Annotated in this window: 57 protein-coding genes and 1 pseudogene (2 of these 58 only partly in view); 32 read left to right on the top strand and 26 right to left on the bottom strand. The window is 62.1% G+C overall.

Going from position 1 to position 56,029, the window contains the following annotated elements; all coding sequences use genetic code 11:
* The 11 genes from CJD35_RS16200 to CJD35_RS22840 form a co-directional block, all read right to left on the bottom strand.
* Window positions 1-1,980: the 5' portion of a DEAD/DEAH box helicase gene (locus CJD35_RS16200; RefSeq protein WP_095687259.1), read on the bottom strand. 639 nt of this gene lie to the left of the window's left edge; 1,980 of the gene's 2,619 nt are visible here — the first part of the coding sequence; the start codon lies at window positions 1,978-1,980; its stop codon lies beyond the left edge, outside the window.
* On the bottom strand, window positions 1,964-2,740 hold the full coding sequence (locus CJD35_RS16195) for a Hachiman antiphage defense system protein HamA (RefSeq protein WP_095687314.1): 777 nt from the start codon (window positions 2,738-2,740) through the stop codon (window positions 1,964-1,966). Before CJD35_RS16195 ends, CJD35_RS16200 begins: the two co-directional genes overlap by 17 nt.
* Before the next feature lie 309 nt (window positions 2,741-3,049).
* Complete coding sequence (locus CJD35_RS16190) at window positions 3,050-3,970, bottom strand: nucleotidyltransferase and HEPN domain-containing protein (RefSeq protein ID WP_095687258.1); 921 nt, start codon at window positions 3,968-3,970, stop codon at window positions 3,050-3,052.
* The gene (locus CJD35_RS16185; RefSeq protein ID WP_095687257.1) at window positions 3,970-4,407 is read right to left on the bottom strand and encodes a TA system VapC family ribonuclease toxin; all 438 of its coding nucleotides are present in this window, start codon (window positions 4,405-4,407) and stop codon (window positions 3,970-3,972) included. Before CJD35_RS16185 ends, CJD35_RS16190 begins: the two co-directional genes overlap by 1 nt.
* Window positions 4,404-4,628 (bottom strand): CopG family transcriptional regulator, encoded by a 225-nt coding sequence (locus CJD35_RS16180; RefSeq protein WP_095687313.1) that lies wholly within the window; start codon window positions 4,626-4,628, stop codon window positions 4,404-4,406. Before CJD35_RS16180 ends, CJD35_RS16185 begins: the two co-directional genes overlap by 4 nt.
* A gap of 68 nt (window positions 4,629-4,696) precedes the next feature.
* Window positions 4,697-5,095, bottom strand: a complete 399-nt coding sequence (locus CJD35_RS16175) for a helix-turn-helix domain-containing protein (protein WP_145169972.1) — start codon at window positions 5,093-5,095, stop codon at window positions 4,697-4,699.
* 16 nt (window positions 5,096-5,111) lie between these two features.
* On the bottom strand, window positions 5,112-6,017 hold the full coding sequence (locus CJD35_RS16170) for a phytanoyl-CoA dioxygenase family protein (protein ID WP_095687255.1): 906 nt from the start codon (window positions 6,015-6,017) through the stop codon (window positions 5,112-5,114).
* 12 nt (window positions 6,018-6,029) lie between these two features.
* A complete protein-coding gene (locus CJD35_RS16165; protein ID WP_095687254.1) occupies window positions 6,030-6,644 on the bottom strand; it encodes an acyl-homoserine-lactone synthase in 615 nt (204 codons plus the stop codon).
* 282 nt (window positions 6,645-6,926) lie between these two features.
* A complete protein-coding gene (locus tag CJD35_RS16160; protein ID WP_095687253.1) occupies window positions 6,927-7,685 on the bottom strand; it encodes a LuxR family transcriptional regulator in 759 nt (252 codons plus the stop codon).
* A gap of 655 nt (window positions 7,686-8,340) precedes the next feature.
* Window positions 8,341-8,616: an HU family DNA-binding protein gene (locus CJD35_RS16155; RefSeq protein ID WP_095687252.1), complete on the bottom strand. Its 276-nt coding sequence runs from the start codon at window positions 8,614-8,616 to the stop codon at window positions 8,341-8,343.
* Between the two features lie 104 nt (window positions 8,617-8,720).
* On the bottom strand, window positions 8,721-9,086 hold the full coding sequence (locus tag CJD35_RS22840) for a hypothetical protein (protein ID WP_174703664.1): 366 nt from the start codon (window positions 9,084-9,086) through the stop codon (window positions 8,721-8,723).
* Between the two features lie 252 nt (window positions 9,087-9,338).
* Between CJD35_RS22840 and CJD35_RS16145 the strand changes: the two genes are divergently transcribed.
* On the top strand, window positions 9,339-9,539 hold the full coding sequence (locus CJD35_RS16145; RefSeq protein ID WP_095687251.1) for a hypothetical protein: 201 nt from the start codon (window positions 9,339-9,341) through the stop codon (window positions 9,537-9,539).
* 130 nt (window positions 9,540-9,669) lie between these two features.
* Window positions 9,670-10,464: a fructosamine kinase family protein gene (locus CJD35_RS16140; protein ID WP_095687250.1), complete on the top strand. Its 795-nt coding sequence runs from the start codon at window positions 9,670-9,672 to the stop codon at window positions 10,462-10,464.
* A 155-nt stretch (window positions 10,465-10,619) separates the two neighbouring features.
* Here the strand turns inward: CJD35_RS16140 and CJD35_RS16135 are convergent, their stop codons facing one another.
* Window positions 10,620-10,838 carry a hypothetical protein gene (locus CJD35_RS16135; RefSeq protein WP_095687249.1) on the bottom strand — a complete coding sequence of 73 codons (219 nt, stop codon included), beginning with the start codon at window positions 10,836-10,838 and terminating at the stop codon, window positions 10,620-10,622.
* A gap of 77 nt (window positions 10,839-10,915) precedes the next feature.
* Between CJD35_RS16135 and CJD35_RS16130 the strand changes: the two genes are divergently transcribed.
* The 4 genes and pseudogenes from CJD35_RS16130 to CJD35_RS16110 form a co-directional block, all read left to right on the top strand.
* Entirely contained in the window at window positions 10,916-11,407 is a 492-nt protein-coding gene (locus CJD35_RS16130) for a hypothetical protein (RefSeq protein WP_095687248.1), read from the top strand.
* 263 nt (window positions 11,408-11,670) lie between these two features.
* Entirely contained in the window at window positions 11,671-12,558 is an 888-nt protein-coding gene (locus CJD35_RS16120; RefSeq protein ID WP_095687246.1) for a DUF7146 domain-containing protein, read from the top strand.
* Window positions 12,559-12,591: 33 nt separating this feature from the next.
* Entirely contained in the window at window positions 12,592-14,607 is a 2,016-nt protein-coding gene (locus tag CJD35_RS16115; RefSeq protein WP_095687312.1) for a ParB/RepB/Spo0J family partition protein, read from the top strand.
* 140 nt (window positions 14,608-14,747) lie between these two features.
* Window positions 14,748-16,874, top strand: a pseudogene (locus CJD35_RS16110) (strawberry notch-like NTP hydrolase domain-containing protein); the annotation flags it as partial.
* Between the two features lie 191 nt (window positions 16,875-17,065).
* Here the strand turns inward: CJD35_RS16110 and CJD35_RS16105 are convergent.
* The 3 genes from CJD35_RS16105 to CJD35_RS16095 are packed head-to-tail and all read right to left on the bottom strand — an operon-like array spanning window position 17,066 to window position 20,651.
* Window positions 17,066-18,070 (bottom strand): site-specific integrase, encoded by a 1,005-nt coding sequence (locus CJD35_RS16105; RefSeq protein ID WP_095687245.1) that lies wholly within the window; start codon window positions 18,068-18,070, stop codon window positions 17,066-17,068.
* Window positions 18,067-19,422 (bottom strand): tyrosine-type recombinase/integrase, encoded by a 1,356-nt coding sequence (locus CJD35_RS16100; protein WP_008832422.1) that lies wholly within the window; start codon window positions 19,420-19,422, stop codon window positions 18,067-18,069. Before CJD35_RS16100 ends, CJD35_RS16105 begins: the two co-directional genes overlap by 4 nt.
* Window positions 19,419-20,651 (bottom strand): site-specific integrase, encoded by a 1,233-nt coding sequence (locus tag CJD35_RS16095; RefSeq protein WP_008832423.1) that lies wholly within the window; start codon window positions 20,649-20,651, stop codon window positions 19,419-19,421. Before CJD35_RS16095 ends, CJD35_RS16100 begins: the two co-directional genes overlap by 4 nt.
* A 132-nt stretch (window positions 20,652-20,783) precedes the next feature.
* Here CJD35_RS16095 and CJD35_RS16090 point away from each other — a divergent pair, with 132 nt between their 5' ends.
* The 6 genes from CJD35_RS16090 to CJD35_RS23130 all read left to right on the top strand — a co-directional run bounded on the left by CJD35_RS16090 (window position 20,784) and on the right by CJD35_RS23130 (window position 27,395).
* Window positions 20,784-22,916, top strand: a complete 2,133-nt coding sequence (locus tag CJD35_RS16090) for a strawberry notch C-terminal domain-containing protein (protein WP_244917303.1) — start codon at window positions 20,784-20,786, stop codon at window positions 22,914-22,916.
* 69 nt (window positions 22,917-22,985) lie between these two features.
* Window positions 22,986-24,665: an ATP-binding protein gene (locus CJD35_RS16085; protein WP_095687244.1), complete on the top strand. Its 1,680-nt coding sequence runs from the start codon at window positions 22,986-22,988 to the stop codon at window positions 24,663-24,665.
* 106 nt (window positions 24,666-24,771) lie between these two features.
* Window positions 24,772-25,962 (top strand): DUF932 domain-containing protein, encoded by a 1,191-nt coding sequence (locus CJD35_RS16080; RefSeq protein WP_095687243.1) that lies wholly within the window; start codon window positions 24,772-24,774, stop codon window positions 25,960-25,962.
* A 55-nt stretch (window positions 25,963-26,017) separates the two neighbouring features.
* Window positions 26,018-26,602, top strand: coding sequence for a hypothetical protein (locus tag CJD35_RS16075; protein ID WP_095687242.1), 585 nt, complete (start codon window positions 26,018-26,020; stop codon window positions 26,600-26,602).
* 61 nt (window positions 26,603-26,663) lie between these two features.
* A complete protein-coding gene (locus CJD35_RS16070) occupies window positions 26,664-26,966 on the top strand; it encodes a hypothetical protein (protein WP_244917302.1) in 303 nt (100 codons plus the stop codon).
* 21 nt (window positions 26,967-26,987) lie between these two features.
* Window positions 26,988-27,395 carry a hypothetical protein gene (locus CJD35_RS23130; protein ID WP_244917301.1) on the top strand — a complete coding sequence of 136 codons (408 nt, stop codon included), beginning with the start codon at window positions 26,988-26,990 and terminating at the stop codon, window positions 27,393-27,395.
* On the opposite strand, the gene CJD35_RS23125 is transcribed toward CJD35_RS23130, so the two are convergent.
* The gene (locus tag CJD35_RS23125) at window positions 27,376-27,777 is read right to left on the bottom strand and encodes a hypothetical protein (protein ID WP_244917300.1); all 402 of its coding nucleotides are present in this window, start codon (window positions 27,775-27,777) and stop codon (window positions 27,376-27,378) included. The genes CJD35_RS23130 and CJD35_RS23125 overlap by 20 nt on opposite strands.
* Window positions 27,778-27,890: 113 nt before the next feature.
* On the opposite strand from CJD35_RS23125, the gene CJD35_RS16060 reads away from it, so the two are divergent.
* Window positions 27,891-28,154 (top strand): antitoxin, encoded by a 264-nt coding sequence (locus CJD35_RS16060; RefSeq protein WP_095687241.1) that lies wholly within the window; start codon window positions 27,891-27,893, stop codon window positions 28,152-28,154.
* 52 nt (window positions 28,155-28,206) lie between these two features.
* Here CJD35_RS16060 and CJD35_RS16055 read toward each other — a convergent pair whose 3' ends face one another.
* From CJD35_RS16055 to CJD35_RS16045, 4 genes are all read right to left on the bottom strand, one after another.
* Window positions 28,207-28,413 (bottom strand): DUF4186 family protein, encoded by a 207-nt coding sequence (locus CJD35_RS16055; protein WP_276327791.1) that lies wholly within the window; start codon window positions 28,411-28,413, stop codon window positions 28,207-28,209.
* Window positions 28,388-28,561, bottom strand: a complete 174-nt coding sequence (locus CJD35_RS23450) for a DUF4186 family protein (protein WP_276327790.1) — start codon at window positions 28,559-28,561, stop codon at window positions 28,388-28,390. The genes CJD35_RS16055 and CJD35_RS23450 overlap by 26 nt, the downstream gene beginning before the upstream one ends.
* A gap of 120 nt (window positions 28,562-28,681) precedes the next feature.
* The gene (locus CJD35_RS16050) at window positions 28,682-28,957 is read right to left on the bottom strand and encodes an HU family DNA-binding protein (protein WP_095687240.1); all 276 of its coding nucleotides are present in this window, start codon (window positions 28,955-28,957) and stop codon (window positions 28,682-28,684) included.
* 90 nt (window positions 28,958-29,047) lie between these two features.
* The gene (locus CJD35_RS16045; RefSeq protein ID WP_095687239.1) at window positions 29,048-29,455 is read right to left on the bottom strand and encodes an HIRAN domain-containing protein; all 408 of its coding nucleotides are present in this window, start codon (window positions 29,453-29,455) and stop codon (window positions 29,048-29,050) included.
* Between the two features lie 100 nt (window positions 29,456-29,555).
* Between CJD35_RS16045 and CJD35_RS16040 the strand changes: the two genes are divergently transcribed.
* The 11 genes from CJD35_RS16040 to CJD35_RS15990 all read left to right on the top strand — a co-directional run bounded on the left by CJD35_RS16040 (window position 29,556) and on the right by CJD35_RS15990 (window position 41,291).
* Window positions 29,556-30,719 carry a winged helix-turn-helix domain-containing protein gene (locus tag CJD35_RS16040; RefSeq protein ID WP_095687238.1) on the top strand — a complete coding sequence of 388 codons (1,164 nt, stop codon included), beginning with the start codon at window positions 29,556-29,558 and terminating at the stop codon, window positions 30,717-30,719.
* A 120-nt stretch (window positions 30,720-30,839) separates the two neighbouring features.
* The gene (locus CJD35_RS16035; protein ID WP_095687309.1) at window positions 30,840-31,052 is read left to right on the top strand and encodes a hypothetical protein; all 213 of its coding nucleotides are present in this window, start codon (window positions 30,840-30,842) and stop codon (window positions 31,050-31,052) included.
* A 320-nt stretch (window positions 31,053-31,372) separates the two neighbouring features.
* On the top strand, window positions 31,373-31,831 hold the full coding sequence (locus CJD35_RS16030) for a DUF736 domain-containing protein (protein WP_095687308.1): 459 nt from the start codon (window positions 31,373-31,375) through the stop codon (window positions 31,829-31,831).
* Between the two features lie 95 nt (window positions 31,832-31,926).
* Window positions 31,927-32,979, top strand: coding sequence for a DUF2493 domain-containing protein (locus CJD35_RS16025; RefSeq protein ID WP_095687237.1), 1,053 nt, complete (start codon window positions 31,927-31,929; stop codon window positions 32,977-32,979).
* Window positions 32,951-33,166: a DUF6117 family protein gene (locus CJD35_RS16020; RefSeq protein ID WP_095687236.1), complete on the top strand. Its 216-nt coding sequence runs from the start codon at window positions 32,951-32,953 to the stop codon at window positions 33,164-33,166. The genes CJD35_RS16025 and CJD35_RS16020 overlap by 29 nt, the downstream gene beginning before the upstream one ends.
* 419 nt (window positions 33,167-33,585) lie before the next feature.
* Window positions 33,586-34,524, top strand: a complete 939-nt coding sequence (locus CJD35_RS16015; RefSeq protein WP_095687235.1) for a DUF2493 domain-containing protein — start codon at window positions 33,586-33,588, stop codon at window positions 34,522-34,524.
* 96 nt (window positions 34,525-34,620) lie between these two features.
* Window positions 34,621-35,148: a hypothetical protein gene (locus CJD35_RS22505; RefSeq protein WP_157742333.1), complete on the top strand. Its 528-nt coding sequence runs from the start codon at window positions 34,621-34,623 to the stop codon at window positions 35,146-35,148.
* A gap of 375 nt (window positions 35,149-35,523) precedes the next feature.
* Window positions 35,524-35,823: a hypothetical protein gene (locus CJD35_RS16005; RefSeq protein WP_095687234.1), complete on the top strand. Its 300-nt coding sequence runs from the start codon at window positions 35,524-35,526 to the stop codon at window positions 35,821-35,823.
* On the top strand, window positions 35,823-37,829 hold the full coding sequence (locus tag CJD35_RS16000; RefSeq protein ID WP_095687233.1) for a type IV secretion system DNA-binding domain-containing protein: 2,007 nt from the start codon (window positions 35,823-35,825) through the stop codon (window positions 37,827-37,829). Before CJD35_RS16005 ends, CJD35_RS16000 begins: the two co-directional genes overlap by 1 nt.
* Window positions 37,826-40,771 carry a MobF family relaxase gene (gene mobF, locus CJD35_RS15995; protein ID WP_095687232.1) on the top strand — a complete coding sequence of 982 codons (2,946 nt, stop codon included), beginning with the start codon at window positions 37,826-37,828 and terminating at the stop codon, window positions 40,769-40,771. The genes CJD35_RS16000 and mobF overlap by 4 nt, the downstream gene beginning before the upstream one ends.
* Window positions 40,755-41,291 carry a lytic transglycosylase domain-containing protein gene (locus CJD35_RS15990; protein WP_037514751.1) on the top strand — a complete coding sequence of 179 codons (537 nt, stop codon included), beginning with the start codon at window positions 40,755-40,757 and terminating at the stop codon, window positions 41,289-41,291. The genes mobF and CJD35_RS15990 overlap by 17 nt, the downstream gene beginning before the upstream one ends.
* Before the next feature lie 130 nt (window positions 41,292-41,421).
* Here the strand turns inward: CJD35_RS15990 and CJD35_RS22755 are convergent, their stop codons facing one another.
* The gene (locus CJD35_RS22755; protein WP_017183519.1) at window positions 41,422-41,583 is read right to left on the bottom strand and encodes a hypothetical protein; all 162 of its coding nucleotides are present in this window, start codon (window positions 41,581-41,583) and stop codon (window positions 41,422-41,424) included.
* A 715-nt stretch (window positions 41,584-42,298) separates the two neighbouring features.
* Between CJD35_RS22755 and CJD35_RS23115 the strand changes: the two genes are divergently transcribed.
* Window positions 42,299-42,739, top strand: coding sequence for a hypothetical protein (locus tag CJD35_RS23115; protein WP_244917299.1), 441 nt, complete (start codon window positions 42,299-42,301; stop codon window positions 42,737-42,739).
* Window positions 42,740-42,761: 22 nt separating this feature from the next.
* On the opposite strand, the gene CJD35_RS15985 is transcribed toward CJD35_RS23115, so the two are convergent.
* Entirely contained in the window at window positions 42,762-43,583 is an 822-nt protein-coding gene (locus CJD35_RS15985; protein WP_043153120.1) for an IS5 family transposase, read from the bottom strand.
* 122 nt (window positions 43,584-43,705) lie between these two features.
* Between CJD35_RS15985 and CJD35_RS15980 the strand changes: the two genes are divergently transcribed.
* From CJD35_RS15980 to CJD35_RS15965, 4 genes are all read left to right on the top strand, one after another.
* Window positions 43,706-44,149, top strand: a complete 444-nt coding sequence (locus tag CJD35_RS15980; protein ID WP_244917298.1) for a helix-turn-helix domain-containing protein — start codon at window positions 43,706-43,708, stop codon at window positions 44,147-44,149.
* A gap of 130 nt (window positions 44,150-44,279) precedes the next feature.
* The gene (locus CJD35_RS15975) at window positions 44,280-45,431 is read left to right on the top strand and encodes a sulfotransferase family protein (RefSeq protein WP_026002463.1); all 1,152 of its coding nucleotides are present in this window, start codon (window positions 44,280-44,282) and stop codon (window positions 45,429-45,431) included.
* Window positions 45,418-46,593, top strand: coding sequence for a hypothetical protein (locus tag CJD35_RS15970; protein ID WP_017183522.1), 1,176 nt, complete (start codon window positions 45,418-45,420; stop codon window positions 46,591-46,593). Before CJD35_RS15975 ends, CJD35_RS15970 begins: the two co-directional genes overlap by 14 nt.
* Window positions 46,594-46,705: 112 nt before the next feature.
* Entirely contained in the window at window positions 46,706-47,455 is a 750-nt protein-coding gene (locus CJD35_RS15965) for an SDR family NAD(P)-dependent oxidoreductase (RefSeq protein ID WP_017183523.1), read from the top strand.
* 9 nt (window positions 47,456-47,464) lie between these two features.
* Here CJD35_RS15965 and CJD35_RS15960 read toward each other — a convergent pair whose 3' ends face one another.
* The 3 genes from CJD35_RS15960 to CJD35_RS15950 all read right to left on the bottom strand — a co-directional run bounded on the left by CJD35_RS15960 (window position 47,465) and on the right by CJD35_RS15950 (window position 51,656).
* Window positions 47,465-48,955, bottom strand: coding sequence for an aldehyde dehydrogenase family protein (locus tag CJD35_RS15960; RefSeq protein ID WP_017183524.1), 1,491 nt, complete (start codon window positions 48,953-48,955; stop codon window positions 47,465-47,467).
* On the bottom strand, window positions 48,952-50,574 hold the full coding sequence (locus CJD35_RS15955) for a GMC family oxidoreductase (RefSeq protein ID WP_086486353.1): 1,623 nt from the start codon (window positions 50,572-50,574) through the stop codon (window positions 48,952-48,954). The genes CJD35_RS15960 and CJD35_RS15955 overlap by 4 nt, the downstream gene beginning before the upstream one ends.
* Before the next feature lie 92 nt (window positions 50,575-50,666).
* On the bottom strand, window positions 50,667-51,656 hold the full coding sequence (locus CJD35_RS15950) for an SMP-30/gluconolactonase/LRE family protein (RefSeq protein WP_017183526.1): 990 nt from the start codon (window positions 51,654-51,656) through the stop codon (window positions 50,667-50,669).
* Window positions 51,657-51,846: 190 nt separating this feature from the next.
* Here CJD35_RS15950 and CJD35_RS15945 point away from each other — a divergent pair, with 190 nt between their 5' ends.
* Window positions 51,847-53,610, top strand: a complete 1,764-nt coding sequence (locus CJD35_RS15945) for a TonB-dependent receptor (RefSeq protein WP_244917297.1) — start codon at window positions 51,847-51,849, stop codon at window positions 53,608-53,610.
* Here CJD35_RS15945 and CJD35_RS15940 read toward each other — a convergent pair.
* Window positions 53,595-54,535 (bottom strand): IS630 family transposase gene (locus CJD35_RS15940; protein WP_244917217.1). Its coding sequence is split into 2 segments (ribosomal slippage): window positions 53,595-54,190 and window positions 54,190-54,535, totalling 942 coding nucleotides; the frame shifts between segments, so codons are not numbered across the junction. The two genes, CJD35_RS15945 and CJD35_RS15940, sit on opposite strands and share 16 nt — an antisense overlap.
* Window positions 54,536-54,631: 96 nt before the next feature.
* Here CJD35_RS15940 and CJD35_RS15935 point away from each other — a divergent pair.
* Together CJD35_RS15935 and CJD35_RS15930 are read left to right on the top strand one after the other, a co-directional pair.
* A complete protein-coding gene (locus CJD35_RS15935) occupies window positions 54,632-55,270 on the top strand; it encodes a TonB-dependent receptor domain-containing protein (protein WP_244917296.1) in 639 nt (212 codons plus the stop codon).
* Between the two features lie 118 nt (window positions 55,271-55,388).
* Window positions 55,389-56,029: the 5' portion of a phosphotransferase gene (locus CJD35_RS15930; protein WP_244917295.1), read on the top strand. Its footprint extends 292 nt past the window's final position; only the first 641 of its 933 coding nucleotides appear in the window; it begins with the start codon at window positions 55,389-55,391; the stop codon falls past the right edge of the window.

The raw sequence follows: 56,029 nt of genomic DNA, 5'->3' as shown, positions 1-56,029 counted from the left end.
AGTCGGCGAAGAGATCGTGACCTTGAGTACGCCTTCGCGAAGCAGTCGCTCGACCTCCTTGCGATAGGCAGTCGGAAGAGCGCCGTGATGGATGGCGACGCCAAGCCTCAGGCATTCGAGTATCGGATGGTCAGCACCGAGCCACTCCGCTCCCAGCACGAGCGCTGTCTCGAGCACTGCCGGCTCTACGGTCAGCAGGCTTCTCAACGCGCCTCTGCGATGCAGGTCGATGATGCGGGCGGCGAAGGGTTCGACGTGCTTGCGAACCGGGCAGAACACCAAGACTGACTGCCCATCGTCGACCAGCCGCCACGCGGTTGCCAGGCAAAGCTCGCCAAGATCCTTGGGAAACGGGGTTATCCGCCGACCGACCGGCGGAACAAAGCTCGTCAGATAGCGCGGTACAAACGGGCGCTCGTCACCCACTCGCAGGTTTAGACGAGCAGAATTGCCGTTCCAAAGAACCTCGCCATATCGCAGCCGCGTTGGACGCCAATCATTCTTGATCAGCCCGCCTGGCTGATCACGCCTGAGCCAGCACGCGAAGTCGTCGAGTTGGTCGCCGTCCGGCAAAATCGCTGACAGGCAGACAATGCGCCGATCGGCGGCGTCAGCCCGCTTCAGGAGCCGCTGAATCTGAACCTCGTAGCGAACTTCACGCTCGCTCAATCCGATCATATGGCCTTCGTCAAAGATCAGCAGCCCGACATCATCGAGCAGTGTCGGATCGTTGCGCAGCGCAAAATCGAGCTTTTCAGGGGTCGCAACGACGATATTCCGCGTGCGGATCGCATCCTCATCGACGTCGCTAACACCCGTACTCCCGTACAGCGCAGAGATTGTCATACCCAGCGGGCCGAAGGTTCTTTGGAGAACGATTTCGGTTTGCGCGGACAGGGCTCGAAGCGGGGTGACAAACACGATCCGCTTATCCGCAGCCAGGCATCGCAGGATGCACAGTTCCGCGATGCGCGTCTTTCCTGCGCTCGTCGGCAAGGACACGACGAGATCGTCGGTTTGGTTCACGCTTCGGGCGGCCGCATCGATCTGCGAAGGCCATAGCTCGAGTTCTGCCTTTCGCCGGCTGTACAGCACCGCAAGAAACAATGTCCTGAGCCCCGGCCATGTCGGGGCATCCCCGCCGGCCGGCACGATCGGCAATCGATCGTGAAAACTGCAGTCCCAAAGGTCCGAAAGCAGGTGGATTGCGATCCGGTTGATCCACCATTGGGGAACAAGGTTCAATTCTTCGCTGGCCGCTACATTTTCGGTGAGCTCTGCGATTGCCCCATCGACAAAGGCACGTTCCCCCCGTTCGAGTGCCACAAGGAACATCGCGATCGCGCCGAAGAAGCGGTCGGTGAGCACGGTATCGACCGCGTCGAAGACAAAGCCCGGATCGTCTCCCTCGGGTCGCCCCAGCAATTCCTCCACAAGCAACTGATTCTCAAGCGAGGCGGTGATCGCGCGGTCTGATCCGGCGCCGCTCAACCGGAATGCCAGAACCATGGTTTCCAGCTCGCCCAGGTCCCGAAGCATCAGGAGCGCAAGCGCCCGCTCGGATCGCGAGAAATTCGCGTCGGCAATCACATGGCTGAGAAGCGAATACGCACGTGCCGATAGCCGCGCCAAATGATAGCTCGCCGCACCCATCACGAAATGGAAACTACGGTCGCTTCCCCCGCGTGGCCCGCGAGCGATCACAGCCTCGATCGCGGTCGCGGCTTGCTCGAACGCCATACGCGCCCGGCCACGATCACCGCCTTTGTGGCGCAGCCGGATGCCCATCTCTAGAAGGGCATACCCATAGCCGAGCAGATTATTGCTAAGCTGCGGCGTAAACGCAGGCGACTCGGGCGGGAGGATGCCGTCCCGCCATACCATGGCCCGCGCCTGACCCCGTGCAATCAGACGGTTTCTGAATCCTGGAACGGTCGCCGCATCGATATCGGCCTCGATCGCCTCAACTGTGGTTGGCATCGGTAATCACCCGGTCATACACGTCGGCGATGAAGTTGCCGTGGGCGTCGATCCGCACTCCAACATAGTTCTGCGGGTATCCGCCAGCATACCCTTGAAGGTTCGCACGCAGGATATTGCCAGGATCGTTTCCGGAGAATGTGAAAAGGAGGTGTGTGACGGCCTGAGGGGCGATACCATGCTTCAACAACGCGTCATCGATCGCATCGGCGAGCGCGTCCTCGCCAGCCTCCATCAATCGCGCGGAGATGAATGCGAGTGCATGTGTGGTGGGCAAGCCACCCTCTTTGTCCAGTCCCTCCCGTGCTTCTGTAACGACCCCGCCCGCCAAAGCCGCACGGCTCTTCGCCTCGGTCTTGAGAAAGTGAAGTCGCCCAGTCGCTTGATCGCGCATCAAGCCGATCACGTCGTCACCGCGCATCGCCATGTTGCGATGGTCCTTCCACCGCAGGCGTTTGATCGGCACATCATAGGGTGTTTCGCTAGCGATATATTCGGTCGCGAGGATCTCCCCCAGATCGCCGGACCGGATCGATTTTGTTGTCGGCAGCTTGTTTTCGATGAACGCCGCTGCCTCCGGCCGGCCAAGCCTGCGCAGGATGCGAGCGACCTGCTCTTCGGCGGCATAATGCTCGGGGACGATCGCGGCGACCGCGACGCATCCGTTCGCCGTGTCTGCTGCGCGTGCGGATATCACTTGCAGCGCATGCGGCCCCACATCCTCAAGCGCACTGTCACACCAGTTTGGAAATCCGACCATGCTTCCCCCTGCGCCGACCATAAAACATATAGCCGAGATTCGCACGGAATAGCTGGGCCGATATGGTCGCGAGGATCGTAGGCCTGGGTATCAATGCTCGATACATCCAATGACGGTAGTTGGGATGCTAAGCGGACATAGCCCCTCGCCCTCTGAACGTTCGTTATCTAGCGGATGTTACTCCAAAGCCGACCGAGCAAAAAGTCCCAGTCCTTGCCGTTGTAGGGCCTCTGGGTTTGACGTTGGAAAAGGTGCCGGAGCCACTGCCAACGCACAATTTACGATGCAGTAGCCCTATATTCCATCGCCTCAATGGGCAGCATTCCTTCGCAGATTCGCAATATGGGCGGTGCAGATTTCATGCGTCATCTGCCCCAGAATTTTGATCCGCTCGGCGAGCCAGTTCAATTCTTCAGGTGCGATCCGGTAGTGCTTTGAATAGCGCGCCTTCACATAGGCGTCCTTGAGCTTCTGGAACATCGCCCGTTCCTTCCGGGTACCGCGCGGCCAAACGTCGAACAGCGATTGGTTGCGGCCTTCTGCCTGAAGCCTCAGGAACGCGACATTGTGATCGTAAGGCGTATAGAACGTCAACGTAAGCAGGATGGCCTGATACAGTGCCTCTGTAGTTCGATGGAATAGGAACGCCGCCTGTTTGTGGAAATTTCGCTCAACCGCAACCTTTGCGAGTTCGAAATTGCTCATCGCGTCCGGGAAATATTCGTCAAAATATTCCTGCGCAGCCTCCAGCGCCTGGTTTGGCGTCTTGGGCTTGGGCTTGGCGAGTTCGCGACTGTCTCCGTCATAGAGGGCGATGCCTTGCTCCGCGATCTCCATGAAGAAGACCCGGCCATGGGCAAGGCCCTGATTAACCTGCTGGAGCGAATGGACGATGAAATGCACCGGCGTGTTGATCCGCTTCTCGATGATATAGGCGTCGATCAGCCTTTGCTCCGCCGCCGACCAGTATGCGGCAACATCGGCCATCTCCTTCTGGTTGACGATCACCAGTATATCCATGTCTGACTTGTACTGGTTGGCGTCGAACGGCGCATCGACCCAGTCGCCCCGTGCATAGGAGCCGAACAGAATGATCTTGAGGATGCGCGCCGATTTCCGCCGGCCCGTCGCATTTTCGGTTGCCTCGCGAAATTCCGCGAACAGAATGCGAACGACCTCCTCAAGCTCGCGCTGCTTGGCCGCCGGAAGATGGTCGAGGTCCGTGCGCATCACTGATGTCCGATGAGATGGAGGGCTGCCTTGCCGCCGCTGACTGCCCTGAGCGAGAGCCGTCGGTCGAAGGTGGCAAGCTTGCCATCATGTGCCACGGCAAGCGCGAGGAGATAGGTGTCGGTAACCTGCGCAGAGGTGAGAAGCTGGCTCTCATCGACCCGCTCGTCGGACAGAAGGCTGATATCGTCAGCCCAGAAGCTGTGCCCTGGCAACTGCCGCATCTGCCCGATGATGCGCGCCACCTCGGCTGGCGAACCGGGGGTCGAGGGATATTTGATGTTCCCCACGATGCGGATGACACCATTCTCGGTGATAGGGCAGGTAGCCCAGGCCCTGGCACCGATGGATTCGAACCAGTGATGCGCGGCATCATGGCCGACATGATTGGGATCGATCAGAGCAACGAGCACATTGACGTCGAGAAGATAGGTCACGGCGCCTCGTCTCGCAGCGCGTTGACGATCTCTGGCGTCACCACGACGCCGGGTTTCGGAGCGAGGAGGGCGATGCCGTTGCGGCTGCGTGCGGCTTCGGGGGCGCGAAGCGAGCGACGGGCCAGATCGGAAACGACCTGGCCGATCGAACGGTTCTGATGCTCCGCGATGGCGCGCGCGGCTTCCATCACATCATCATCTATGACCAGCGTCGTACGCATCAGCTCATCCTTGTCGCATCTGTCATCACGCATCATATTAGATGCGCGGCGGCGACGCAACTCCCGGCTCACGGGGCCCATCGTGCAAGCCGGTCCATGATACGGTCCAGAGCGTGCCGGGTGTCGTCCGTCATGGTGACGATAATCCGCCGCTTGTCCATATCGTCGTGGCGTCGCGCGAACACCCCCCGGGCGGCAAGCTTTGCTGCCCAACGGTGCGCACTGGAATCCGGTATGCCGGCCGAGAGGCAAAGCGCCGACTGATAAACGTCCCGTCCTTCGCTCTCCGCTTCATAGAGTTCAAGCAGCATATCCCAGTTGAAATTGGCGCATAGTTTCTGCCCGAAGGCCGCCTGCACCAGTCGCCGTTCCTCTATGAGGACCCGGCAGATCCGGGCACGGTCCTGGCGGCGGGCCTTCTCCGATTCCTGCGGACCGATGGGCTCGCCTTTCCTTGTCATGTCCATGTGTGTCCGCCTTTTTTCAGGACGGGGCGACGGAGGGCAACAGTCCTTCGCGGCGATAGGCCTCGATCAGCGCATGCTGCTCATCGCCCAGTGCGTCGACGGCGCCGATATTGGCATCGGTACTGCGCAGCATCTTCGAAGGACAGTGGCCCTCATAATTGCCGAGGTTCGGACGATGGATACGATAACCGATGAGATCCGAAAGGTCCGGGTCGAATTGCCTCGCCACGTCCGGCGGGTAGGCAAGCCATTGCAGCTCATAGGGCTTGAGCCAGCCCAGCGCATAGCTGACGATCATGCCGCGACGGGGGTGATCGGTCTTGTTGGCGCCGCCTGCGTGAAGCGTCGATCCGAGAAACAGAAGCGCCGAACCCGGCTCCATCTCAGCGACAATTGCCTCGTCGGGATCGAGGATCGTCTCATCCTGCCGCCGGTGGCTGCCCGGCCAGACCCGCGTGGCGCCATTGTCCCTGGTAAAGGATGTGAAGGGCCACATCACATTGACCAGGAATTCGACATGGAGGTCGGGATCAACCAGGCGGCTGCACGGCCACATGTCCTGATCGCGGTGCGGCACCTGCTCGATCGAGCCAGGCATGAGTTCGATCGCCTGGGTGAGGTTGAGCGCGACACGGTCGCACCAGGGGCCAAGGATCTGGCGGACCACCGCCAGTATGAGGTCATGCTGGACGAAGGCCTGCGCATGGGGCGAACGCCGCAGCAGGCTGCCGAACCTCTTCGTGTCATTGCCGTAGAATGGACCGGTCGAAGCCGCCGCCCTCTCGAAATCCGCGGAGAGATCCTCGGCAAGGTCTCGGGCGGAGGCGGCGGGGAGGGCGGCAGGAATGATGCAATAGCCCTGGTCGAGCAGGGCGCTCGTGTGATGATCGGCAAGCGGGGCAATGTCGGGTAAATTTGCCATGGTCGCTTCTCCTCAGGCCGCCGCAGCAGCCGCGAAATGAACGGGTGTGTCCTGCCAGACGCCCGCTTCGGCCATGCGCGCTGGGGTGTCCCTGTCGATGCTGATCTCCATGGCGCCTGTCATGCCGAAGGGAAGCATCTGGGGAAGACCGAGCGGGCGACATTCCCAGCCGAAGGACAGGATCTGGCTGAACCAGGGCATGTCGGCGACGCAGCAATAGCGCTCGATGCCATTGTCTAGCGCGAAGCGGGCCGCCATTGTCACCAGCCGGTTGCGGACTTGCCGTCGCTGGGCGGCCCTGAGTTCGCGCGACAGGCAGAAACGGGAGATTTCCCAGACTGCCTGGCTGGCCGGGGGACCTGCCTCGCACAGGAAATCGAAAATGTCGCTGAGCAGCGTCGGGCCGGTGGTGGGCAGTAACCGCATGGAGCCCAGATGCGTGCCGTCCGGCTCGGCCGCGATCAGATAGAGGGTCTGCGGCCCGTCAAACTGGTCGATCTCATATTGGCCTTGAAGGACCGGAACATCCCAGCCCAGAAGATCTACGAAGACGCTCTTGCGCGCCGCGTACATCGATCGCAGCACTGCATGTTCCTGCTCGCGACTGCCCTCAATGATGTGGGTCATTCTGGCTCCCTATCTGCTGTTGCCTGTTGCGGATGGAGGTTCGCGCAGACCGGGGAGGGGAGCCATCCCGCGAAAAAGGGGGATGGCGGGCAGCGATGACCAGAGGCATCATCGCCCCACGGATGTGGGTCATCGGACGTGATGGTCGCGCGACAGGCGAGGGCGGCGCAACGGGCGCAACTGGGCGCATACGGTCAGACTTCATGTCTGCCGCTGCAAGGCACCATTCAGGGACGACGGCAGCACGGCCGATACCAAATGTCCGGGCTTTTCTGCGTCAGCCTAAGCGCGGCAAAAGGACCTGTAGCAGATCTGCCCGTCGAAAAGGCATCGCGCTACAAGCTCGGTGCGCTTGTAGACATCGTAGCGCCGCATCGCATCCTCCACATAATCCCGCACCGTATGGGGGGAGAGTTCAAGGATGATGCCGATTTCCCGGTCAGTCTTGCCGCAGGCGATGAGCGCGATGCAGTCAAGCTGTCGGGCAGTGAGCGTCGGCACGCGATCGTCGCCGGTCGCAAGGCCCCAGCGCTTGCACTGGATCCGCCGCGCGGCTTCGAAGGCGAACATGCCGATCACCTGCACCGTACCGAGCAGTTGCGCGGTGAGTTCGATCGGTCCACGTCCTCCGAAGGAGCAGGTGCCCCGATATTCCCCGGGCGAATGGACGGGAACGGTGAGGCCTTCGACAAGGCCAAAGGGGCGGGCCTCATCGAGGATGCGCAACTGACGTTGGGTCAGGCTGATCATTGATGGAATGAGGCTCCAGAGGAAAGCGGTGACCGTGCGCGTGCTGGCCGCGTGGACCGGATCGTCAATATAATAGTTGCTGAGCAGCGCGCGTTCGACCCAACCTTCATGATAGTTCATGATGATGGTTGCTTCGCGGGGCGGCCCGACCAGATCGACATGGCTGACGAGCGCGAACTGCTCGCAGCCGATCGATGGCGTGATGTCACAAAGCAGGGCCTTCAAGGCAAATTCGTCCTCCACCATCCGACAGTTGCCAATGAATTCGCTGAGCTGTGGACCGATATACATGGGCGTTCTCCTCACTAGGGGCAGCGCCTTTGGGCAGCCTTCTCTCCAGGCAGGGTAGCGCGCAAAGACGCGCCATCTCCATTGCACGCGCCCGGCACTTCCGGTCGCATATCCCGCCCACCGCCTGGCTCTTGCCCTCAGCCTGCCTGCGCAACCGGCTGGAATCCTTCGCTCTACGGGACAGTTTGAGAGTATCTTACCTCCCCGGTGATGATAGTGGGTTTTCGTCCGAAACGGGGTTTTGTGACATTTTCATGAACCGCCGTTGTAGCGACGCAACGATTTTCCATGAACCGTTTCCGGGACGGGGAGCTTTAATCTACACTCCCCTCATTCACTTGACCTACTGAAGCATCGTTTATTCGAAAATATGCCGCGAGCGGCCAGTACGCCATCACGACCACATCAAGCCATGTCCTGACCGGGGCGCCCCCCGTTAAGCGTGCGAGGCTGTCGACGGGCAGCATTGCGAGAAGGCTGGAACTGAGGGTCGGGGAAGGCATGCGAGACCGCCACTCGCGGCCGCGTCCTGGAGGGGAGCTTGCGGGACGATGTCGCCCCATAGAGAAGGCGCCGGACGATCGATCTGATCGGCCCGGCGCTGATTCAGGCGTGCTGATCGAAGCGCGGCCTATGTCGGCCGAGCCCCTCCGGTTCAGCCGTTCAGCCGATCCTTGAGGGCCTTGGCAGGGGTGAAGCCCAGCTTCCTGGAGGCCGCGATGCTGATCGTCTCGCCGGTGGAAGGGTTGCGTCCGTCGCGCGCGGCGCTGTGCTTCACCTTGAACTTGCCGAAGCCGGGTACGGAAACCTCCTCATCCTTTTCGGCGGCCTTGGCAATCTGCGCGAAAAGGCCGTCGACGACCTTCTTGACGTCGGTCTTGGGAAGACCTTCATTGGCTGCGATCGTGGCGATGAGGTCGGAAAGCGACATGGGTACTTGTCCTTGTGATGCGAATCGTGGCTCTGTTTGTTGCCAAAGCGGTGGCGAGCCGTCGAGAGGACGACTCGGCGACTTTGCTGCCTCGCAGCCATTGTTCAGCGCTTTCTAGATGCAGGTTCTGACGAGGGTGGTGGCGGCGAGACGATCCGCGCGGTGGTGACCTTTGGACCCGAATATGCGACCGCTGATTTGGTGGTGGGAGACAATTCGCCCGGAGCGAGCGGCAGTGCTTTGACCGCCTGAAGGGGGGCAGTGCCGCCGGCGCGGATTGCGTGCTGCAGGATGTCCCGAAAAACCCGCTCGCCTATCGCTTCGATGGGAATCTCGGCAACGATCGCGCCATATCTTGTGCGAAGCGCGCTCCGCGCCGCCGCAATCTCCTCCTGCAATCTGCGCTGACGCGCCTCGAGGTCGACCAGGCGCTCACATTCATTCTGTTTGGGCATGATCCATTTTTCCATATGGGCCTGCCCGCCGGTGTTGAACTTGGCATGATTTCATGCCGATGCAAGGTCAGTGCAAGGCGCTTTGGCAATCTGGGCGCAAACATGGCTTTTCTGATTCTGGCGTCGCCGGCTCGATGAAGGGGCGGTCCCACTGGCGCGCTGTACAATTTATGGCTGGGCCTCGCAGGAAGTGCGTGATGACCGCGCCGGCAGATCGGCATATATGAAGGGCTTACACCCACGCCGTCGCGCCGCTATCGGGGCGACATGAGCATCATAGCAACCATCATGAACTCGGCGACCGGCCAGCCCATCCAGAAGATGACTTTCGGACGCATGCCCAAGCCCTGGGCGAGCTTCAATCTCGAAACGGGCGAGCGGGTGACCGCGGACCGGGTCCATGTCGGCAAGTCCGCTCCTGGCAAGTTCGCCGCGCCAGTCGAAGTCTGGGTGACGCCCAAGGGATGAGAGCACATGGAAGGGTAGAGGCGATGCCAGCGCGCGATCCTGACATGAGCGGGAGGCAGGGGGCCATGCTTGGGGGCGCCGCGACTTCTGAAAGGAGGTGGGACGGTTTGAGGGGAGCTTTGTCCCTGTCATGCTGATACGCGCCTCTACCCTTCTGGGCCGCCAGGTGCGCGCGGTCAGTCGCCTTTCCGGCGGCGACCTTTCGACCGTCTTCCGGCTCGATCTCGGCAATGGCGACACGGCCATCGCGAAACAGGCGCCAAGTGTTGCGATCGAGGCGCGCATGTTGCGGCACATGGCGCTTCGCAATGTACCAGTGCCTGGCATGATCGCACAGGATGGTGATCTCCTCATCATGGAAGATCTTCCCTCTTCGCGTGGCGGCGTACGCTCCTGGGCGGAGCTTGCCGAGATACTGGACATTCTGCATGGCCGAAGCAGCACCCATTATAGCTGGGAGGAGGACTATGCCTTCGGACCTGTCACAATCTGCAACCGCCCGGCCTCGAACTGGGCCACCTTCTGGGCCGATCAGCGGCTGCGCTGCCATCTGCCCTATGTCAGTTTCGTCGTAGGCGGACGGATTTCGGCGCTTTGCGATCGAGTGGGCGATCTTATTCCGGACAAGCCGGTGCCCTCGCTCCTCCATGGCGATCTGTGGTCGGGAAATATCCTCTTCAACGGCGACCATGTTGCCGGGCTGATCGACCCTGCCTCCTATTATGGCGATCGGGAGGTTGATTGTGCCATGCTCGGCCTGTTTGATAATCCACCAGCCGCCTTTTTCGAGGCTTGTGGCCTGGAGGCAGGCTGGGAGCAGCGCCAGCCTGTCTATCGGCTCTGGCCGCTTCTGGTCCATCTTCGCCTGTTCGGGGACGCCTATGCCCGGCAGGTGGGGGCCTGTCTTGGCGAACTGGGATTCTGAATCCGCCTTTCTGGCGAATATTGATGAAAGCGTTTCGTCATCGGTCGCGGCCTGATCTCGCGTCAGCCGTGGATCTTATTCATCCTCGAGGATCGCGCCGACCATGCGGTTCCAGGTCCAGCCCGCGACCTGCATACCAATCTTGAAGCCTTCGATCAAATCTGCTCGTGGCCGGCCTCCAACAAGGCAGGGCCAGGATCCTTGATGGCTTCAAGCGTCGCACGCGCCTGCGGCAGATAGCTTTGCCACATGGGCTTGCCTTCGAACTTGATGTTCTGGCCATTGCCATCGAAGCTGCAAAGTGCGCGGGCGGCGCGCTCCAGGGGAGATTTTGCCGTGACTGGATAATCGCCGGAATATTGGCCGATGGCCATCGGGATACCGCCGTGCGACACATTGGCCGATCTTGAGGGGATGCTGTTTTGATTGGGGATACGGAAATGCACAGGTTATGCTGACGGACGAAGCAACTGGATCGACCGGGGCGCCGCAAACCCGCGACTATTTCGCCGAAATGTATGTTGCCGGCATACTCGCTGATGCCGGTTGGGACGTCTACTTCCCACGCCGCGACAAGGGGTTCGACATGATCATCAGCCGACCGTCCGGCGCATCGACGATAGTCCGCCCGGTTCAGGTAAAGGGCAAATATTCAACCGACGAGAAGACCGACAAGGCGAGATACGGCTATGTCGGGCGCGTCACCGCCTTCCACAATGACATGATCCTGGCCATACCCTATTTTACCTCGCAAAGCCTCGGTGCCCCGATGCTGATCGCGTGGATGCCGCGCGCAGAGATCAAGCAGCACAAGAAGGGCTGGCGGTGCGAACCTGCCAGGTTTGTGGAGGGGGTTCCCGAGGCCCGGCCCGGTTTCGCGCATTTTTTTGGGTCGGCGGGACTGAGCGCGTTCGAGGCGGAGGTCGGGATTTCCAATATTTAGGCCAGTTGGTCGTTGACGATTTTGAGGGGTATGAGCGTCTCCCCGTCGGGGACCGGGCTCTCCTTCACGCGCCGCTCCGACCAGTCGGCTGCCCGGCCTCGTTTGGATTGCCGGCTTTTGATGAGGCGACGCGTCAGCTTGTATAATTCTTGCCGCCTCGATCGCTCGAGGGGAAGGAGAGGGATAGGGCATTGGTGCCCCATGAAGGATGGGGTCTTGTGGCAGTTCCAGCCATCAGTAACGACCTTCTCCGGGGATTTCCTATGGATGCACATCTGGATGCTATGGGTGCGCGACTGGTTCGCAAATTCGGTGGTGTGTGGTCAAACGGCCGGGGCATGTGCAGGTGCCCCGCACATCCCGATAAAACGCCGAGCCTTTCCGTCCGATGTGGTCACTCCGCGCTTCTCTTCAAATGCTTCGCCGGCTGCACGATCAACGAGATATTTCATGCGTTCCAGCGGGAAAACTTTTCGATCAAATCAACTCCCTCACCGACCAACAAGATCGCAGGACAATGTAAAGGTACCGATCGCGCCGCCCGTCAGATTTGGGAACAGTCGCTGCCATTAGTCGGCACAGCTGGGGAGCGTTATCTGATTGGCAGAAGCATTGCGTATCGATCCGCAGCGCTACGTTATCATCCTGCCACGCCCCTCGGGGCAGGAAAGTCAGTTCGCTTCATGCCGGCTATCCTCGCGGCCGTGACGCACCGCTGCCAATTTCTGGGACTTCAGCGGATATTTCTCGATCTTGACGGGCGCCCGGCTTCCATGATCAAGCACAAGCGGACATTGGGTCGACCGCGCCACGGGGCAGTGGCCCTTTCGCCTGCTAATGAGGTGCTTGGATTGGCCGAGGGCGTGGAAACCGCGCTATCCGCCTCCATGCTTCTCGGCGTGCCAGTCTGGGCAACGCTCGGCGCAGAACGGCTCGACCGGATCGTTATCCCTGAGGAAGTGACCCGCCTTATCCTCCTTGCCGATAATGATCGTGCCGGGCGCAGGGCGGTCGATCGAGCGCGCCTACGCTACGCCCTGGCGGGACGGGAGATCGTGGTCCTGTGGCCGCCGGCACCATTTACCGACTGGAACGATATGCTGCAGGCAGGAGGAAAGGGGGAGGCGGAAGGGGTGCGGCTTGCGGCTTGATGGTCAGGGCGCGGCGCGCACTGGAGAATGTCCATGACACAGAAGCCACCGATCATTTTCGTTCCCGCTTCCAAGCTGACGGTCGCGCCGACCAACGTCCGCAAGCGGACCGATCCCGTCGCTGACGAAGAACTCAAGGCCAGCATCCTTGCCAAGGGCGTCATCCAGAATCTGGTTGGCCTGGCGGTGCCGCGCAAGAAGGATGAATATAAGATCATAGCAGGCGGTCGTCGTCTCAGGCAGGTCCAGGCGCTGATCGAGGATGGCAAGCTCGACGCCGACTATGCCGTCCCGGTCCTCGTGCTGGCCGACAAGAATGACGCCGTCGAAATCAGCCTCATCGAAAATTTGCGGCGCCTCAACATGACGCCCGCTGAGGAGTGCCGCGCGTTTCAGGCGATCATCGAAATCGAGAAGAAAACGCCCACAGATGTCGCCAAGCGCTTCGGCGTCACCGAGCGGTTCGTACTTGGCAGGCTTCGGCTAGCGGGTCTTGCCGATAGCATTTTCGAAGCCCTCGCCGACGGCGAGATCACGCTCGATATCGCCAAGGCCTATGCCAGCATCAGCGACCCGGTACGCCAGGCCGCCGTGTTCGAGGAGCTGGGTGATGGCTGGGGATCGACCAACTGCGGTGAAATTCGCCGGCGCCTGATTTCCGGCTTCTACCGCGGCAGCGATCCGAAGGCGCTGCTGGTCGGCCGGGACGCCTATGTCGCAGCCGGTGGCCGCATCGACAGCGACCTCTTTTCGGACGCGGCCAATGAGAACTGGATCGACAGCGACATCGTGGAGCGCCTCGCAGACAAACGGATGCAGGCGGCGGCGCAAGAGATCCAGGCCCGCAATGGCTTTGGCGAACTGCGGATCGTTTCTCAGACACGCGTGCCCTATATGGACGTGATGGCGCTCGACGAGATCGAGGGCAAGCCCGTACCGCTGAGCCCGGAAGAGGAAGATCGCCAGCGCGCGATCGAGCAGCAACTCGAGGCGATCGCCGAGAATGCCGATGAAGACGGCTATTCCGATGAGGAGCAGCAGGTAATCCAGGCGCTCGAAGCGGAATATGACGCGCTCAATGAGCGGCCACCCGTTCTTACGGAGGATCAGAAGGCAGCCTCGCTCGCCTATCTGGTGATCGGCCATGACGGCACGCCGCGCCTCCATGAGCAATATTACGCCATCCCGGAACCCGACCCTGAAGTGGACGAAACCGAGGGTGATCTTTCGGAAGATGTGGAGCAGGACGAAGAGCCGGTCGAGGAAGCCAGTTCGCGATCGCCCATCAGCCAGCGTCTCGCTGACGAGATGGCGATCATGAAGACCGAACTGCTCCGCGTGCATGTCGCCAGCGATCCCCATTTCGCTCTCGACCTCGGCACCTTCTTCATGGTCGATGCCGCGCTCGGCTTCCGCCATGATCTGCCGAGCGATCTGCGCGCCACGGCGCCCTATTCCCGCGTGGCCGGGTTCGAAAGTGACACGCCGGCGGCGGAGCAATGGGAAGAACTGGAGGCAGGCCTTGATCGCAGCTGGGCGAACTCGCCCGATATCACCGATCGCTACGAGGCCTTCTGCGCCCTGGACGAGGACGCCCGCGCCGCCTGGCTTGGTTGGGCGATCGCCAGAACCCTGCACGCGGTGCCGGCTGGCGGATCGGGCAGCGTGATGCTCGACTATCTCGGCCGCAAACTCGATATCAAGGTCGCGGACTGGTGGCGCCCCACCGCCCGCCGCTATTTCGACCGGGTGAGCAAGTCCACGATCCTCGATCACTTAGAGGAGGTCGGCGGCATCGAGCTGCGTAGCCGGTACGGCGCGTCGAAGAAGCATGACCTCGCGCTCTCGGCGGAAAAGCTGTTCGGCGGGCAGATCATCGTCGAAGCCGCCGTGAAGGAGAGGGCACTCGCCTGGCTGCCCGATGCGATGCGGTTCGATCCGGATGGTGAACCGCCCCGCGCCATCGACGGTGGTGACGATCCGTCGGCCAGCGACGTCACCGACCAGGGCGGAACTGACGAGGCCGACGGGCTTTCCGAGGCCGCCTGACCTCCGACCGGGTCGGGGCTGCGTTTTCGCAGCTCCGGCCCTTTGCCGCTCGCCATGACCGCGTCCTGGAGGAGGAAGGGGGTGGGGTTGGCGTTGGCGTGTGTCGGCGCTGATCGCCGCGCTTTTCCTGGAGTTCCCCTATGACCCGTTCGCTTCTTGCGGCCCTTGAGGCCGGTTCTGATCCGCTCGACCAGAAGGTCTGGACGCTGGCCGCCGTCGTAACAGCCCTCACCGACCTGATCGGGTCCGGACAGCCCATCACCCGCCAGCGCCTGTCCCGACTCATGGCAATGCATTTCGGGGCGAGTGACGCCAGCGGCGCCTGGTCGCTCCGCGAGGCTTATGATGCCCTCGAGATCGCGGAGGTCGTCGCGCTGCTGGACGGTGCCATCGATCTGGGAAATACGCCGGCTAAGGCGCTTGCGGTCTTGAACGACTTGCTCGGACGGCTGCCGACCCAGACCAGCAGGTCCGAGCAGCAGATCGACATGCAACAATTCTCGACGCCCGCTCCGCTGGCCTATCTGGCAAGTCTCGCTGCCGCCATCACGCCGGGCGACATCGTGCTGGAACCGTCAGCGGGGACCGGGCTGCTTGCGGTGTTCGCAAAGCTTGCCGGGGCGTCGCTTCTGCTCAACGAACGTGATCCTGTCCGGGCCGGACTGCTCGCCCAGGCGCTGAACCGCGAGGTCGCCCGCCACGATGCCGAATATATCGATGATCTTCTTGTTCCGGGCGAGCGGCCAACCGTCGTCCTCATCAATCCCCCGTTCGCGCGCAGCGAAGGCAGGGGAAGGGACCCTCATGCCGAGGCACGCCACCTCCGATCGGCCTTGGCCCGTCTCGCGCATCGCGGTCGCTGCGTCGCCATCATGTCCCCGGCTTTTGCCCATGATGGCAGTGGGCGCAGCGGCTATGAGGCTGTCGCGGCGTTGGTGCCGCCCCGGGTCGAGATCACAGTCCAAGGCCGTCCTTTCGCCAAACATGGCACGAGCATCTCGGTCCGACTGATCATCTATGACAAGGACTGGACCGGCACGCCTGACAGGCTGACCGTGAAGTGCCTCGACGATCTGCTTCCGCCCATCCTGGCGCTGCCACCCCGCCTGTCCGACGAACTGCCGCCCGAACCGTCCCCTGATCAGGCGAGGCCAAGGATCACCGCGCCTGCGGCACAGGCGACCGTTCGCCCCCTCTTCGCATCGGGCGCGCGCCCCGCGATGCCGCGGCCCAAGCCTCGACCTGTCGTCGCCGTCGACGGATTGGTCGAACCGCTTGCTTATAGCGTACGGGACACGCCGCTGCCCGCCGGCGAGCAGATCGGCATTTACGTGCCCTGGCGTCTGTCGCGGATGGATATCCCGCAAGCAAAGCCGCACCCAGACCAGCTTGTTGAATCTATCGCGATGTCGTCGATCATCCCTCCGCGTCCAACCTATGTCCCGATGCTGCCGCGCTGCGCGGTGGCGGCCCTGTCCGATGCCCAGCTCGAAACGATCATCTATGCGGGGCAGGCCTTCGAACGCGATCTTCCCGGACGGCATGCGCCAAATGGACCGGGCACGCTGCTGACGCCCGACGCCACTGGCGTTGCCTACCGCATGGGTTTCTTCATCGGCGACGGCACCGGCGTCGGCAAGGGCCAGCAGGTCGCCGGCTGCATCCTCGACCAATGGTCGCGCTGTCGGCGCAAGGCCGTCTGGATCTCCAAGAGCGCCGCGCTGATTGAGGATGCCCGGCGCGACTGGGCGGCGCTGGGTGGCCTGCCCATCGATATTCAGCCGCTCGACGCCTTTCCCTTCGGCGCCCCGATCACGATGGAAAGCGGCATCATCTTCCTCACCTATGCGACGCTGCGATCCCATCGCCATGACGAGGCGTCACGCCTGCACCAGTTGCTCGCCTGGCTGGAGGAAGATTTCGAAGGGGTCATCTGCTTCGATGAAGCCCATGAGATGGCCAATGCCGCCGGCACCGAAACCCAGTTCGGCACCCAGAAGGGTTCGGAACAGGGGCTTGCCGGGGTCCGGCTCCAGAATCTACGGCCGCGCGCCCGCATCCTCTATGTCTCGGCGACCGGCGCCACCGATCCCGCCAATCTCTGCTACGCCATTCGTCTCGGCCTGTGGGGCCCCGGCACCTCATTCGATGACCGCGCCGCCTTCATGAGCGGGATCGAGAAGGGCGGGATCGCCGCGATGGAAATCGTCGCGCGCGATCTCAAAGCGCTCGGCCTCTACACCGCGCGCGCGCTCACCTTCAGCGGCGTCGAATATGACCCGCTCGAACATCCCCTGACCCCCGAGCAGATCGAGGTCTATAACGCATATGCCGACGGTTGGGCAATCTTATGCGCAGCTGCGCATAAGATGCCTTATCGCGAGGTCGCGATAATGCGCAGGAACGTGGCGAAGGCCCGCAAAGCTGCTGAGCATTTCGCCACGTCCTTCACATTATTTCACAAGGCATCGAGCCACTCCATCAGGCTGGCTTCTCGTTTCCACGAAGGTGGCACGTTGCTCGCCGCCGGCGCCCCTACCTGCTCGAGCGCCTTTCGTTTGGTCTCCAGATTGGCCTGTGCGTAGTGGTTGGTTGTATCGAGGCTGACGTGTCCCAGCCAACTGCGGATGACGGTGATGTCGACCCCGGCAGCGACAAGGTGAACGGCAGTCGCGTGCCGGAAGCTGTGCGGCGTCACATTTTTGGACCGAAGCGACGGCACGGTTTCTGACGCCTTTCCTACATAGGAGGCGAGTTTGAACCGCACTCCCGAGGCGCCCAGCGGCTCACCATATCGATTGACGAAGATCCGCTGATCTGGCGCGCGCGGGTGACGTTCCAACAACTTCCTGAGCAACGTCACGGTTTCCGGCCAGAGTGGACAGATACGTTCCTTGCGACCCTTGCCGTAAAGACGCACGAAGTTCGGTGCGTCGAACCGGATCGCCTCGGGACAGAGGTCGAGGGCCTCCTGGATGCGCGCGCCGCTGTTATATAGGAACGAGAGTAGCACGTGGTCGCGCATTCCCTCGATTGTCGACCGGTCGGGCTGAGCAAGGATCGCTTCGACCTCCTCCGGCTCGAGATAGCAGGGTGCAACGGTAGGCTCCCGCTTGAGCGGGACGGTCAGGATCTCGGCGCATTGCGCGATGTATTCGGGATCCTTGTCAGCCACGAAGCTGAAGAAGCTGCGGATCGCGGCGAGCCGGCAGTTGCGTGTACCGATCGTGCCCCTGCGCCCATGCTCGGTGTGGTGGAGGAACGCGCGAACCTCTCCGGCCGAGACGTCGGCCAGCATGATCCGCGCGACCCCGCCGCCCTTTCGCTCCGCGATGAACCGAAGCAACAACCGCCAGGTGTCGCGGTAAGACCGGATCGTATGGACAGATGCACTGCGTTGCTCAGCCAACCATTCCTGAAAGAACGCCCGCAACAATGCGGGGAAGAGATTGCCCTTCGTCATGACCGCGCCTCCATCGTGAGGCATCGGGCGCCGACGGTCCGGAACCGCTCGCTTGCTTCCTGCAGCAGGTCCTGCGTGACGGTGATGTAGACCAGCGTGGAGTTGATGTCCCGGTGGCCCATGTAGGTGGAGAGGAAGCGCAGTTTGTCCTGCGGATTGACGCCGGATCGATACCATTGAAGGATCCGGTTCACGACCATCGAGTGGCGCAGGTCATGAACACGCGGCCCTGTCCGCCCGGTCGGGGCCTTGAACCCGGCACGGCGCATGACGTTGGTGATCATCGTTGAGACCGTCACCGGGGTATAGCGATCATTGAAGTGCTCGTGCCAGAAGAGCCCGGACCGAGGATCCTGTGGGGCGCCAGCGCGCCGCCTTGCATCGATATAGGCCCGTAATTCGGCCATGACGCTGCCGGTTAGCGGCAATATCCTGGTCTTGTAGAACTTCGTTTCCCGCACTGTGATCGTGTCTGATTGAAGATCGACGTCACCCAGATCGAGCCCGGCGAGTTCACTACGGCGCAGTCCGGCACAATAGGCCAGAACCACCATGGTGTAGAGAACCATCGGCCGCAGCGGCGCGTCCGGCGACGGATAGGAGCGGGCAACGTCGAGCATCTGCCGAACGTCGGCCGGGCTGAAGATGTGCGGTCGTCGATGCTCTCGTGCCACTTCCCGCTCGGGACGGGCGTTGAAGCGTTTCGGTGGGATGCTGGGATCAAGGCGATACCGCGCCTTAGTCAGGAGGCGCCCGAGCTTCTGGCATTCAGCCGCGTGATTGCGGGTCAGCTTGGCAGTTGCCCAGCGCGCCAGCATCGTCTCAAGCGATGCCCCTGTCAGTTCCGGGGTCGCCTGGAGGAACCGATCGAACCGCAATAACCAGTGAGCCTGAGTCTCATACTGATACCCCCGGCTCCGCATCAACGCGACATGCTCACGCATGAAGTCCCCCAGCGAGCTGCCGAAGGGCGCGGGGCGTCGCAATGCGGCCAAGGCTCCGTCGGGATTTGCGGAAGCCAGCGCTCGCCAGATCGGCTTGCTTTGTTTGACGTTGTATTGACGGCGAAGCACGGCAACGGGATTATCTGCGATCAGCCCGATTTCGACGAGGTGGTCGAGGAAGCGATCGACAATGCAGACCTGGTTGAGCAGCGTCGGCATTCGCCAACGTTTTTCCATTTCCTTCAGCCAGACTTCGAGCATCTGCCGGTCGACCGCCGGATGACGCTGGGCTACATTCTCGAAGCTGCGAAGGAACCAGCGATAAGTCGGCCTGCTTCCCTGCCGGAACTGCGATTTTTCCAGGAAGGCGTCGATGACCGTGCGATCGGGATCGTGCCAGGCGCTCATGGCAGCACCTCCGATCCGGGCACGTCGAGCGCCACGGCTCGGAGATCATCTGTCGCCAGCTTGAGATAGGCGTTGGTGGATTCGGTGGATCGATGTCCGAGCACGTCGCCGATGATCTTTTGCGGGACCGACGCCCGCAGCATTTCGACCGCCCGCGCGTGGCGAAAGACATGCGCTCCTCGCTTTCCCGGCGGCTCGACGCCAGCGGCTGACAACCGCCCGCGGATCATGCCATACAGGTTTGTCATTGCGATATAGGGCGCGCAGGACCGGATGAAGATTTCCCGCCCCTCAACCTGGGGGCGCCCATTACGCAGATAGTCGAGGAGCGCCTCACCAACGGGCGCCAATAGCGGCAAGTAGGAGTACGCATTGGTCTTGGTGTGACGGATACGCAGGGCTTCTCCGCGCCAGTTCACGTCTTCAAGCCGAAGGCGACAGATCTCACCTTCGCGCAACCCATATGTGGCAAGCAGTTGAAGTACCGCAAAATCGCGCAGTCCCCGCGGCGATCCATCCTTCTTCGTCGCCGCCAGCACCGCGGCGATTTGGCGCCTGTCCAGCGTCGAGGGCACGTCTTCATAGGCGTAGAGCATGGGGCCGATGATGTGCGGCGTGAGATCCATCGGGATGCGCCTCGTCCGATGCAGATACCGCACCACCGACCGGAGCCGCTCAGCGACATCGGCCAATGATTTGCGCCGTAATCCAGGGGCGCGCATGTCCATGTAGAGATCGACCTCCCCGATGCTCAAGGTGTCGAGGCTGGCCGCCCCGCCCCGTTCGAACTGCCATCGCAGGAAGTTCCGTGCCTCCCACAGAAGCGCCGAGATGGAAGCGCTTGCCAGACCGCGCTCGTCGCGCAGCCATGCCTCGTATTCGCAGCAGATCGCCTGCCGATACGCGGTTTCCGGTTCGGTCATCTCTGGCTCGGGCGGCCATTTGCCTTGGGCAAGCCGGAGCAGTTTGTTGATCGATGTGCGGGGCAACATCTGCCAGCGCGCACAGGGAGGCCGCCCGTACTGGGCTTCGAAATCCTGAACTGCATAGGCAAGATACTGATCGACCTGCGCCAGCGTCACAGTTTCCACCTGCACGCCGCACTCGGCCAGATAATCGAGAAACGCGCGGGCGTACAGGCGATGGTTCGCTACGACCACCGGGTTATAATTCTGCGTCGTGAGCAAATTCGAGAGTTCGGCGATCAACTCGTCGTGCAATTTCAACATGCTTTTATCCTCAGCTGGTCCAGAGACCGCCGAGGTTCGCAATCAAAATAATGCGCAGCAACATCGCCCCGCATTAGGAGAATCCACGTCGCTGCCGCGTTCCTTCACATTATCGCGACCTCGTGATAACAGGTGATACATGCCAATCTCGACGAGGTGCTGGCGCTCACCAACATCGTCGATCGCATGGCGGATAAGGCGCTCAACGCTCAGGCCAAGGGCGCCGCCCTGTCCCGGTTCGAGGGCGCGAAACAGCGATTCTTCGCCCAGCTCCTGATCGCCATGAAGGTGCCGAGCCTGATCGCGGCGATCACCCAGGAGGTGGAAGCCGGGCATCACGCCATCGTGCAGTTGGTGACGACGGCAGAGGCGATGCTCGATCGCCGTCTCGCGAGCCTGACAGCGGACGAGCGGGCGAATTTGGATATTGAGTTATCTCCATCGGCCGCGATGATCGACTACCTCAAGACCGCTTTCCCCGTTCGCATGATGAAGATCATCAAGGGAAGCGACGATGTCGAACGCTCCGAGCTGATGATTGACGAGCAAGGCAATCCCGTCTTTTGTCAGCAGGCGCTGGCGCTTCGGGACGAGATGATCGAACAGCTATGCTCGCTCCCGCCCATCCGCCTGGCGCTGGACGAACTCATTCGTCATTTCGGGACGGACCGGATAGCCGAGGTGACCGGGCGCTCCCGGCGGCTGGTCCACGATGCAACGGGGCGCCAGCGCGTCGAACGCCGGGGTGGCCGCAGCAATCTGGTCGAGGCCGAAAGCTTCATGTCGGGCGCCAAGCCGATTCTCGTCTTCTCCGACGCCGGCGGCACCGGTCGCAGCTACCATGCCGATCGCAACTCGAAATCGGCGGATCGCCGCCGCATCCATTTCCTGCTTGAACCGGGCTGGCGGGCTTCCAACGCCATCCAGGGACTGGGCCGTTCCAACCGCACCAACCAGGCGAGCGCCCCTGTTTTCCGACCGGTCACCACCGATTGCCGGGGGGAACGGCGGTTCATCAGCACGATCGCGCGGCGCCTCGACAGCCTGGGTGCCCTGACCCGGGGTCAGCGGCAGACCGGCGGACAAAATCTGTTCGATCCTTCCGACAATCTGGAGAGCGATTATGCCCGCGATGCGCTCGTCCAATGGTATCATCTGCTCCACCGGGGCAAGCTCACCAGCACGTCGTTCAAAGCCTTTGTCGACATGACGGGCCTCAAGCTGATCGACAAGGACAGCGGCGGCCTTGTCGATGATCTTCCCCCGATCCAGCGCTGGCTGAACCGGCTGCTGGCGCTGCGCATCGAAACCCAGAACGCCATCTTCGAGGAATATATGGCGCTCATCCAGGCGCGCATCGACGCCGCGCGCGAGGCCGGTACCCTCGATGTGGGCGTGGAAACGCTCCAGACCGAACGGACCATCCTCCTCGATGAACAGCTCCTATGCCGCGATCCCGTGACCGGCGCGGAGACGCGGCTCAGCCGTCTGGAACTTCATTATCGGCGGCGCGCGACCGGCTACGGTCAGTTGATGCGCGAGCATGGTCATGCGCCTGTTTCCTGGCTCCGCAATGGACGTTCGGGCCGGGTCGCACTGCAGCGGCCGAGCTGGAGCATCATGGACGGCGAGGGCAATGCGATTCCCATGTGGGAGCTGGTGCGGCCCACGGGCCGTGAACGCATGCAGGATAGCGCCCTCAAGGAAAGCCATTGGGCGCCGATCGACGGCCAGGAATTCGAAGCGTTCTGGCACGCCGAGGTCGAAGAGGCCCGCGCCAGGATCGACATTGAAACCATCAATATGGCGACCGGGCTGCTGCTCCCCGTCTGGAACCGGCTGCCCGACGATGATCTGCGCGTCTGGCGGGTCACGGACGCCCAGGGCAATTCGGTTCTCGGTCGCATCATCTCGCCCAGCGGAGTCGAGAAGGTCACCCGATCCTTCGGCGTCGACATGGCGATCACCCTTTCGCCCGCCGAGATGATCGCTGGTGCGCGCAGCAGCGAGGGCGTGGCCGTGCCGGGAATGGACGGGGCTCGCCTTATCTGGGTCCATGTGAACGACAGCCGTCGCCTTGAACTGCGCGATTTCCCTGCCGCGCGGCGGGACTGGCTGAAGTCGATCGGCTGTTTCACCGAGGTCATCCAGTACAGGACGCGGATGTTCATACCGGCGGATCGGGCATCATCCATCGTCGACCAGCTCGTGAGAACGGGGACGCAATGGAATGTCCTGGCCGCGCCGGCGTCGAGGGCTGCCTGACCATGGCAGGAGGGAGGGGGAAGAGGATCGGCGCAGCGATTAATCGCTGTGCTCTTCGGGAGAATCCTCATGACCCTTTCGACCACCGTCTCGACCTCCGTTTCGCAGGGGGCGATCACCCGAATTACCAGGCTTTTCAATGGGACGCTGCTGGATGTTCTGAATGAGCTTTTCCAGAACGGGCGGCGCGGGGCGGCCAGCCAGGTTGCCATCACAACCGTCACGGAAGGCGGCCGAACGCTGCTCTGCGTCGCCGATGACGGCACCGGGATCGACGATCCGGCTCATCTCATCACGCTGGGGCAGTCGGGCTGGGACGATGAGGTCGTCCACCGGGAAGACCCCGCTGGCATGGGCATGTTCAGTCTGGCGGGCCGCCATGTCGAGATCCGATCCTGGTCGCCGCGCCATGCCACGGGCTGGAAGATGGTGATCGGCCCCGATGACTGGGAATCCAGCGCCCCTATCGCCGTCCAGACATGTGACATCGCTTCGGGAACTGAAATATCCTTCGAGCTATGTCCTGCCTGGGAGAAGGCCTTGTCCTGGTCGGTCGCCGCGGCGGCGCGCCATTACCCCTTGCCGGTTAGGCTGAATGCCAAGCCCGTGGATCGGGCGGACTGGCTCGCGGAGGCCGAGCATATCGAGGTCGCCCTTGGCTGCCGCATTGGCGTGTTTTCAGGGAAGACGCTCTCTGATCAGGTCCCCCGGATCAACTTCCATGGCGTCACCGTTCCCTGCCGACTGCCCAGCCTGATCGAATGTGGGCGCGCGGCCCAATGGTCCGTGGGGATCGACATCATCGATGCGCCGCAGCTCCAGCTGGTTCTTCCGGCGCGCAAGGAAATGATCGAGAATACAGGTCTGGAGGCATTGCGCGCCGCCTCTATGACGGCGATCTTCAAGGCCATCGGGAAACGCGACGGCCACTGCCTTTCGCATAAGGACTGGTTGCGGGCGAAGGCGCACGGCGTCGATTTGCCCGAAGTGCGGCCTCGCCTGCTGCAATGGTCTCCGATGACGGGCGAATACACGCGCTCCGGAACCACACGGCTGATCGACGCGCAGGGCGCGCTTCTGACGCCCTGCCATAATCCAAACTTTGCGCAATGTCTGGCGCGCGCCATTGGCGCTAATCCTGAATTTTCCACGCCGCTGGTTGAACCGGAACCGGGGTTTGCAGGCTATGCCTGGTATGATGCGCTGCCAAAAATCGAAGAGTGCGAGTTCCTGATCGTTCAGGACGGGAAGGAGCATCTGTTCGACGAGACCGACGACCGGCCCGATCTCAATTCAGGACGCGCGGACAGCATCACGGCGCTCCTGCACATCGCGACCCCCGATGATGCGAACAAGATCGTCCGCTTGGCCGCCGATATCTTCATCTCCTATGATAGCTGCCTCGACTTCGAGGTCGAGGACGCGGCGATTTTCCTGACGCCGGCCTGCACGATGGACGTCGATGACCTGACCGACCTGCTGGAAGCCATCTGCTTCGAGGCCCATCGGGATAGTGACGCCGATAGCTGGGACACCCAGCACGACCGTTTCCTGCTCGACGCGCGGCAACTGGCGATAGAGCAGCTCCTCGACGCCGATGAAGCGCTGATCACCCGTTGCGGCGCGGTCGTCTCCAAACATCTGCGCTGGCTGGTGCCGCAGGGCCGGACGATCACCATCTATCTGGGCGCTGACCCGACCAGGATCGAAATCACTGACCTTCCCGTGTCGGAACAGCAGGGACGCTGATCCCGGCTCCGCGCGGCGGCAAGGAGGAAAGGGGGAAGGGAGGGGTTGCGATGCGGGGGCAGAGGCCCGGCGCATTTCGCCCATCCCCACAGCCCTGGAGGTTCCCATGACTGCCATCACCGCAACCGATCGTGCGGGTGTCCGCCCGTATCGCGTAGACATCTCGCGCGGAACGAACATCTCCCGCGTTTCGTCCGAATGGTTCAGCCGTCCGCAGGACGAGCGCTTTCTCTCGCTCGGCGAGCTTTACGACAGCGTTCGGACGCGCGCCGACCGCGCAACCACCCGAATCGTCGAGAGCCGCAACGTCCGGGTGGAAGCACGCAGTGACGAACCCGAGCGTCTGTCGCTGCTGATGCCGGGCGACGAAGCGCCGGTCGCGCCGACCAACTGGTCCTTCGGCCAGCTCTGCAGCCTCGTCGGCGCGCCGGCGGCCTATCTGCGCCAACTCCCGGCCGCGCTCGCCGGTATCAATCTGCAGCACGGCCTGATCTCGCATTCGGGCGAACATGTGAAGCTGCTCCAGTCGAGCGATGGCCGCAGCGAACTGCGCGCGGTCACGGGTCCCGACTATGGGCGGATCTGGGATCATGAACTGGTTGCAGCCGTGATGAAGATCGCGGGCAACGGCACCGGCGACACGCGCTGGAAGGTGCCCGGCGTGCTCGATTGGGGCGCGATGACCTACAACCCCATGGTCGACATCACGCATGACACGACCACCCTCTATGCGTCGGATCGCGATGTCTTCCTGTTTCTCGTCGACGATCTCCATCCCATCGAAGCGGGTCGATTGCCCAATGGCGAACCCGATCTCTACTTTCGCGGATTTTACACCTGGAACTCGGAAGTCGGATCCAAGTCCCTTGGAATAGCAACCTTTTACCTGCGCGCCGTGTGTCAGAACCGGAATCTCTGGGGCGTAGAAAATTTCCAGGAAATCAACATCCGTCACTCCAAATTCGCGGCCAATCGTTTCGCGCATGAGGGCGCCCCGGCGCTCGAACATTTCGCGCAGAGTTCGCCCCGATCCTTCATCGACGGCATTGCGGCCGCTCGCACGAAGATCGTCGCGCGCAAGGATGAGGACCGTGAGACCTTCCTGCGCAAGGAGGGCTTCTCGAAGGCCGAAACCGGGAAGATCATCGCGACCGTCCTGGCCGAAGAGGGCCATCCTCCCGCCTCGGTTTATGATTTTGTGCAGGGCATCACCGCGATCGCCCGCAGCCGGCCGCACCAGGATGGCCGCCTCGACCTCGAATCCAAGGCGCGCAAGCTGATGGAACGCGCCCGCTGACCTTGTCCGGCCGGACGTTCGTGCCGGCCCCTTCACCATTTTTAGGAGAACCACAATGGCGACGACGCCCGTTTCCACGCGCCTTTTTGCGGTGCGCATCCAATATTTCAGCGCCGGTGAATGCTATGCCAGCGAGACCATCGATGTCGAAGTGCCCGACGGCGCCGATGTCTCGGCGGCGGTCCATGCCGCTGCGGAGGCCAGCACCTATCATGATGTGCGGATACCCGAGCTCAGCTTCACCGTCGAATTCATCGCGCCCGACCCGGACGATCCCGATCCGGCCCCGCTCGCGGGTCGGCTGAAGCCGGTCTGCGTTCATTGCGGATCGGATTCGATCGTTCGGGACGCCGCTGTCCGCTGGGACGTTGAAAGCCAGCAATGGGAAGTGACGGGCATCTTTGATTGCACCACATGCGATCTCTGCGGCGCCGAGAGCGATGACCTGGCGACCTGGGTTCCCGCAGAACAGGTCACGCCGCCAGAGCGGTTCGAAATCGACCTTGCAGCCAAAATCGGGACGCCTGACCTGTGCGGCGACAGTGTCTTTCAGCAATTTTGCTTCGGGCTGTTCCTGACCCATTCGCTCGAGGATTCCGCCGCCGCATGGCTCGCGTCCGACCATGCCGGTCCCGGCTGATGTCGCCGGACGACTGTCCCTTTTAAAAATGCCGGTTCCCACTCCCATGAGGAGCGATCCCATGACCATTTCCATACCCGACGATCCGCTCATCGAACGCTTCAATGCGCGCCTCGTGCAGCTCAATTCTTCTGCCCGTGTCGCCCTCACGCGCATCGCGGGGCACAGCGGCATGCTGGAGTTGAGGGATGACGAGGAGAATTTTCTCGAATTCATCCCCGCCGAAGCGTCGCCCGAAATGGCCGCCATTGCCTTCCGCCTCTACGCCCGCGGCCTCAACCGGGGCGTCCGGGCAGGCGAGGATGCCGCATGGGCGAAGCTGCGCTACCTGATCGGCGCTGCGGCCGCCCCCGCCCACTTCTAATTGATGGAAAAGGCTGACGCTATGGCCGATACCTATGTTTCCGGCTGTTTCACCTTCTGCTGTACCAATGCCGAGATGGCGCTGCTGGAGGAGGCGTTCAACGCTGCAGACGATCTGAACTGTGACCTGGAGCCGCCCGCGCCGAGCCAGGAATTTCTGAAGGCATTCCCGCCATCGGGTGTCGACGACCCCTGGAGTGGCTTCCTCACCATATTCGACGATGCGACGTTTCCGATCCTGCGGGCTGACCTCACCGGAGGAAACAGCTTCGAGGAGCCGACCGTCTCGACCCCCATGATTTCCGGCACGGTCGATTTCCAGCCCTGGCAGCATCGCCGAACTTGTCCGGCGATGCTGCCAGGTCTCGCTCGCCAAGGCGCCGGTCAGTTTCGAATGGGCTGTCACCTGTTCACGGGCGCGCCCGGGTGAATTTGGCGGGGGACGCTGCGTCATCTTTGCCGACCGGGTCGACATTCAGTCCACCGGCGAGGCCCTGCGCGTAGCGCTGCAACGCCCAACCGCCAGCACCACGTCGCCTGCTGCCCTGCCAGCGGATGACCCTTCGGATCGCCCGCATATCGGCCGGAGCCTGCTGATTAATGCGCCGGAATATTTCCGCGACCCGGCGTTCAGACACTGGCTCGGCGGTGCGCAGCCCAAATTCACATGGCATCGCGGCGGCGAGCCAGATGAATGGTCGGACGTGATCGTCATGGTCGATCCCAGCCTCAGCGGCGAAGGCAGCGATTGCGACATGCCCGCGCATATCTGGGAGCGGATCGTCGACGCCTGCCGAACTCATCTTGGTCACGGGCAGGGATGTTCGCCGCATTATATGGTGCGTCTAACCAACCTCGATGGCTGATGTAACAATAAACCCTTATTGTACGAGTGTGGGTTTGTAGTGAGATTTGCGAGGGCACCATGCGTCGCCTGACGATAGATATTACCGAGCAGCAGCATCAGAGGCTGAAGGCTTTGGTGGCGTTGCAGGACAAGACGATCGAGCAATATGCGATCGAACGCCTCTTTCCCGTCGACGCGGGGGATGATGAACCCTGGCTCGAGCTTAAGGCGCTTTTGGAGAAGCGGATTGCGCAAGGGCAAGCCGGCAGCCTGTCCGACAAGGATTTTGGTTCGATTGTCGACGACGAACTCGGCACAGAGAAGGTTCGAGGCTCTCGCTGACGAGGCATCTTTCTGGCCCGGTCATCCCAGCGATGATCGGGCCATTTTTCCGTCACGGTTGGCGATCGCGAAGCCAATGCTTGATGACTGCCACGATATAGCCCTGTTCCTGGGCACCCAGCCACTGACCGGCGCCAATGCCGTGCCATTTGGCGAGGCAGGTGCGGCAGCAGGTTGCCGTTGCATGCTGGGCCACGAAGACCGGATGTCCACGCATCGGCGTCTGTTTGCCGTCATTGAGCGGCAGGGCCGGCGCCAACCGCTGGGCGATGAAGTCTTAGCCCATGGGCGAGGATCGTATCGAGGCCACGCTCAGCCAGATAGGCCTGTTCCTTCGCGTTCAACTGGAACCGCGATCGGAACGCCGATCGGCCAAGGCGAGCGAAGAGCGGGGCGAGGTCGTCCATGGCGTTGGCATATAGAGTGCCGCCACGATCTTGCATCGTTCATCGATGCAGGGACCTATACTTTCCTGATGGTGCCTGACGGGAGGCGCCCCGCGCTTTCCGCGCGGAGCGCCGGAACGATCAGCCGTTCAACTGATCCTTGACCGCCTTGGCAGGCGTGAAGGCGAGCTTCTTCGACGCGGCGATCTGGATCGTCGCGCCGGTCGAGGGATTGCGGCCTTCCCGGGCGGGCTGGTCCTTGACCTTGAACTTGCCGAACCCGTTCAGCGAAATTTCCTCGCCCTTCGCCGCGGCGCCGGCGATGTTCGCGAAGACCGAGTCGACCAGCTTGCGGGCATCGGCTTTGGTGACGCCATGCTCGGCGGCCAGTGCTTCAGCCAGATCGCTATTGTTCATTGGATATCCTTCTCAAGAAGTGAGGCGCCCGCAATAGCGGCAGCGCGGACCGTGCAACAGCCATTTTCACAGGGATTTCGGCGGTGCGCGTTAATCGTCAGGCGGGATATAGTCCGGGTAGAAGTCGCTATCCTCATCAAAGGGACGCAGCTCCGGCTCGCGCGGGCGTGCCGGGGGCAGTATCGGATCACTGCTCGAAAAGCTGATGCGGATGATAGCGCCGCCCTTGGTCGCTTCTTGGAAGATGGCGCGGATCTCCTCGCCCTGCGCCATGCGCGACCCGATCCAGCCGCAGCGCTCCGCCGAAAGATAGCCGATTTGAACGCCGCGCGTGCTCCAGACCGCGATGGCCGACGGATCGAACGGGTTTTTTGGCTCCGGTGCGAGATCGACGGGTTCGCCCGGGACGCAAAGCCGGATCTCGAACAGGCGGTTGCTGCGGTCCTTATTCTCGTGGACGGCGCCGACGACGGCGAGGCTCATGTCGGGACGACTCATGGCAGCATCGATAGGTCGGCGAGCTCTTTCGGCCAAGCGCCTGCAAAGCTTCCCGATCGTTGATGTCATTGTCTCCCTCCCTGGTCTAGCAAAGGGCGGCATGACTGACAGCATATCGTTCCGCGAGGCCCGGCGCATTGCCCTTGCCGCACAGGGTTTCGGAAAATCCCGGCCTGCAAGCGTCAGCAAGGCCCATGTGCGAGGAACGACCGCGCGCCTCGGGCTGCATCAGATCGACAGCGTCAATGTTCTGGCGCGGGCCCACTATATGCCGGCCTATTCGCGCCTGGGCGATTATGACCGGAACTGGCTCGACCAGGCCGCCTGGGGGAAGGCCCGTGACCGGCAATTGTTCGAATATTGGGCGCATGAAGCCTCGCTTCTGCCGATGGACTACCATCCCTTGCTGCGCTGGCGGATGGCGCGCGCCGATCGGGGCGAGGCGGGGTGGAAGGGACTGCGCGCCTTTGCCGGAGAGCGGCGCGGCGAAGCGGAGACGCTGCTCGCGCGGTTCAGGACCGACGGCCCGCTTGCGGCCTCCGATTTTGAGGGCGCGCGCAATCGATCGGGCTGGTGGGAGTGGGGCGAGGCAAAGCAGATGCTCGAATGGCTCTTCTGGGCCGGGCACGTCACCACGGCCACCCGCCGTGGCAGCTTCGAGCGCGTCTATGATCTGACCGAGCGCGTCATTCCGCTCGACATCCTCGCCATCCCGACACCGGAGCCACGCGACGCCCAGCGCGCGCTCATCGAGCAATCCGCCCGGGCGCTCGGCATCGCGACCGTCGCTGATCTGCGGGACTATTTCCGGCTGAAGCCCGATGAGGCCCGCGACGCCATCCAGGATCTGCAGGACTTGGGGGCACTCATTCCCGTCACGGTGGAGGGTATGTCGCAGGTGATGTTCCTGCATCGCGACGCCCAGGCGCCGCGCCGGATGACCGCGCGGGCGCTCCTCTCGCCCTTCGATCCGCTGATCTGGGAGAGATCCAGAACCGAAAAGCTGTTCGACTTCCACTACCGTATCGGCATCTACACCCCGGCGCCCAAGCGGTCCCACGGCTATTATGATCTCCCCTTCCTGCTGGGTGACCGGATCGTGGCGCGGACCGATCTCAAGGCAGACAGGAAATCGGGACGGCTGCTTGTGCAATCTGTCCATATGGAATCTGGTGCCCCGGCAGACACGCATGACCAACTCGCTGCGGAATTGGGGCTTCTCGCTCAGTGGCTCAAACTGGAGTTGGTCGCGCCCATTATCTGACCTCGCAGGTTCTGAGCGATTTTCAAGCCGGGTGGGATCGTTCTTGCCCGCGTGAAAACTGTCGAAAGGCGGCCTCGAAAGGTTTATGAAGTGCCGCGCATTGGCGCGGAGGAGCTCGTCATGGCTGAATTTGAAGGACGCGATCTGCACCTGGTGAAGAAGGCCCTGTGCATCGGCATTCTCACGATCGAGAGCCAGGAGGATGGACCGTTCAAAGCGGAGTCGGATCTGACCGACATGAAGGCGCTGGCGGACGGCCTGATGCCCGGCGGCGTCGAGCTTCATCACTATATGCGCTCGGCGCATATCGCTCTTATCGGCAGACCGGACTGACAGTCATCTTATCCCTCTGGCGGGCTGAGGGGACGTTGCTCCGTCCCCTACGGGATCGCGCCTTGCAAGCGTCGATCCCTGATCGTCTCCCTGTGCGCCGCACCGCGCGGCACCTTTGGCTTCATATCTTTCGTCGGTGATCACGCCCGTGGCCACCTATCGCGCGCGCTGTCGAGGGGTCGGAGGGCGCGGTCGCGGTGAGGTCGTGCCCTCTTGGGAGGGCAGTGCGTGGCGCGCGGGCAGGGACCAGAGGGGAGGAGGATTTTGGAGGGTGCCACTTTCGAATGGTCGAGAGCGGCATCATCCAAGGAGTAGAAGTCATGAATATCGGTGAAGTCCAGAATGTGAATGGTCGTCTGACGGGCTCAATAGCCACGCGCACCATCGACCTGCCGCGCATCGGTTTGCGCAAGGTCGAAAGCACGAGCGACCGCGCGCCGCTGTACGAAATCCTCACGCTCAATGTCGCACGGCGCTGGGTTCAGATCGGTGCGCTCTGGGAAGCCGCTTCGAAGAAGACCGGGGAAGCTTTCCTTGCCGGTTCGGTCGACGATCCGGGCCTTCCCGAACCGCTGCCTGTCGCTCTCTTCCCGACCGAAGACGGCGGCTACACCATCGCCTGGCGCCGTGAGACGCTGCGCGCGGAATTCAACGGTGGCTTCGGGGCGTCGCAGCGCTCCTATGACGAGCGCGGGCAATCCGGCTTCGGTGAAAGCACTGCCGGGGCCGATGGCTCGCTGATGGGCAGGAACGATCTCGACGACGAGGTTCCCTACTAAGAACCCTGGCGAAACCAATATGGGCCGGGAGAGCATACGCTTTCCCGGCCGTTTTTCGTCCAGCTTCCTTCCTTCAATCGTGAAAGGACCGCGCCATGGCTAGCGCCCCGCGCAGCAGCATCGATCGCTTTGCCGATCTGCCCACCCTCTATGCCCAGATGACTGCCACCCCTGAATTTCAGGCAGCCTTCGGTGACCCGCTTGGCCTCACGATTGTCTCGCCGGGTGAAGAACCGGCTGAGCATGAGATGCCCGAACCCATCGCCTCGCAGGCAGAATGCGGCGGGATTGTAGCCGCCATCTTCGATCTGTTCTGCGATACCCGGCTTGAGACGCTTGCCCCCGAAATCGCCTGGGGCATCGTCAACAGCTTCCACTTCGTCGCCGGAAAGCTCGAACGACAGGAGGACCGGCTTGCGCAGGAGGTCGGCGAACTTGCCCGCGAGCCGGACGTCAGCGAAGTGTACACGACCTCCCTGGAGGAGAAACAGCTTCTCTGCCAGTCGATCGCCGAACAGCGCGATGCGATCGAGTGCATGCGTGACTATGCCGCCGAAATGTATCGTGCCCTGTCGGGATGGCCATGGTCGCCTGCGCGCGGCACCCGGGCGTCGACCGCATCAAGCGCGAGCCAGATCGCGGCGCTAGATTTCCTGCGTGCACGGACCCTTGCCATACGCGAAAAGCATATGCCGCAGGGGCCGATCGTGGTCGTGACCGGACCTGCCGACTGGCACGACTGGAAACTCATCTGGGACCGGCTCGATCTCATCAAGGCGCGCATCCCGCACATGACCCTTATCACCACCGGACAAAGGCGGGGCGTCGACCAGATCGCTGCGGCCTGGGCGGCGCGAACGGAAATAAGCGTCCCGGTCGTGGTCTACGGGCTGTACGGCTCGGGGAGGAAAACCGCCTTCAAGCGGAACCGCAAAATTATAGAACTGAAGCCCGTCGAGGCGCTGCTTTGCGAGGGGTCTGGGGTCCAGGCAAATCTTTACCAGTTGCTGCGGGAGGCCGATGTCCCGATCCACGCCTTCCACCGAGCGGATCAGGCGGCCGACACACCCGTGCTGGTGCGGCAACGTCGTCAGGCGAGCAATAGGGGGGAGGCGGCACATGGCTATTCCCGACAATCTGCGCACTAATTTCCAGACCCTCCTGCGCGCGGCAGGGGATGGCAATCTCGCCCTCATGGAATGCCAGGATACGCAGACCGGTGAGCCGCGTTTCGTCATCTGTGCCGTCGGCCGTGATGGTTCGGATTATGTAATGACCCCCTTCGGTCATCTCGTCGAAGGCAATCCTTATGATGCCTATGTCCCGCCGATTTGAAGCGGATAAGATCGACCGGGTAGTTCTCCAAGGGATCGGCAGCACCTTAGCTGCCGGTCCCTATTTTAATCCAATGGGAGAGGGAACACCGTCGGTTCAGGGTCTGTTGGGCGAGCGTTGCGTCTGGACCCAAGCCTCCATGGGGGCATCGAGCCCCCATGGAGGCTGCCTCTCTTCTTCTCTCAACAAGCGGGATGAGTTTACACGGGAAACCCCGGCGGCCTCAAGGACGACGGGGCCCCACCATTTTTTCTCGCGGGCGGGCACCTGCGCGCCATCGCTGCGGCGGTGCGCGCGAGAAAAAATCGTGACCCCCATCGCCGCTTCGCGGTCGTGGCTGCGCCACGATCCTTGACCCCGCCGAGGCGAGCCCGTGTGGAAGAGGAAACCTCTTGAAGAGCAAATGAAGGAGGTTCCCCATGCTGAATATGACTGACCGCGACGCAACCCTGGATCGCTTCGCCGACGCCTTTATCGAAACGACCGACAGCTACCGTATCGCGCGCGGAGACGACGTCATCCATGCGCCGATGCCCGATGGCGAGGTGGTCGCCCGGGCCACCGAGTTTTTGGTCACGACCCTGTTCGATGTCCTGCGCGATACCCGGCTGGAGGCCATGGCGGACCGGATCGCATGGGGCATCGTCCACAGCTTCCACAAGGTTGCAGGCCAGATTGAGGGGGAAGCGGACAAGGCGGCGATGGCCGTCCGTCGGCTTATTGAACAGAATGACGGGAGCGAGATTGGCAGCGTCGAACTGGAAGAGGCACAGATGCTCTGCCAGTCGCTCGACGAAACCCAGGACGCGCTGGCGTGTATGCGCGACTATGCCGCCGCTACCTACCATGCCGAGGCCGGACGGCCCTGGTCAGCCCCGCGCGCCTCGCTGGTCTCATCCAAGCGGACCGCATCGGTGGTGGCGGCGACCGATTACCTCGCGGCCCGGCGCAAGCGGCATATCGATGCACGCGCGCCCAAGGGACCAGTCGTGATCTTCTCCGGCGGGCAGGTCTGGGAGGATCACCGCCTTCTCTATGCAGCGCTCGATAGCATCAAGGTGCGGGTGCCAACGATGGTTCTCGCGACAACAGGGCAGGATAAGGGGTGCGACGCGATCGCGGCGGCTTGGGCGGCGCGTAACGCGTGTCATCTCATCCCCTTTAGCCTCGACCGGAAACTCGGAAACAGGGCAGGGTTCGCGCGCAACGAGCAACTGCTCAGGCTCCGCCCCGTAGAGGCGGTCGTGTGCCAGGGGTCCGGGTTGCAGAGCCATTTGGCACGCGAGGTGCGCAGGCTCGGGATCCCCGCGCATTTCTTCGCCCTCGCTGATCAGCATCACAATCGCGCGATCCGATAGGAGAGGTCGAGCAAAGGAAAAGAGGCGGTGGAGCGCGCGGCTCCGCCGCCTCTTTTTTGTCGAGTGGGGGAAAGGTCGTCGCGCTCGGGGACCCGGATGGAGGCCGCAAGCGTCCTCCATCCGCGCCCGTCGCGCAACGATGCAGGATCAGCCTGGCTGATCCTGGCCAGCTGCGCGCGGCTCCGCCGTGCTCGCTGCAGGGACAACCCTTCGGGTTGTTTTGCCGGTCGAGATTTTGCCGGGTTCAAGCCGATCGATCGCGCGCAAGGCTTCCATGGCCCGGTCGCCGCCGATGCGAATTGCGTGCCCCACGATTTCGCGAAAGGCGCGTTCGCTCAGTTGCTCGACGGCCAGGTCTTCGACCATCGAGGCCTATCTGCCGCGCAGAGCGCGGCGGGCGCCCAACACCTCTTGCGCGAGCTTTCGTTCCCTTGCCTCAAGATCGGCAAGGCGTTCGCGATCATTCATTTTGGGCATATGTTATCCTTCACAATTGCGAAGGTCTGCCCGCCAAGGTCGATATTGCCACGGTGCATCCCGGATGCAATCGCTGGCGTGGCGATGGACCTCATTTGGGGAGGCAACGCCCCTTTTTCCCGATCAGAAAGGCTGTTCATTGTCTAAAGATTTGAAACCCCCTTCGGGGTGCCCCGCGCCTTCCGGCACGTGGCAGCGCAGCGCGGGAAAGCGCTGCGAAGAAAGGACGCACGCCATAGGCGTTTTGTAATGCACCGTACGCACGGGTGCTGCGGGCGAGAATCGCCAGCATTTGCGCGGTTTTCCGGCCGAATACAGGTCTTACGCTGATGGCACTGATTGACGCCCCCCGACACGCTTTGGCTGTCGTTTAAGAGGGCCGAATAGTTAAGTCCTTGATCTGCCTTGGCACCGTTTGGCTGCCACTCTGAACACATGTAATCAATTGAGATCGGACTGAAATCCGGTTATAAGGGACGCGCTTCATCACGATTGGCCAGGCGACGAACAGGAGTTCGGCGCTTGCCCAGAATTACCATCAGGTTCAAGGACGCCCTCTTCGGGCGTCTCGTCGTCGGTGCTCAAGCAGCGGGCACGACCATCCCCGACTATGTCCGGGACATTCTCAACCGCTATGAAGGCATGGACGCGGCGGGCTATCATGGCCGCTTCGACTTAGTGCAGGCGACCCTCATCCAGGTCTTCGCCATCCTCGCCGCGTCAGTCGGCACGCGTCGGCCAGATATCCTCCAGAAGGGCATGGACGATGCGCGCGCCCTGCTGTTGGAAAGAGGCCTTCTCGATCCCGAGGAGGTACTCTAGTGAGCATCTTCCGTAACGACACACTGGGCTCTTGGACCAGGGGCGGTCAGGCCATCGTTCACAATGTTCGCATGACCACGCAGGTCTTCTTCCAGACCCTGCTGGCGGGGATCGCCATCTGGGTCGGCGGTACCCTCTGGTATGTACTGGGGAAGTCGACCGACTATCAGCGCTTTGTTGCCGTCAAGATCGCTGAGGCGACGCTCAAAAGCGATGTGCCCGGCGGCGCGCCGCTGCTCTTTCGGACCCCGTCGGGTCGCCAATATTGGACGACGTCCGATGCCTTGCTGGGCTCCCCCATCGCCAGGAAGACCATGCAGGCTATGGAGCATCATCTGGTGTTCGGCGCGGCACTTGCGGGCGCCTTTGCCCTCCTGATGCTGGTTTGGGCATGGTTCTATTTCACCCGTACGGGGAAGGGCCTTGGTTCCAATCAGTTCCTGCGCGGCGCGCGCTTTGGCGCTGCGCGTCAGCTGCGGCGGCAATTGTGGCGCAGCCGGAAGGGCAGCTTTGCTATCGGCGGCGTGCCCGTTCCCGATGCGTTCGAGCCTGAACATATCCTCATCTGTGGTGCGCCCGGCACGGGCAAGACCAACATCATCGTGAAGATGCTGGACGGCATGCGAAAGCAAGGCAAGCGGGCAATCGTCTATGATACCGCCGGCACCTTCGTTGAGAAATTCTACCGGCCTGGGCACGACATTCTGCTCAATCCGCTGGATAACCGCTCCGACTTCTGGTCGCCCTGGGTCGATGTTCCGCGTGACTATCATTATGATCAGATCGCGGAATCGACGATCCCAGACAAAGGTGGCGATCCCTTCTGGGCGAAGGCGGCCCGCGGCACGCTGGTGGCGGTCCTGCGCAAGCTTGCCAGATATGACGGGACGCTGGTTTCCGTGCTCCTGGAAACGGTGGTGCGCAGCCCTCTGAAGACGCTGGCAAGTTTTGCGGAGGGCACCGATGCTGCGGCTTTCATCTCGATGGAAGGCGACCGCACTTCTGCGGGCATCCGCGCGGAACTGGCCTCGGTGATGCGCAGCTTCTCCTATCTCGATGACACGGCCGACGGCTTCTCCATCCGGGACTGGGTCGCCAATGAGCAGGATGACAGCTGGCTCTTCATCACCGTCAAGGCGGATCAGCTCCCTTCCCTCCGGCCCCTCGTCACCGTCTGGCTCGACATCGCGATAAGCGCCATCATGAGCCTCCCGCCCGACCGTAAGCGCCGCCTCTATTGTGTCATCGACGAGCTTCCCACACTTCAGAAACTGCCATCGCTAAGCGACTTTCTCGCCCGCGCGCGAAAATATGGCGGCTGCGGCATATTGGGGTTTCAGTCCTACCCGCAGCTTGAGGCGACCTACGGCATCCAGGATGCCGCGGCGATCACCGGCTATTGCTCGACCTGGGTGGCGCTGCGCGCCAACGACACTCCCACCGCCAAGCATGTTTCGGAAAATCTAGGGCAGGTCGAGCAGGTCGAGGCCAATGAGGGCATGTCCTACGGCGTCAACGACATGCGGGATGGGGTCAACCTGTCGCGGATGCAGGTGACCCGCCCGTTGGTCATGCATACCGAGGTCACCAATCTTCCCAATCTCGCGGGTTTCCTTCGGTTCGGACGGAACCTTCCCGTGGTGCGGTTCACCGATAATTATAATGCGCTTCCCAGCCTGCAGGCCGCATTCGTCGAGCGGCTAGTTCCGCTCCTTCGTCTCGACCCGGATGAGGGCGACAAGTCTCCTCCGAAATCTTCAGGATCGCGATCCAAGCGTCGGCGAGCGAGGAAATCGGAAGCTCCCGAGCTCCCCCTCGGAGCGGACAAGGGCAGCACGCCCGCGCATGACGAGATCAGCGTGCAAGGCTACTCATCTAATCCTGCGGAGGGTGAAAATGAAAACGGAGAAAGAGCGCTGCCGAGGCTCCTTGGAAGGGCGAGCGGCTTCCGCCTTCGGCAACACGGGCGCGTATCGGGCGACCGTAGTGAGGCGAGGCCGGCATGATGCATCCGCGCCGCCTGAAGGGTTCGCCCGGTAACATTGCTCGCTATTACGCGATCGGCGATTATTATACGAAGGGGGAGGCGGAGCGGTCGTCCTGGGGTGGTGCCCTGGTGAGCGAGCTCGACCTTTCGGACGATGTCGATCCTGAAACTTTTCGGTCCCTGCTGGCTGGCAAGGTTGCAGGCCAACAGTTGGGCCGACATCGCGCCGACGGCATCCAGCATCATCCCGGCTGGGACTTTGCGATCAGTGCGCCCAAATCCGTATCAGTGATGGCGCTCGCCATGGGCGACGAGCGGATCGTCCAGCTCCATGAGCGATCGGTCGATGTGACGCTCGCCTATCTTGAGGAGCATGCCCAGCTGCGAAAACGGGAAGCGGGCAATATCGTCCACGAGACGACGGGCCGACTGTTGTGGGCGCGGTTCACCGAACATGCCAGCCGCGAACTTGACCCCCACCTCCACACCCATGTCGTCGTCCTCAACATGACCAACGGGCAATCGGGCGATCCGATGGCAAGCCTCGAAACCCGCGCCATGTATGCCGAGCAGATGACCTGCGGGCAGATTTACCGGAACGAACTCGCCCATGGCCTGCGCGAGCTTGGCTATGAGATAGACTTTGATCCGCGCCGGGGTCTGTTCGAAATCAGGGGCGTTCCCAAGGCCCTCATCGAGGAGATGTCGCAGCGGGCCGAGCAGATCAATGAACATGCCCAGCAGCATGGTCTGGTCGGTCAGGCGTCGCGCCGCCAATCCTTCTACGCCACCCGCGGCGCCAAGGTGAAAACCGGGATCGATACGCTGCTCATCCAGTGGCGCGGGCGGCTGGGGCCATATGAAAAGCCGCTTGAAGCGGTGAGAGAGGGCGCCGCGCGATCGGGCGAGCATCCCGTCCCGGTCGACCGCGCCGATGCCGCCCGAGCAGCTCTGTTTGGGATAAGGCAATCGGAGGGGAAGGAGGCCGTGAACCCGCTTGGCCGTCTCTATACCACGGGGCTAGCCTCCCATGTCGGGGAAGTACGGTTTCAGAATTTGCGACCCCTCGTCGATGCGCATGAAGAACGACGCAAGCTCCTCGCTACCCGTGGCCAGACTGGGGACGAAATATTGACACGGGGCCGGACCACCCGGCGCACTGTGCGGCTCGAGCAGTCGCTCGCCATGCATCTGGCGCTTGCTGTCGGGGACGGTCGGCCCGTGGCGAGCGCCGATCGCCTGCTTCCTATACTGGAACAGGCGGGGCTTTCTCCGGCGCAGGAACGGGCGCTGGTGGACATGGCGACCTCGCATGACCGGGTCACCGGCCTTCAAGGCGTCGCGGGTGCAGGAAAATCGACGCTTGTCCGATCGCTGAAGGACGCCGCGCTGCCGGGTACGATCCTCATCGCCCTGGCGCCGACATCGTCCGCCGCCGCCGAATTGGGGGAGAAGGCGCAGATCGAGTCGCGCACGGTCGCCAGCCTTCTTGCGGGTGGTGGATATGGGATCAGCGGCAACCATGTGCTGGTTCTCGACGAAGCGGGACAGTTGGGAAGCCGCCAGGCTTTGCGAGTGCTGGAAATCAGCCAGGCCACTGGCGCTCGCCTCATTCTCCTTGGCGACAACAAGCAGACCGGCGCGATCGAGCAGGGCAAGGCTTTCTGGCTCATGCAGAAACTGGGCATGGAAACGGCCGAACTGACGGAGTCGCGTCGGCAGGAAACCGAGGCGATGCGACAGGCTGTCGCGCATGCGAGGGCGGGGGATTACGCAGCCTCGATTGGTCGGCTCGACAAGGTGGTGGGCGGTGAGGATGCCGCTACGCTCGCTGCAGATGTGGTCGCGGAATGGACGCGCCTCAGCCCCAGGAGCCGCGCTGCGACCAACATTCTCGTTCTCGACAATGCGTCGCGCCTGATCGTGAACAGCAATATCAGGGAGGTCCTGCAGCGCGAGGGGGTCGTCGCGGCGGAGGAGACCCGGCTTTCAGTCCTTACACCTGGTGGCCTGAGCGATCAGGAAAAGCGCATGGCGCGCTTTTATTCAGGGGGACAGGTGGTGACCTTCGGTCGCGATCAGCCAGGAGCGGGGCTGGGGCGGGATGCCGAATATCGCGTTGTCGGGGTGGTGCGGGACGCGCAGGGGCGACAACGCCTCCGACTGGTGGACGAGCAGGGACGCACCCATCTCTGGGATCCCCGCGCGGCCAAAGCCTCGCAGGTCAACGTCTTCATGGATGAACAGAGAGTCCTCAGCGAAGGCGACCGCATCCAGTGGCGTTTGGTCTCGAAGGAACTCCAACTCAAAAATGCGGAGCGCGGTACGATTGAGAGGCTCGAGGGCTCACTGGCAAGGATCTGCTGGGATCGCGGCAAGCGGGTGCAGACGGTCGACCTCTTCCGGCACAAAACGTGGGATCATGGATATGCCGAGACCATCTATTCGGCTCAGTCCAAGACTTATGACCGGGTCTATGTCCTGGCGCCTGTTGGGTCGCCGCTGGTGAGCGCGCAGAATTTCTACACCGCGATCACCCGCGCCCGATATGGGGTAAAGCTCTGGACCCAGGATCCGAAAAAACTGGTCGAGCGGCTCGAAGACCGGTCGGGCGAGAAGACGTCAAGCCTTGAAGGCCTGGGGCGTTTGGAGCGTGATCATCGTGTACAAATGGCCGCTAGGCAAGGACCGCATCTCCGGCAAATGAAGGAAGATCAGGATAGGGAGCGACTCTTGCGCAGCGACCACCGGCTGGAGCGAGAGCTTTGGACCCGCAATGCAAAACCCAAAGGCCTAGCGGACAAGTTTGCTGGTCGGGCTCAAAAGGTTTTCGAGGCGCTCGATCACCATCTTCATTCTTTGCTGAGCGACCATCACCGCAATCGGGACACGCCTGCTCCTACGCGCGAGCAGCAGACCCGGGACATCGGAAGGGAGGCGGGCCGTGGTCTGGATCGCTGATCGAGCTTGGATCTGTGTTGTCTCGCTGGCGCTGACGGCGGCGCTACCTTGCGAAAACGCAATAGCGGCGAGGCCGCCGGAGGCTGAGGTGGGGCGATGCATCCGGCAGGCGGCACGCGGTCAGTCCTGGCTTGAAAAAACGCTCTGGGGATTGCGTGATCAGGAAGCCGGATGGATCGGTGCAGAGATCCGCAACAAAAACGGGAGCCATGACCTGGGACCGCTCCAGATCAACAGTTGGTGGGTGCCCAGGATCGCCGCGCTGCTGTCGCGGCGCGAGAGGGAGGTCCGGCACTGGCTGCAATTTGATCCCTGTTTTAACGTCGAGGCGGCGCGCTGGATCTTTCTCGACGCTTTGAAGGCGGGCGGCAGCTACTGGAAGGCGGTGGGTATCTATCACAGCCCAAATGGCATTCGCCAACGCAGGTATGCAGCGTTGGTTGCGGTTCATCTGCAAAGGCGGTTTGGGACCGATGTGTTCGGGAGGCGGGCTGTCATGCTGGCGCGGCCAGTTCCCTGATTTGCCTCCTGGGGAGAGCCTCCTTGGGAACGGAGGCTGAATGTCGCAATGTGAAACCGTGCGTTGGCGGAGAGGCAGGCGCGGTAATCTCAACGGTACGCGGCACCCATGAGACAAGGAGGTGTCCCTCTTATTCCTCCTGATTCGCGGCGGTTCCGTTGGCAAGCGCGTCGCTGATCATCGCCGCCAATGTTTCCTCGGCGCGACCGCGAGCGGCTGCATCCCTGGATCCCAGATCGTGACGCAGCCATTGCGGCGTGCGCTCGATAACTCTTAAGATCGTAGCGTTCATTTTTTCGTTCATCTACGAAACCTATGACGGTGGAGCGACGGCTGTGCAATGGAGCAAAGCTTGCTAGTTCTGAGGGGCTGATGGGGTGCTTTGGCGCTTTTGGAAAGGCGTGGGTCGTACGGGCACAGTCATTTCACCGATCTGCACACCTTTTCGTATGGATCGGCTGGCAGCGGCCGAGCTTTTGACTGAGTGTGTGCCGCTGGACATCCATGAGCAGGAGGTCTCGTTTCACTCGGCCCCTTTTCGCTATTCACTTGGTATTCACTCAGTTTTTGTGCGTTAGGCAGCCGGCTATCCCTGGAAACTAACATTTCAAGGCTTGTGCCAAGAATTGCTGACTTAGCTTTCGCTCAGTCCTCTTGCCGTGACCAGCATGACGTAGATGTCGATTTCGTTTCAGTGAGCCAATAGTTATGAAGCAGCTAATCGATCACTGACCCACCAACCCTACGATGTCGCAATCGTAGATCGCAAAAACGCAACCAAAATTATTCTTGATGCCGGTTTGGTTAAACGACGGGGAAAGGTCCGTCACCTCACCCACCGCTGGCCCTTCATCGCTTCAATCCGATGATCACGCGCCGCACCCGCAAGATATTGCTCTAATTGAAGAACTTCTGAATCGGACACTAATAAATTAGCTTCTCTCGATATGATCGATATATTATTCTCGCGATCGGCTGGGAGAAAGTGAGGGGGAGCAACAGCTGATATGCTTACAAGACCTTATGATTCTGACCGTCATCCTGAGGGTACAAGCCTGGACTTCATATTCCCGCAGGAATTCGAAACGTCTCTCGAAGCGGCGAGGGCTACAGTTGGTGCGCGCTTTGAAGTCCGGCGGTTTTTCTGGCGAGAACGAAGCGAGATCGTCTTCACGCCGCCCTGCAGCTATTTCGAATTGACCCGCTTCCCGTCTATGGGCAGATATCTCGCATCTGCTCGCGACTTTTGCGAGCAGGGCGAGGTACGCTTTTATCCGGCCGCGTGTTCGTTCCAAATGCATTGGCAGGAACGCGAGCAAAGATCGCTATTTTGCAGAATAGATATTCCCGCGATCACTGGTTTGCCCATGGAACTTTCCAATCAACAATTGCGCGACACCATAGACATGCGCAATCCCCATGTCAGAGCAATGCTTCTAAGAGCCTGATTCATAATTATCCGATGAAATTTCATAGTCTTGCGATGCGACGCGCGAATAGCTGGATGGAAGCTATGAACAGCCACGCAGTTGCCGATGCGATGGTCTGTTCAAAGTCCTTGGCGAGCCGACGGTTGCGGTTCAGCCAAGCCAGTGTTCGCTCGACGACCCAGCGGCGCGGAAGAACCACGAAGCCTTTTGCAACATCGGATCGCTTGACGATCTCGACAGTCCATTTGCCGGTACGCCGGAGGGCTTCCCTGAGCTTGTCGCCAGCATAGCCGCCATCGGCAAAGACATGGCGCAGCCATGGAAAGCGGTGGATGATTTCACGCAGGACCAGCGGCGCGCCGTCGCGGTCCTGAATGTCGGCGGTATGGATCACCGCATGAACCAAATGGCCCTCGGTGTCGGTGAGGATGTGGCGCTTGCGCCCCTTGATTTTTTTGCCCGCGTCAAAGCCGCGAGGGCCGCCACTTTCCGTTGTTTTCACGCTCTGACTATCGATCACGCCAGCACTGGGCGAAGCCTCGCGGCCTGTCGCTTCACGCGCCATCAACAGCAGGGTATGATTGAGCGAGAGCCACAGTTTGTTATCGCGCCACAGGTAAAACCAGCGCCGAACCGTCGAGACCGGCGGAAAGCAGGGCGGCAGCATTCGCCACGGCAGCCCCCCACGCAGCAGATACAGGATCGCCTCGACGATCCGTCGCAGCGGCCATTTGCGCGGACGGCCTACGTGGGAGGGTGGCGGCAAGAAAGGTTCGAGCACCGACCATTCGGCATCGGTCAAATCGCTTGGCAAAGTCAGTCCCGCGCGGGCATATTGCGCCCGAGTGGTATCGGTCCACATCGTTGATCTCCGGAAGTTTGTTGCAAAACCCCTGAATCAACGACTGCGGCAAGCGTCAAGCTAACCCGCTGATACCACTCAACTTAATTTCGGATCGGGCTCTAAGGGCCCAGCAGGAACTGGTGGCTCCGGGGCTGTGTTCGCAACTCATTCTGGATTCGATCAGCGTCGGCCTCGCAGCCGAAATGGTGCAGCAATTCGGTCCAGAAAGCCAACCGGAGTTCACCAGTCGCCGGACGTTCGACCAGCGCTATCTGGCTGGCCTTGTTGCACATATCCGGGAGCAGCCCGGCAGGGTCGAGATCGGGCAGTTGGCGGCGGAACGCGGCATCAGCGTCCGTCACTATGAACGCCTGTTCCGCACCGCGACGGGCGAAAGTCCCGCGGCCTTTTGTCGCCGTCATATGCTCGCTCTGGCGAAGGACCTACTGATGGACCGATCGCTTCTGGTCAAGGAGATCGCCTATCGCTGTGGTTTTGCCAATACGGCAAGCTTCAGTGTGGCGTTCCGCCAGATAGAAGGGTGTTCGCCGCAGCAGTTCCGTGACCGGCTTTTGATCCACTGAGCGCCCACTGATGTAGCCGCAATTTTCGACATCTGTTTTTGATAGGCGACATCTATGGCGCCTGGGCTTTTCATCGGTGTCCGGAGCAGTCATCCTGCCCAAAATGGTCGTCAGACCGGTTTGAGAGAGGATGGCAATGACATTTGGATTTCCGGACGCGGACACGCTGTTGGCGCAATATCCGCTGCCCGATTATTTGCGCGACAATGTGCGGCCGGGGCTGGAGCAACTGCTTGCCTCGATGGCGGAAGACCGGGCGCTCAATGCCAATGGTCATGCCCGGGCGCTGCACATCATCGCCGATGACCTGTCCCGGCTGAAGGCGATCGCCGACGACCGTGCGCGCTACCCCGAAATCGCCGATGTCGAAATCCGGCAGCCGCTTTTCATCCTCGGCCTTCCCCGGTGCGGCACCAGTTTCCTGCACGCCCTGATGGAAGGCGACCCGCAGATACGCACGCCGCTGATGTGGGAAGTGGCCGAACCATCGCCCCCGCCTGAAGCCGCAACCGCCGATACGGACCCGCGCATCGCCCGGTTCGACGAGCATTTGCGCGCGCAACTGGGCGGTGATGCCGACGAATTGCTCAAGGCCCATCCGCTGGGCGCCAAAATCCCACAGGAATGCGGATCGTTCATGACGACCTCCTTTCAGAGCAGCAATCCGTGCATGTTCCAGCATCTCCCGCGCTTCTACGACTGGTTCAAGGGCATCGACGCGACCTTTCGCTACGAGGTCCACAAGATGTGGCTTCAGCATCTGGGTTGGCGGCATCCCGGCAGGCATTGGGTGCTCAAGATTCAGGAGCATATGTATAAGCTGCCCGCGCTGCGCAGCGTCTATCCCGATGCGATCTTCATTCAGCCCCATCGCGATCCGACCACCGTCATCGCCTCGATCTCCCAATTGATCAGCGTCATTCGTGGGCCGTCCTACGACCAGCTTGATCTGCATGCGCTGGGCGCGGAGTTCCTGCAACTCTGGTGGGATGGGGTGAAGTGCTGCATGGATTATCGCAAGGCGCATCCCGACCTGCCGATTTATGACATGCGGTACAAGGACCTCGTCGCCGACCCGGTCTCGACCATCCGGGCCGCCTATGACCATTTCGGCTGGGATTTCACGCCGGAGTCGGAAAAGGGCATTCTGGGCTGGCTGCGGGAGAATCCGGCGGGCAAGCATGGCCCGCGCAGCTACAGTCTGGCCGACTACGGTCTGAACGCCGAACAGGTAAGCGACAGGTTCGCCGAATATATCGAGACCTACCATGCCTATATCTGAAGCGTCCCAGTGGCGCGCCTGGCTGGAGCGGATGGCGGGGGCGGAAAGCGTATTGAACAGGCTGGCCGATCCCGATGATCCACAGGCCCGGGCCGAGGGGCACCGCCTGTTGTTCGCTATCCTCGCCACCGGCTATCAGACGGCCTTCGCCGACCCCGATCATCCCGATTTCGTACCGTCGGTCAGCAGCATCCTCAACACGGTCGGGGTCAATCCCGATTTCATCTATGGCGCGGCGCGGATCGACGGCAGCGGCGTCTACAGGCTTTCGGGCACGCGGGGGGACGGGGTTTTCGTGTTCCTAGATCTGGTCGCGGGCGGCCTGGGGCCGATGGAGGATCTCGGGCCTTCGGTGGGCATGATCGATCTGGATGCCTGCACATTGGGACCGGACGGGGCGTTCGACATCCTGTTGGGCGGGGAGCGGCCGGATCATGCGGGCGACTGGTTTCCGCTAGACCCGCGCGCGGTCACGATCGGCTTGCGCCATGCCTATTATGGCTGGGGCGTGGGGCGCGATCTACGCATCGCGATCGAACGGGTCGACCGGCGCGTGGGCGGCGGTCCGGTGCCCGCAGCCGAGATCGCCCATCGGCTCGATCGCCTGTCAGCGTTCGTCGAACGCTATGCCGCATTCGCCCTGGGTTATGGCCAGCGGCAGCGGGCGCAGGGCTTCGTCAACAGGCTGGAATATGATGACTGGGCCGGTCGCGGCGGCGTGGCCGGGCAGCATTATTATCAGGGCATCTTCCGGCTGGAGCCGGGGGAGGCGATGATCATCGACACGGCGGTGCCCGATCAGGTGCGTTACTGGAACGTGCAGCTCAACGATCCGCTGTGGAACACGATCGACTGGATAAACCATCAGAGCAGCCTTAACGCGGCGCAGGCGCGTCTGGACGGCGACGGCCGCTTCCGGGCCGTCATCGCACTGGACGATCCGGGCGTGCCCAACTGGCTTGATCCGGCCGGACGCAACGAAGGATCGCTGATGCTGCGCTGGACCGGCGCGAGTTCCGGGCCGGAGCCGACGCTCAGGATCGTGCCGTCTGCGGAACTCCGTTCGCATCTTCCCGCCGACACGCCTCATGTCACGCCGGAGCAGCGGGATGAGATGATCCGCAACCGTCGGCGCGGCGCGCAATGGCGACGGCGCTGGTGAGGGGATCAACCCCATCCGGGGAAAGGTTGGCCAAGCCTTAATCACCCTTATGGCATGCGTCAGCGTGGCATTGTGGCCCCGCCGACGACCCGTTTTGGAAGAGGATATTCGGATGGACTTTGCAGGCAAGGTCGCACTGGTCACCGGCGCCGGGTCGGGCCTGGGCCGAGCGGCGAGCCTCGCCTTCGCGCGGGAAGGCGCGGCACTGTGCCTTGTCGGGCGCAGCCGAGCCAAGCTGGAAGAGACCGGGCGGTTGATCCGCGACGCGGGTGGCCGGTGTGTCGAGCTGGCTTGCGATCTTGGCGAGCCGCATGGCTGTAGGGAGGCTATCGAAGGGGCGATGACGGCATTCGGCCGGCTGGACGTGCTGTGCAATATCGCCGCCGATGTCATGTTTCACCGACTGGCGGACATCAAGGAGGAGGAATGGAACCGGACCGTTGCCTCCAACCTGTCCGGCCCCTTCTTTCTCATGCAGGCGGCCATGCCGCACCTGATCGAGAGCGGCGGGAATATCATCTGCGTGGCCTCCACCGCCGGTTTCATGGGGCAGGCCTATCTGGCGCCGTATACCGCCTCCAAATTCGGACTGGTCGGTTTGACGTTGTCGCTCGCGATGGAGATGATGGACAGTCCCGTGCGGATCAACATCCTCTCGCCTGGCCCGATGCGGACGGAAATGACACAGGGCATGTCCTTCCCCGATTTCGCCGATCCCCGTCTCCTCGCGCGCTACACCGGAATGCGGCCGCCCTGTCCGCCCGAGGATGTGGCCGAGCCGCTTCTGTTCCTGGCTTCCGATCGGGCGCGTCATGTGCATGGCGCCTGCTGGGCGGTCGACGGCGGCATTACCGCAGGTTAGGCAGCGGCTCTATCTGCCGATGGGATAGAAGACCGACTTCTGATTTTGGTATTCGTGCAGCCAGTCGGGACCATATTCCCGGCCCACGCCCGAGCGTTTGTAGCCGCCGATGGGCGCATAGGTCATACGCCCAGTGCCACCATTGAGCATGACGCTGCCCGCACGGATCTTCATCGCCATTTCATAGCCTTTGGCAGCGTCAGCGGTTTCGATGCCACCATTCAGGCCATAACGGCTGTCGTTGGCGATGCGGATCGCCTCTTCGTCGGTATCGAAGCCGATGACGCAACCGACCGGACCGAACACTTCTTCCTGGGCGATCGTCATCTTGTTGTCGACATCGTCGAAGATCGTGATGTCGGTGAAGAAGCCCTTGTCGAGACCGACCGGACGCCCGCCGCCATGCACGATCCGCGCGCCTTCGTCGCGACCGATGGCGATCAGCCTTTCGACCTTTTCCCGCTGGGATTCGCGGATCAGCGGCCCCATCGCCACGGTGTGATCGGCAGGATCACCGATTTTGAACTGGCTGGCGATGGCGCAGGCGGTTTCGACGAACGCTTTCCTGATGCTGTTATGGACGACGAGGCGCGTGAGCAGGGCGCAACCCTGGCCCGCATTGACCGACAGCACTGCAACCGCCATGCCCGCGGCGCGGGCGACGTCGGCATCCTGGCGGACGATCAGCGCGGACTTTCCACCGAGCTCCAGATGCACGCGCTTCAATGTGGGAGCGGCCTGGGCCATGATTGCGGCACCTACGCCTTCGGACCCGGTGAAGGTGACGAGGTCGACGCGCGGATCGCAGGTCAGGGTCGTGCCAACCTCCGGTCCGCCGGTAACGATGTTCAGCACGCCTTTGGGCAGGCCGATCTCTTCGGCGATCTCCCCGAACAGCAGCGCGGAAAAAGGTGTAAAGGGCGACGGCTTCAGCACCATCGTGTTGCCGGCCAGCAGCGCGGGAACGATCTTCGCCAGATTGATGAGAAAGGGGAAATTATAGCCGGTGATGGCCGCGACGACGCCCACCGGTTCGCGCACCACGGTCGTCCCGCCTATTTTCTTTGGCCCGTCGGGATTGAAGGGATCGGGGGTGATGTCGATGGGCAGGCGAACGCTGTCGTCGCGTGTTGAATGTTCGACCGCGGCCAGCAGATGGTCGAGCGGATTGGCGACCTGCATGCCCTGGGTGATGCCCTGTGAACAGCCGACCTCCGCGACGATCAGCGCCGCGATCTGCTGCCTGCGCGCATCCAGTGCGGCATGCATCCGGCGCAGACAGGTCGCGCGTTCGGACATGGCCATGCGTGGCCAGATGCCTGTGTCGAACGCGTCGCGCGCGGCTGCGATCGCAGCGTCCACGGCGGCGGCGTTACCCACCGGCGCGTGGCCGATCACCGCTTCGGTGGCGGGATTGATGATGGCGTCGCGTTCGCTCCCGCCATCGACCCAGGCGCCATCGATATAGAGCTTGTCGAACGTCGTGAACGGCACGGTCATTGCATGGTTTCCTGTCTGGGCCGCAGGATCATGTCCGCGGCGTTGAGCGCGATGGCCATGGCCGGCGCATTGGTGTTGCCCGATACGATCGTCGGCATGATGGAGGTATCGACGACGCGCAGGCCGGTGACGCCGCGCACGCGAAGCTGGGGGTCGACGACGGAGGTTTCATCCGCGCCCATGCGGCATGTCCCGCAAATGTGAAAGGATGTGCCGCCAAGGGCCATCGCGTTGGCAAGAATGTCCTCGTCCGCCTCCATGCCCACGGTCTTGCCTGTTTCCTCGACGATCCAGTCCTTGAGCGCGGGCTGTTGCGCCAGGCGACGGAGCCAGCGAAACAGGGCGACGAAATGGCTCCTGTCGGCTTCGGTCGCCAGATGATTGGCGTCGATGACCGGCGGGACGTCCGGATCGGCCGAACTTATCCTGACATGGCCCGGGCTGTCGGGCCGCATATAATAGGCAATGACGGTCATGCCGGGATAGGGATCGAGCGCCACCGCGCCCTTGTCGTCCGTGTGGAAGGAATAGAGGCCCATGCCGACCTGCGCGTCGGGCCGGTCGAGCGTGGCATCGGTCTTGACGAAGCCGCCCACTTCATGCGCGGCATGGGTCAGCGGCCCTTTCGATCCGAAGGCATAGCGCAAAGCCGACAGGATAAGGCGGACACCCGAAAGTTTCTGGTTCAGGCTGTTCCCCCGGACCCTGTAGTTGAAACCCAAATAGCGATGTTCGCGAAGGTTGGCGCCGACACCCGGCGCATCAACGACGATCGGGATGCCAAGCGATTCCAGCAGGGCGCGAGGACCGATGCCCGACAATTGCAGCAGCTTGGGGCTCTGCACCGCGCCTGCGGAAAGAATGATCTCCCGCCGGGCGGCGGCCTCCCGCACGCCATCCTTGTTGCGCAGCAGGATAGCGCCCGCTCGCTGTCCGTCGAACAGGATACGCAGGGCGTCAGTCTGCGGCAAAACATCCAGATTCGGGCGGCCTCGCACGGGCTTCAGAAAGGCGCGGGAGGCGGAGAAGCGCTTGCCCCGATAGGTGGATGTCGGCTGATAGCCCATGCCGCCCTGGGTCACGGCCGGCATGTCGTTCACATCGTCCACCCGTTGCGTCCCGGCCTGCTCGGCGGCGGTCAGGAAGGCTTCGCACAGCGGGTCGCCGGAAGGGTGGACGCTGACCTTGAGGGGACCGCCGGCACCGCGCCCCGCCTTGGCCCCCAGGGCATGGTCCTCCAGCGAGACGAAATGTCGGCCCATATTCTGCCAGCCCCAGCCTATGCAGCCTGCCGCTTCCCAGCCATCATAATCGGCCGGAGCGCCCCGCACATAGACCATGCCGTTGACCGAACTGGACCCGCCAACCGCGCGGCCCTTCAGCCATATTTCCTGGGGTGCGTTGCCGCCGGGCGATACGGCGTAATCCCACACATGGGGATTGCCCGGCGCCAGCAGTTTGCCGATACCGCGCGGCATGGCGATCAACGGACTGCTGTCGTCCGGTCCCGCCTCCACCAGCAGTACCTTGACGGTCGGGTCTGCCGACAGTCGATTGGCCAGCACGCAGCCGGACGAACCCGCTCCCACGATGATGTAATCATAACAATCAGCTGACATGGTCGCTCTTTTCTGGGACATGGCGCGAGGGAACAGCAATGGTCGCCTTGCTTGACCTGTCGGCGGGCAGGAGGCGCTGTTTAAGAGGGAGGTCAGCCGAATGCGAGAGGCAGGCCGGGGGCGTCCCAATCGATACATATGACCTTGCCGGAACTGCCCAGCGTGACGAAGGCCACCCGACCGTCCTTGCCGCCAAAGCAGATATTGGTCGTGAGGAAATCGCCCGTTTCGATCTGCTGAGGCGTTCCGCCCTCGGGAGGAAAGATCAATATGGCGCCTTGGCCGGGCGAAGCGCAGCAGATGCGCCCGGCGCTGTCGACGGCCAGGCTGTCGAGAAATTGACCAGGCCCGGCCCGACCGACGATGCTGTGCCCGTCCGGGGTGGGCGACGCCGCCGTGTCGATCATACCGGGCGCTGACAGTCGATAGCGCAGCAGATGCGCTTCATAGGTGAGCGCGACGTAGAGGGTGCGTCCATCTGGCGATAGGCCGACGCCATTCGCCCCGTCCAATGGTCCGGCGGCCAGTCGGATGTCCGACCCGTCGGCCTTGGCATAATAAAGGCCACCCCGCATTCGCGCCGCGCCGCGATCCCTGCCGAAATCGGTGAACCAAAATCCGCCCGTTTCGTCAAAGACGAGGTCGTTCGGTCCCCAGAAGGGGGTCGCTTCGGTGGATGCGTACAAGGTTTCGAAAGTGCCGGTGGCGGGATCGACGACCTGAATAGCGCCGGGCGGCGTATCAAGAGGCGCCTCGACCGGCAGGAGGCCGCCATCGGGCAGGATCATCTTTTTGAAACCGCCATTGTTGCAAACATAGATTCGCCCGTCGGGACCGATCGCCGCGCCATTGGGGCCGCCGCCCAGATCGGCCAGGGTGGTGCGCGCACCGTCCGGGCCAAGACGGGACAGGCGGCCGCCAAGGACCTCAACCAGTATCAGGCCGCCATCGGGCTGCGCGATTGGCCCCTCTGGCATCAGCAGTCCGCTTGCAAAGCAGGTCATCTCGTCCTCTCCCATCATGGCCGACGGCATCTGCGCACCGCGGCCCACCCTCGTGTGAATATTGGGATGATCGGACATCGGACCCACCTTTCGACAGGTATTTGAAGGCGCGAATTGGCGTCATATCTGCTGCACACCCGATCCATAGGGGAAATGCCGAGGGAGATAGCGACTTGGCTCGCGGCGGCGATCCTACGGAGGCGGAAGGCCGGCAACAGACCGGCTCTCAAACAGAACGGTCATCCTTTGACCATCAGGGAGAAGAAGAATGAGGGGAATATCGGGTTTCATTTTGCCATTGGGCCTGTTGCTGACGACATCAGAAGCGGCATTGGCGCAGTCGTCCAACGCCGCCCCGCAAGAGGGCGCCACCAGCGACATCGTGGTAACCGCGCGCCGCACCGCCGAGAATATTCAGGAGACGCCGGTTTCGGTCGTGGCCTTTGGGGCGGATTCGCTGCGGCAGGCCAATATCCGCGATACGCAGGATTTGCTGGTCAAGACGCCGGGCGTGTTCCTGGCGGGTTCGGGCGGGCGCGAAAACACCAATTTCTCGATCCGGGGCCAGTCCAAGGCGCTGGCCGGCAACAGCGCGCCCGGCGTCATCAGCTATTTCGCGGAAGTGCCGTCCCCTACGGTCGGGTCCAGCATTCCGACCTATGATCTTTCGTCCGTTCAAGTGCTCAAGGGGCCGCAAGGGACGTTGTTCGGCCGCAACACGACCGGCGGCGCGATCCTCTATTATCCGACGGCGCCGGACTATAAGCTGGGAGGATATGCCAAGGCGTCCTACGGCAATTACGACGCCCGGTTGCTCGAAGCCGCAGTCAATATACCGCTGACGTCCGACACGCTGGCCATCCGTATCGCCGGTCAGATCCAAAAGCGCGACGGCTGGACGAAGAATATCGGCATCGGCGGCGACCCGGACGATCTTAATTCCCGCGCGATCCGCGGGTCGATCCTGTTCGAGCCGAGCGCCACGTTCCGCAACACGCTCATTGTCGATTATTATCACAATGACGCGGTCGGTGGCGCATCGGTGCTGACGGATGTGCTGCCCGGTCCCAACGGGCTGACGGCGACGGGCACGGCCAATGCGGCGCTGGCTCAATTGGCGTTGCAGCGCGCGCGGGGACCGCGCGTGATCAATTCGGACGTCGATGCGTTCGAAAAGGTCGAGCGTTTCGGCATCACCAACCGGACGGAGTTCGATCTGTCCGATGACATCACCTTCATCAATATCTTCGGTTATCGGCGGACGAAGATCGATTATTATTCCAGCGTCGATGGACTGCCCACCTTGATCGCTGATGGAAGCGGCGCGATCCCTGCCGGGCTTCCGGTGACGATCGTGGGTGGGCGCCAGACATCCGACGTCCGGCAGATCAGCGACGAAGTGCAATTGAAGGGATCGGCCCTCGGCAATCGTCTCGACTGGCTGGTCGGGGCATTCTACCTGGACAGCAAGCCGCTTGGGCCGTCGGGCACCTATATTCCGGTCTTCACTCTACCCGGTATTACTGATGCTCGCTTCAACTACAGTTTTTACAGTGAAAAGAGCCGGGCGCTGTTCGGCAATGTCAATTATGAAATCGCCGACGGCCTGCACGTCAATCTGGGCGTACGTCACACCTGGGATAAGATCGAGGCCTGCGTCGGCGGCGGCCTGAGCAATCAGCCTGTCGTGTCACCGGAGGAATGCGCGGGCGCGGCGACAACGATCCGCAACTCGAGCGTCAACAAGACCTCGTCAAAGGCGCTGACCTGGCAACTGGGCGTCGACTGGAAGGCGTCGGACGCGATATTCCTCTATGCGGTCTCGCGCCGGGGCTATCGCGCTGGTGGCATTAACAGCCCGACGCTGGCCGGGCGGCTGGCGCAATTCCAGTCCTTCGCCCCGGAAAAGGTGACGGACGTGGAGGTCGGTATCCGCTCCGACTTCACCATGGGTGACGTCGAATTGCAGTTCAACGCGTCGCCCTTTGTCGGCTGGTATAATAGAGCGGTTTTCGATCATTCTGGTTCATAGCCGCACGATCTGAAGTAGTTGGCGCATTCCTGAGGCTGGAAGATATCGACGAGTTTGCCGATCAAGCTCCACAGGCCGCTGACCGTTCGCTCGCCCGCTTTGCGGAGCATGGCCTTGAGGCGGGAGAACGCTTTCTCGATCGGGTTGAAGTCGGGGCTGTAGGGCGGGAGAAAGCGCAGGGTTGCGCCTGCGGCCTCGATGAGCACTTGCACCGATGCGCGCTTGTGGCTCGATAGGTTGTCCATGATGACGACGTCGCCGGGCCGCAGTTCCGGGACGAGGACCTGAGCGACGTAGGCTTCGAACCAGTCGCCGTTGATCGGTCCATCGAGCACCATAGGCGCGACCATGCCGGTCATGCGCAGGCCAGCGACCAGGGTGGTGGTCTTGCGGTGGCCGTGCGGGAAGCCCATCCGCAACCGCTCGCCTTTCGGGCAACGACCGTGGCTGCGGGTCATGTTGGTGGCGGTCCAGGTTTCGTCGATGAAGACCAGGCGCTCCGGTTCGAGATCGAGTTGCCCCTCGAACCAGTCCTGACGCTGTTTCAGGACGTCTGGTCGATCTTGCTCTATCGCATGGCCTGTCTTTTTTTGCGCGTCAGGCCACGGCGAACAAAAAAGCGATGTAGCCCGGCCACGGAAACGGCCATGCCCTTGTCCGCAAGCGCCAGACGTAGTTCTTCGAGGGTGATGTCCCTACGCTCCTCCCAAATGGCCAGAATGTCCACTGCCCGCTCTTCCACCCGCCGCGAGCGCATATCCCCGCCGCGCGGCTTTGGGGCAATGTCACCCGTCTCGCGCTGCTGTGCCCGCCAACGGACCGCCGTTGATGGTGCAACACCGAACCGGGCCGCCGCAGCACGGCAACTCGATCCACTGTCCACCGCTGCCAACAGCCGAGTGCGCAAATCCATCGAAAGAGCCATCCATGCCGGCCTCCTTCACCAGCACGGATTCTGAATCAGAAATCGCGCCCGAAGGGAATCCCAGACCGATTCAGAACGGTCGAAAACCGCTCTAATGTGCAGGTGCCGATTTCGGGTCTCAACACACAGGCAAGTTGCAGTACGACCGCTCCCGGTGGCACGAACCCGCCAAGATCGCCCGACGGCGATTGCGACGCCAGTAACGATCCGAGCGGCGGGACGCTGCTGGTCAATGCCGGCAAGACGCGTGTCGCGGGCATTGACCTGTCGACCCGCATCCAACCGACTTCTACATTGTCATTCGACGCGGGGGCGACCTTCCTCGACTTGAAGTCGCGGTCGCTGACAGTGCCCGCCGCCCTGCAATCCTATCTTGCGGCGCTTGAGGTGCCGTTCAATCTGGTCGCGAAGACGACGGTGACTGCCGGGCTCCGCTGGACGCTCCCTGTGCCACTCTCGCTCGCAGAAACGGTAGCCAGCCTGGACTATTACCATTCGAGCAAAGTCCGCTCCTCTGATCAGGTTCTGCCCGCCTATGACCTGGTCAACGGACGGCTGGACCTGAACGGCGTTGGCGGCAGCAATGCCGACATCAGCTTTTTCGTGCGCAATCTGTTCGACAAGAAGTATCTGGCGTCTAGCAATGTCGGATCGGCGGCGCTCGGGATATTCAGTGGATTCTACGGCGCGCCGAGAACCTATGGCGTGGAGGTTCGCTATCGGTTTGGCGATTGAGGGCAGGGACTAAAAGCGGTGCGTCAGCCCGATCTTTCCGCAACGGCCGCCCGGTCCATAAAAGGCGGATGACGCACCGGCCATAATGGGCAGAAAAAGACGATAGAGAGGACCGTCGATGGCGCAGACCGAAGCCGATCAGGATCAGGCCGAAAGCCGCGAACAGCTCAGCCGATGGCTCGAGAATGTCCTGGGTTGTTCTGAAGTCGTGCTCGAAAAACAGCGGCGCTGGCGCCCGGTCTGGCGCGCCAGCGCGCAGCAAAATGGTGTGAAGCGCGACTTTCTGCTCAAGGGCGACCGCACCTGGCCGACCCATCCCTATCCGCTTGTGTATGAAATGCGCATGCAGCGCGCACTGCATGAAAATGGCATTCCCATTCCCGCCATATTGGGCATGTGCGACCAACCCAACACCATCGTGATGGAGTGGATAGAAGGCGGCCGGGATCCCGGCCTGGTCCAGGAGGCGATCGAAAGCGCGTCGGTGATGACCGAGGATCGGTGGGCCGCATCGCTGCGCTATATGGAGATATTGGCTGACATCCACAGCCTGCCCAGTCAGGCTTTCATCGAAGGCGGAGCCCATTTGCCGCAGGGTGCGCGCGAGATCGCCCTGCATAATTTTGAACGCTTTCATGCCATGACGGTCGAGCAGGGCATCACCGATCCGCTGCTGGAATTTTGCGCGCGATGGCTGCGCCAAAACTATCCCCGACATCGGGAATCCATCTCCTTCGTCACGGGCGATTGCGGCCAGTT

The sequence above is a fragment of the Sphingobium xenophagum genome, assembly GCF_002288285.1.
GTDB lineage: Bacteria > Pseudomonadota > Alphaproteobacteria > Sphingomonadales > Sphingomonadaceae > Sphingobium > Sphingobium xenophagum.
The sequence above is the reverse complement of the archived record's forward strand: the minus strand, read 5'-3'. Positions and strand labels throughout refer to the sequence as shown.

Bases quoted from the DNA above. Each gene is read 5' to 3' on its own strand.
- CJD35_RS16195 (WP_095687314.1), bottom strand. From the start codon at position 2,740: ATGGTCGGATTTCCAAACTGGTGTGACAGTGCGCTTGAGGATGTGGGG.
- CJD35_RS16190 (WP_095687258.1), bottom strand. From the start codon at position 3,970: ATGCGCACGGACCTCGACCATCTTCCGGCGGCCAAGCAGCGCGAGCTT.
- CJD35_RS16180 (WP_095687313.1), bottom strand. From the start codon at position 4,628: ATGCGTACGACGCTGGTCATAGATGATGATGTGATGGAAGCCGCGCGC.
- CJD35_RS16175 (WP_145169972.1), bottom strand. From the start codon at position 5,095: ATGGACATGACAAGGAAAGGCGAGCCCATCGGTCCGCAGGAATCGGAG.
- CJD35_RS16170 (WP_095687255.1), bottom strand. From the start codon at position 6,017: ATGGCAAATTTACCCGACATTGCCCCGCTTGCCGATCATCACACGAGC.
- CJD35_RS16165 (WP_095687254.1), bottom strand. From the start codon at position 6,644: ATGACCCACATCATTGAGGGCAGTCGCGAGCAGGAACATGCAGTGCTG.
- CJD35_RS16160 (WP_095687253.1), bottom strand. From the start codon at position 7,685: ATGTATATCGGTCCACAGCTCAGCGAATTCATTGGCAACTGTCGGATG.
- CJD35_RS16155 (WP_095687252.1), bottom strand. From the start codon at position 8,616: ATGTCGCTTTCCGACCTCATCGCCACGATCGCAGCCAATGAAGGTCTT.
- CJD35_RS22840 (WP_174703664.1), bottom strand. From the start codon at position 9,086: ATGGAAAAATGGATCATGCCCAAACAGAATGAATGTGAGCGCCTGGTC.
- CJD35_RS16145 (WP_095687251.1), top strand. From the start codon at position 9,339: ATGAGCATCATAGCAACCATCATGAACTCGGCGACCGGCCAGCCCATC.
- CJD35_RS16140 (WP_095687250.1), top strand. From the start codon at position 9,670: ATGCTGATACGCGCCTCTACCCTTCTGGGCCGCCAGGTGCGCGCGGTC.
- CJD35_RS16135 (WP_095687249.1), bottom strand. From the start codon at position 10,838: ATGGCCATCGGCCAATATTCCGGCGATTATCCAGTCACGGCAAAATCT.
- CJD35_RS16130 (WP_095687248.1), top strand. From the start codon at position 10,916: ATGCTGACGGACGAAGCAACTGGATCGACCGGGGCGCCGCAAACCCGC.
- CJD35_RS16120 (WP_095687246.1), top strand. From the start codon at position 11,671: ATGGATGCACATCTGGATGCTATGGGTGCGCGACTGGTTCGCAAATTC.
- CJD35_RS16115 (WP_095687312.1), top strand. From the start codon at position 12,592: ATGACACAGAAGCCACCGATCATTTTCGTTCCCGCTTCCAAGCTGACG.
- CJD35_RS16105 (WP_095687245.1), bottom strand. From the start codon at position 18,070: ATGACGAAGGGCAATCTCTTCCCCGCATTGTTGCGGGCGTTCTTTCAG.
- CJD35_RS16100 (WP_008832422.1), bottom strand. From the start codon at position 19,422: ATGAGCGCCTGGCACGATCCCGATCGCACGGTCATCGACGCCTTCCTG.
- CJD35_RS16095 (WP_008832423.1), bottom strand. From the start codon at position 20,651: ATGTTGAAATTGCACGACGAGTTGATCGCCGAACTCTCGAATTTGCTC.
- CJD35_RS16085 (WP_095687244.1), top strand. From the start codon at position 22,986: ATGACCCTTTCGACCACCGTCTCGACCTCCGTTTCGCAGGGGGCGATC.
- CJD35_RS16080 (WP_095687243.1), top strand. From the start codon at position 24,772: ATGACTGCCATCACCGCAACCGATCGTGCGGGTGTCCGCCCGTATCGC.
- CJD35_RS16075 (WP_095687242.1), top strand. From the start codon at position 26,018: ATGGCGACGACGCCCGTTTCCACGCGCCTTTTTGCGGTGCGCATCCAA.
- CJD35_RS16070 (WP_244917302.1), top strand. From the start codon at position 26,664: ATGACCATTTCCATACCCGACGATCCGCTCATCGAACGCTTCAATGCG.
- CJD35_RS23130 (WP_244917301.1), top strand. From the start codon at position 26,988: ATGGCCGATACCTATGTTTCCGGCTGTTTCACCTTCTGCTGTACCAAT.
- CJD35_RS16060 (WP_095687241.1), top strand. From the start codon at position 27,891: ATGCGTCGCCTGACGATAGATATTACCGAGCAGCAGCATCAGAGGCTG.
- CJD35_RS23450 (WP_276327790.1), bottom strand. From the start codon at position 28,561: ATGGACGACCTCGCCCCGCTCTTCGCTCGCCTTGGCCGATCGGCGTTC.
- CJD35_RS16050 (WP_095687240.1), bottom strand. From the start codon at position 28,957: ATGAACAATAGCGATCTGGCTGAAGCACTGGCCGCCGAGCATGGCGTC.
- CJD35_RS16045 (WP_095687239.1), bottom strand. From the start codon at position 29,455: ATGAGTCGTCCCGACATGAGCCTCGCCGTCGTCGGCGCCGTCCACGAG.
- CJD35_RS16040 (WP_095687238.1), top strand. From the start codon at position 29,556: ATGACTGACAGCATATCGTTCCGCGAGGCCCGGCGCATTGCCCTTGCC.
- CJD35_RS16035 (WP_095687309.1), top strand. From the start codon at position 30,840: ATGGCTGAATTTGAAGGACGCGATCTGCACCTGGTGAAGAAGGCCCTG.
- CJD35_RS16030 (WP_095687308.1), top strand. From the start codon at position 31,373: ATGAATATCGGTGAAGTCCAGAATGTGAATGGTCGTCTGACGGGCTCA.
- CJD35_RS16025 (WP_095687237.1), top strand. From the start codon at position 31,927: ATGGCTAGCGCCCCGCGCAGCAGCATCGATCGCTTTGCCGATCTGCCC.
- CJD35_RS16020 (WP_095687236.1), top strand. From the start codon at position 32,951: ATGGCTATTCCCGACAATCTGCGCACTAATTTCCAGACCCTCCTGCGC.
- CJD35_RS16015 (WP_095687235.1), top strand. From the start codon at position 33,586: ATGCTGAATATGACTGACCGCGACGCAACCCTGGATCGCTTCGCCGAC.
- CJD35_RS22505 (WP_157742333.1), top strand. From the start codon at position 34,621: ATGGAGGCCGCAAGCGTCCTCCATCCGCGCCCGTCGCGCAACGATGCA.
- mobF (WP_095687232.1), top strand. From the start codon at position 37,826: ATGATGCATCCGCGCCGCCTGAAGGGTTCGCCCGGTAACATTGCTCGC.
- CJD35_RS22755 (WP_017183519.1), bottom strand. From the start codon at position 41,583: ATGAACGCTACGATCTTAAGAGTTATCGAGCGCACGCCGCAATGGCTG.
- CJD35_RS23115 (WP_244917299.1), top strand. From the start codon at position 42,299: ATGCTTACAAGACCTTATGATTCTGACCGTCATCCTGAGGGTACAAGC.
- CJD35_RS15985 (WP_043153120.1), bottom strand. From the start codon at position 43,583: ATGTGGACCGATACCACTCGGGCGCAATATGCCCGCGCGGGACTGACT.
- CJD35_RS15975 (WP_026002463.1), top strand. From the start codon at position 44,280: ATGGCAATGACATTTGGATTTCCGGACGCGGACACGCTGTTGGCGCAA.
- CJD35_RS15970 (WP_017183522.1), top strand. From the start codon at position 45,418: ATGCCTATATCTGAAGCGTCCCAGTGGCGCGCCTGGCTGGAGCGGATG.
- CJD35_RS15965 (WP_017183523.1), top strand. From the start codon at position 46,706: ATGGACTTTGCAGGCAAGGTCGCACTGGTCACCGGCGCCGGGTCGGGC.
- CJD35_RS15960 (WP_017183524.1), bottom strand. From the start codon at position 48,955: ATGACCGTGCCGTTCACGACGTTCGACAAGCTCTATATCGATGGCGCC.
- CJD35_RS15955 (WP_086486353.1), bottom strand. From the start codon at position 50,574: ATGTCAGCTGATTGTTATGATTACATCATCGTGGGAGCGGGTTCGTCC.
- CJD35_RS15950 (WP_017183526.1), bottom strand. From the start codon at position 51,656: ATGTCCGATCATCCCAATATTCACACGAGGGTGGGCCGCGGTGCGCAG.
- CJD35_RS15945 (WP_244917297.1), top strand. From the start codon at position 51,847: ATGAGGGGAATATCGGGTTTCATTTTGCCATTGGGCCTGTTGCTGACG.